This window comes from Kitasatospora sp. SUK 42, assembly GCF_015776785.2.
GTDB lineage: Bacteria > Actinomycetota > Actinomycetes > Streptomycetales > Streptomycetaceae > Kitasatospora.
This window is the reverse complement of the sequence record NZ_LFMD02000002.1, coordinates 704587-761850: the sequence shown is the minus strand read 5'-3', so window position 1 is coordinate 761850 and position 57264 is coordinate 704587. Positions and strand designations below refer to the sequence as shown.

Here is a 57264-nt window from a genome sequence, read left to right as displayed (position 1 = left end):
CGCCGAGATCGCGGGCGACGACCGCGTCCCGGCCGTCCTGCTCGCCCGCGCCGAGGGCGAGCGGCTGCTGAAGGCCGCGGCCGAAGGGCCCGTCCAGGTCCGGCTCGCCGCACCCGGCAACCCGCTGCACGGCACCGTCGCACAGGACCGGCCGGCCCGGGTCGACACCCTCACCGACTTCACCTCCCGGGGCATCGGCGTGCCCGGCGTGGTCAAGCCCGACCTCGCGGCCCCCGGCGAGACCATCTGGTCCGCCCTGGTCGGCAGCGGCAGTGGCGGCCAGCGCGAGGACGGCACCTCGATGGCCACCCCGCACATCGCCGGACTGGCCGCGCTGGTGCGCGCCGCCCACCCGGACTGGCCGGTCGAGCAGGTCAAGGCCGCGCTGATGAACACCAGCACGGACACCTACCTCGGCGACGACCACGGCGGGCCGGTCTACGGGCCGGAGCGCACCGGGGCCGGCCGCGCCCAGGTCGACCGGGCGGTCCGCACACCGGTCGTCGCCTACGCGGCGGGGGAGGGGGCCGAACCGGGCAGCGTCGGGGTCTCCTTCGGGCCGGTCGAGGTCGGCGGGCCGACGGTGCTCGGCCGGGAGGTCGAGCTGCGCAACCACTCCGCCGCGCCGCTGAGTTACCGCACCGGATACGCGGCCGCCACCGAACTCCCGGGTGCCGCCTTCGAGGTGACGCCGGCCCGGGTCGACGTTCCGGCCGGCGGGACCGCGCGGGTGCGGGTCACGCTGTCCGTACCGGGGGAGTTGGGGCGCGCGCCCGATCCGACCATCGACACCGAGCAGGGCGGCAAGGCGCGCAGCTACCGGGGCGAGCTCTCCGGGCGGGTGCTGTTCACCCCGGTCGGGGACGACGCGCTGCCGCAGCTGAGGGTCCCGGTGCTCGCCGCCCCGCGGCCGACCGGCGACCTCACCGCGATGGCCGCCGTCCGTACCGCCAGGGACGGCACACTGGTCGTGCTCGGCGGCGCCGCCGCCCCCGGTGAGCAGCCCGGGCTGGTCAGCGCGTTCGCGCTCGGCGGCGAGGGCACCCGCTGGCCCGACTGCCCGCCCGACGGCGGTACGGCCGTCAGCCCCGGTGCGGGCATCCGCCCCGACGGCACGGGGGAGGCGGACGGCCCGCCGCAGGACGTCTGCGCCGAACACCCCGGCGACCGGGTGGCCGACCTGCGGGAGGCGGGCGCGGCCGTCGACTCCGAGCTGCTGTACGTGGGCGTGCGGCTGTGGGCCCCGGCGGCGACCCCGGTCGGGCTCTACGGGGTGCGGGTCTCGCTGGACACCGACGGGGACGGCACCACCGACGTGATCCTCAAGGCCGACCGGCTGCGCGGCAGCGACGTCCTGGTCTCGCGCGCCCTGGACGCCCGCACCGGCGAGGAACTCGACGTGCAGCCGCTCAACGCCCGCTGGGGCGACGTCGACACCGGGCTGCTGGACAGCGACGTGCTGGTCCTGCCCGTCCGGCTGAGCGCCCTGCCCGGCGTCGGACCCGGCCACAGCACCGTCCACTACGGCGTCTGGACCGGTGACGTCGCCGGCGGCACGCCCGACCCGGCCGACGCCTACGCCGCCATCGGCCTGCGCGGCACCCGGCCGAGCGTGCCGGTGGACGTGCTGCACCCGGCCCTCGCCGTCCGGGCCGGCCTCATCGGCCCCACCGCCGTGGCGGCCCCGGCCGGCCCCGGCACCGTCCTGGACGTCCACCGCGCGGCGGGCGACGGCTCACGTCTCCTGCTGCTGTACCACCTCAACCCGGCGGACCGGCGGGCTCAGGTGGTCACCCTGCCCTGACGCCGTCGACGGGCGGCTCGCCGGGCAGCCGGCGGGCCGCCCTGCGCCGTTCGCGGCGCGGGGTGCGGGCGGGGCGTCGCCGGGCGAGGCGGGAGAAGACCGCGACCAGTACGAGGACGGCGGTGGTGCCGGAGGTCACGGTGAGGCCCTCGGTGAGGCCGGGCGGGCGGAAGGAGCAGGCGATCCGGTCGGCGCCCGCGCCGAGCGGCACACCGATCATGCCGAGGACCGGGACGGGCGCCGCGGCCCTGCCGCCGCCGACCGCGCAGGTCCAGCCCTCGGTGGCGGGGACGGAGAGCAGCGCGGTGCCGGTGGAGCCCGCCGGGAGGGCCGCCGCGAGGGTGTGCCCGCCGGTCTCGACGCGGGTGGCGCCGGTGGCGGCGAGGCGGGCGACGGCGGCCTCCAGGGCGCCGGCCCGCAGACAGCCGATCGGGCGGGCGGGAACCTGGCTCACCACGTCCGAGCGCAGCGTCACCCGGACCACCCCGTCCGCCGGGACGGTCCCCAGCCGGTGGATCGCCACCGCCGTGGTCGGCTGCTCGCCCTCGCTGCGGTAGCTGGTGTCGAGGCCGCTGACCGTGCCCCGGTACCAGAGCCCGTGGAAGAAGGCCGTTCCGCCCGGCGTGCAGGCGGCGGTGAACACCGTGCCCCCGCCGCCGCCCGGCACCGACCAGCCGCTGGTGCCGTGCAGGGTGGGCTCCGGTCCGCCGGCCGGGACGGGCAGCGGGGCGTCGTACACCTGGCTGCCGAGCAGCGACTCCTGCCGGGACCAGACCGAGGAGGTGTCCGGCCGGGCCCCCGGCGGCAGCACGGTGACCAGCGGCGGCGCGGCCGCCCGTACGGGGGTGAAGCCGTGCGGCGGCGGGCCGTCGTCCAGGTGGGCGCGGACCCCGAACAGCGCCTGGCCGACCGGGTCGGTGACGCTCGCGGTCTGCCGACCGCCGGCCGTCCAGCCGGCGCCGAGGTCGTGCGGCAGCAGGGCGGCGACGGTCGGCAGGTAGCCGCTGAAGTAGCCGCCGCCCTGGCCGTTCAGCAGCAGCGGGTCGTTGGCGGTGAAGGCGTGCGGGCCCGGGTCGCTGCGCCCGTTCGGCCAGTCGGCGCCCGAGCGGACGGCCGCGTACCCGGCACGGACGGCGGCCGGGGAGAAGCCGTCGTCGGGGGCCGCGCCGAACGCCGCGTACCCCGACCAGACGGCGTTGCCGAGCACCACGCCGCCCAGCACCCAGGTGGCGACGGCGTTCGCCCGGCGGTCGGTGTGCCGGCGGTCCAGGAGCCGGAGCGCGGCCAGCGCGGCGGTGCCTCCGACGCCCAGCAGCACCCAGGTGGAGGCGTCGGCCGAGCGCCGGGCCGCCGCCAGCACGGCGATCAGCGCCACCACGGCGGCGCCGCCCAGCAGGGTGAGGAGGTCCGGCCGGTGCGCCAGCGACACCCAGCCGGCCAGCACCAGCAGCCCGCTGAGCACGAAGGCGACCCGGTACGGCCCGCCGGCCGGGATCGCCAGGCCGTGCCAGACCAGCACGGTCGGGGTCCAGACGAAGGTGAGCACCACCAGCAGCAGCGCCACGCACCAGGCCGCCCGCTCGCGGATCCGCACCCGGCGGTTGAACGGCAGCCCGCACACCAGCAGCAGCCCGAGCACCCCGATCGCCACGTCCGGCAGCGGACGCCCGCCGTAGGCGGCGGGCGGCAGCTGCGCGAGGTGCGCGCCGAGCCCGGACGGGCCCAGCGGCTGCACCGGGGACTCGGGCTGGGCGCCGCGGGCGGCCCGGACCGCGACGAACAGCACCGGGGAGGCCAGCAGCACCCCGGTGACGGTCAGGGTGACGGCCCGCCCGGTGGCCCGGACCCGGTGCCGGAACGACCGCGGGGTGGCGAACAGGCGGACGGCGAACAGGAGCCCGGCCACCAGGGTGGCCAGCGCGGCGGTGTACAGGTTGCCCGCCCAGACGAGGGCCACGCACAGCGCGCCGGCCACCCAGCGCCGCTCGTGCAGGCACCAGTCCCCGACCAGGCCGAGCAGCGGCAGCGACACCAGGCCCCAGAGCCACATCGGGGCGGCCCCGCCCGCGTCGAGCACCCAGGCGCACAGCCCGTACCCGACGGCGGCGAGCACCCGCAGCCACCGGGGGCCGGGGTGCAGGCGGCCGAGCAGGCGGGTCATCAGGGCGGTGCCGAGGCCGATGGTGGCCAGGGTGACGAGGAGGACGGCGAGTCGCCCCTGGTCGCGGGGGAGCAGCGCGGTCGGCCAGGAGAGCGGGTTCATCAGGTAGGCGAAGAAGTCCGCGAGGAACGGGACGCCGTAGCCGCTGTTCCAGTTGAACAGCAGGTCCCCGGCGGCCTGTCCGTGCAGCAGGTCCCACAGGTGCGCGTGGTACGGCACGGCGACCTCGCCCGCCCCGGCCGGCCACCGGCCGCGCAGCCCCGCCGCCAGCGCGTACCCGCCCGCCGCCAGCCCGGCCGCACCCCCGCAGACCAGCACCTCCCGCCGCCGCTCGCCCGTCACCCACGCGCCCCGTTCTGCCAGCAGACCCCAGACCCCCGCCACCCTAAACGCGCCCCCAGCGCATCCCGGGCCACCCGCGCTCCCTCGAAGGAGTGACTCGGTGGCAGCACGCGGCACCGCGCTGCCACCGTGTGTCCGTGGAATCCCCGCAAGTATGCCGCCGCCGGAATCCGTTACTTCTGGCGCGTCGAATGCGACGAGGGCAGGCCAGTGGTTCACACACATGAACGGGACTCGGCATCCGGCGAGTACGTTCCGACCGGGACCTTCCGCGAGCGCCTGAAACTGGATCGTCCCTTCCCTCTGGAGGTCGCGCCGCGTCCGAATGCTGGACGCGAGGTGTCAGCACCTGGGACGCCGGAGTATGGTCCGAGCATGTCTCGCACCATTCGTCTCGCAGTAGTCCCGGGTGACGGCATCGGCCAGGAGGTGGTGGCCGAAGGCCTGAAGGTCCTGGGGGCCGTGCTTCCCGCCGATGTGAAGCTGGAGACCACCGAGTACGACCTCGGGGCCCGGCGCTACCACCGGACAGGGGAGACGCTGCCGGACGACGTGCTGGCGGAGCTGAAGGGGCACGACGCGATCCTGCTGGGCGCCATCGGCGACCCGAGCGTGCCGTCCGGGGTGCTGGAGCGCGGTCTGCTGCTCAAGCTGCGGTTCGCCTTCGACCACCACATCAACCTGCGGCCGGGCCGGCTGTTCCCCGGGGTCGAGTCCCCGCTGGCCGGCCAGCCGGAGATCGACTTCGTGGTCGTCCGCGAGGGCACCGAGGGCCCGTACGTCGGCAACGGCGGCACGCTGCGCACCGGGACGCCGCAGGAGGTGGCGACCGAGGTCAGCCTGAACACCGCGTACGGCATCGAGCGCGTGGTGCGCGACGCCTACCGCCGGGCCCAGGCGCGGCCGCGCAGGAAGCTGACCCTGGTGCACAAGAACAACGTGCTGGTGCACGCCGGGCACCTGTGGTCGCGGATCTTCGCCGAGGTCGGCAAGGAGTTCCCCGAGGTCACCACCGACTACCTGCACGTCGACGCGGCCACCATCTTCTTCGTGACCCAGCCGGAGCGCTTCGACGTCATCGTCACCGACAACCTGTTCGGCGACATCCTGACCGACCTGGCCGCCGCCGTGACCGGTGGCATCGGCCTGGCCGCGAGTGGCAACATCAACCCGAGCGGCGAGTTCCCGTCCATGTTCGAGCCGGTGCACGGTTCGGCGCCGGACATCGCGGGCCAGGGCAAGGCCGACCCGACCGCCACCGTGCTGTCGGTCGCCATGCTGCTGGAGCACCTCGGCTTCGCCGCCGAGGCCGCCAAGGTGGAGGCCGCCGTCGCGGCGGACCTCGCCGAGCGCAGCGGCGCCCGCAGCACCTCGCAGGTCGGCGACGCGCTCGCCGGGCGAGTATCCGGCTGAAGGGCCGGATCCGAACAACGGAGCTCCGGCTGAAGGGCCGGAACCCCAGGAGTTTCCGGCCAGGTGGGCCGGACCGCATAACCGCAGCTTGCAGCTCCCCAAGGAGCGGGTAGCTGTTCGGCACGGCCCTCTGGATGCGAGTATCGACAGTGGGCCGTGCCGTTGTGCGTTCGTTCCGGCGTTGGACAGCCGTAACGTTTCTGCGGCGGTGGCGGCCCGGACCAACCCCACGGTGAAGGAAACAGCCATGAGCACGCCCACCACGGCGCCCATCACGTTCGACCTCAAGCCCTCCGCCCACCCGCTGTCCGCAGCGGAGCGCGAGGCCCGGCTGACCAACCCCGGCTTCGGCCGCGTCTTCACCGACCACATGGTCACCATCCGCTGGACCGAGGGCGTGGGCTGGCACGACGCCCAGCTGGCGCCGTACGCGCCGCTGGAGATCGACCCGGCGAACATGACCCTGCACTACGGCCAGGCGATCTTCGAGGGCCTGAAGGCCTACCGCCAGGCCGACGGCTCGATCTCGACCTTCCGCCCGGAGGCCAACGCCCTGCGCTTCCAGGCCTCGGCCCGCCGTCTGGCGATGCCGGAGCTGCCGGTCGAGTCCTTCGTCGAGGCCGTCGAGCTGTTGGTCCAGCAGGACCAGGAGTGGGTCCCGAACCAGCCGGAGCAGAGCCTCTACCTGCGTCCGTTCATGTTCGCCACCGAGGTCGGCCTGGGCGTCCGCCCGGCGAACTCCTACATCTTCATGATCATCGCCTCCCCGGCCGGCGCCTACTTCCAGGGCGGCGTCAAGCCGGTCTCGGTCTGGCTGTCCAAGGAGTACGTCCGCGCCGCGCCCGGCGGCACCGGTGCCGCCAAGTGCGCGGGCAACTACGCCGCCTCGCTGGTCGCCCAGGCCCAGGCCGCCGAGAAGGGCTGCGACCAGGTGGTCTGGCTCGACGCCGCCGAGCACCGGTGGGTCGAGGAGATGGGCGGCATGAACCTGTACTTCGTCTTCGGCGAGGGCAAGGACGCCAGGATCGTCACCCCGGAGCTGTCCGGCGCGCTGCTGCCCGGCATCACCCGTGACTCGCTGCTCACCCTGGCCTCCGACCTCGGCTACGCCGTCGAGGAGCGCCGGATCTCCACCGACGAGTGGCAGCAGGGCAACGCCGACGGCACCCTCACCGAGGTCTTCGCCTGTGGCACCGCCGCCGTCATCACCCCGGTCGGCTCGGTCAAGTCCGCCGCCGCCGACTGGACCGTGGGCACCGGCGAGCCCGGCCCCGTCACCATGGAGCTGCGCAAGGCCCTGCTCTCGATCCAGGGCGGCCAGACCCCGGACACCCACAACTGGCTGCACAAGATCGTCTGATCACGGCACCGCCGCAGCGGCACCTCGGCAGCGCCGCGGAGGCCCCGCGGGAACCACGGCACCGGCTCCGGCCCGCGCCGTTTCGCATCGCGAGACGGGCGGGCCGGGATCCGGAACGTGTGTCAGACTGCCAGCGTGTCCTCGCTGTCGCTGATTATTAGCAGCAGGCGCGCCGGTCCGCAGTGACCGCTACCGCAGAACCCGATGCGGAGCGACCACGAGCGTCCAGACCCGCGCGCAGACCTCTCGCACCCGCGAGGGGTTTTTTTGTTTTCCCGGACCGGCCGAGAGCCCCCACAAGGGGCTCGGGGACACCGGGACCGCGCGAGGGATCATGGACGGTGGAGCCGGGACCAGGAATCCGGCAGAGCAGTACGAACCTCCCCGAAACGGAGAACCAGGGGTCATGACCGAGGTCACCCGTACCGACGACAGTTTCCACGTGTTCGACACCACCCTGCGCGACGGAGCGCAGCGGGAGGGCATCAACCTGACGGTGGCCGACAAGCTGGCCATCGCCCGGCACCTGGACGAGTTCGGAGTCGGTTTCATCGAGGGCGGCTGGCCCGGCGCGAACCCGCGGGACACCGAGTTCTTCGCCCGCGCCGCCGCCGAGCTGGAGCTGGAGAACGCCCGGCTGGTCGCCTTCGGCGCCACCCGCCGGGCCGGCGGCAAGGCGGCGGAGGACCCGCAGCTGGCCGCGCTGGTCGCCTCCGGTGCCCCGGTCGTCACCCTGGTCGCCAAGGCGCACGACCGGCACGTCGAGCTGGCGCTGCGCACCACGCTGGACGAGAACCTGGAGATGATCCGGGACAGCGTCGAGTTCCTGCGCGCGCAGGGGCGGCGGGTGTTCATCGACTGCGAGCACTTCTTCGACGGCTACAAGGCGAACCGCGCGTACGCCCTGGCGGTGGTCCGTGCCGCGCACGGGGCCGGGGCGGACGTGGTGGTGCTGTGCGACACCAACGGCGGGATGCTGCCGGCCGGCGTCCGGGAGACGGTCGCGGACGTGATCGCCGAGACCGGGGCCCGGATCGGCATGCACGCCCAGGACGACACCGGCTGCGCGGTGGCCAACACCCTGGCCGCGGTGGACGCCGGTGCCACCCACGTGCAGTGCACCGCGAACGGCTACGGCGAGCGGGTCGGCAACGCCAACCTGTTCCCGGTGGTCGGCGCGCTGGAGCTCAAGTACGGCCGGCGGGTGCTGCCCGAGGGCCGGCTGGGCGAGATGACCCGGATCTCGCACGCGATCGCCGAGCTGGTGAACCTGACCCCGTCCACCCACCAGCCGTACGTCGGCTTCTCGGCCTTCGCCCACAAGGCGGGCCTGCACGCCTCCGCGATCAAGGTCGACCCGGACCTGTACCAGCACATCGACCCGGACCTGGTCGGCAACACCATGCGGATGCTGGTCTCCGACATGGCCGGCCGGGCCTCCGTGGAGCTCAAGGGCAAGGAGCTCGGCTACGACCTCTCCACCGACCGCGACCTGGCCGGCCGGGTGGTGGCCAAGGTGAAGGAGCAGGAGAACCTCGGCTACACCTACGAGTCCGCCGACGCCTCCTTCGAGCTGCTGCTGCGCGACGAGGTGCGCGGCAGCCGGGACCGCTTCTACACCCTGGAGTCCTGGCGGACCATCAGCGAGCAGGGCCCGAACGGCTTCACGGGCAACGAGGCCACGGTCAAGCTGTGGGCCAAGGGCGAGCGCCGGATCGCCACCGGCGAGGGCAACGGCCCGGTCAACGCGCTGGACCAGGCGCTGCGGACCGCCCTGGAGGGCATCTACCCGCCGCTGGCCACCTTCGAGCTGGTGGACTACAAGGTCCGCATCCTGGAGGGCCAGCACGGCACCGGGTCCAAGACCCGGGTGCTGATCGAGTCCACCGACGGCACCGCCACCTGGTCGACGGTGGGCGTGGCCGACAACGTGGTCGCCGCCTCCTGGCTGGCGCTTGAGGACGCCTACACCTACGGCCTGGTCCGGGCCGGACTGGAGCCGACCGAGTAGCCGGCCCTGCCATGCGTGTGGCCCGTGCGACGTCGTCACGTCGCATGGGCCACACGCGCGTTCATCATCGCAGTCGCGCCAGGAGGGCGTGTTCGACGAGGGTGATGAGGGCGCTCTTGGCGCTGTCGCGGCGGCGGGCGTCGAGGGTGATGACGGGGGTGTCGGGGCCGAGTTGGAGTGCTTCGCGGACTTCGTCGGGGGTGTGGGGCTGGTGTCCGTCGAAGCCGTTGAGGGCGACGACGAAGGGGAGTCCGCTGTTCTCGAAGTAGTCGAGTGCGGGGAAGCAGTCGGCGAGGCGGCGGGTGTCGACGAGGACGACGGCTCCGATGGCGCCGCGGACGAGGTCGTCCCACATGAACCAGAAGCGGTCCTGTCCGGGGGTGCCGAAGAGGTAGAGGATGAGGTCTTCGTCGAGGGTGATGCGGCCGAAGTCCATGGCGACGGTGGTGGTGGTCTTGCCGGAGACGTGGCTGATGTCGTCGATGCCGGCGGAGGCCGAGGTCATGACGGCTTCGGTGCGCAGGGGGTTGATCTCGGAGACGGCGCCGACGAGCGTGGTCTTGCCGACGCCGAAGCCGCCCGCGATGACGATCTTCGCGGAGGTGGTGGCGCGGGTGGGGGCGGCCGCGTTAGAGCTTGCGAAGTCCACTGAGGACCCTTTCGAGCAGCGTGACGTCGGGCGTTCCGCCCGACTCGCCCGCGGCGGCGGGCTGGTGGATGGCGACGAGACCGGCCTCGGCCAGGTCGGCCACGAGGATGCGGGCCACACCGAGCGGCACACCGGCCAGTGCGGAGATCTCCGCGATGGATTTGACCTCACGGCAGAGGCTGACGATCCGGGCGTGCTCGGGCAGCAGCCCGCCGGTCCGCTCGGCCGAGCCCGTGGTCGAGATCAGGGCCTCGATGGCGAGCTGGTACCGGGGGCGGGTCCGTCCGCCGGTCATCGCGTAGGGGCGGACCAGCGGCTGCTGCTCGTAGCCGTCGGACTGCTGCCCGCCGTAGCCGCTGCCGTACCCGTTGCCGTACGGGCCGGCGGGTGTCGAGGGCGGGGTCATGGGTCCTCCTTGTGCTGCAGCCTTGGGCAGCCGGTTCCAGCTGGGGCGATGCCAGCTGAGGCGAGATCAGCTGCCTGAGGGTAGCTGAGGGTGAGACGCCGGGTCCGGTCGGGTCGGACCCGGCGCAGGTGGAGCGGTGGGAGAGCCGTGCGGGCTCCGGTCAGTGCAGGAGACTGCCCTGGAGTTCCGCGCGGAGAGCGGGGGTGAGGACGGCGCCGGCGCGGTCGACGAGCAGGGCCATCTCGTAGCCGACGAGGCCGATGTCGGAGTCGGGGGCGGCGAGGACGGCGAGGGCGGAGCCGTCGCTGATGGCCATGAGGAACAGGAAGCCCCGTTCCATCTCGACGACGGTCTGGTTGACCTCGCCGCCTTCGAAGATCCGGCTGGCGCCGGAGGTGAGGGAGGTGAGGCCGGAGGCGACGGCGGCGAGCTGGTCGGCGCGGTCCCGGGGGAACCCTTCGGACATGCACAGCAGGAGGCCGTCCGCGGAGACCACCACGGTGTGGGACACCCCGGGGGTGTTGTCCACGAAGTTGGTGATCAGCCAGTTCAGGTTCTGTGCGGCCTGGCTCATCTGGTTCAACTCAACGCTCCTGGTGATCTGCGCCGTTGCCGTCGTTCCGGCCACCGAAACTATCGAATCCGGGCTGCTGGGCACCATGCTGGAAGCCCGGCTGGTTGGCGGCCTGCTCGGCCCCGGCCCGGCGGCCCTGCTGGATGCCGCGGCGCAGGTTGGTCAGGCGGCCGCGGACCTCCTCGGGGGCACGGGAGACCTGGGGACCGGTCAGCGGAGAGGCCTCGGCGGTGCCGGAGACCAGGTTGGCCTGCGGGGTCCGCCGGGGGAGGCCGGACATGGTGACCCCGCTGGTCGAGGGCTCGCGGATCTGCTCGGCGCGGCGCCAGCGCTCGTCGTTCGCGGACGGGCGCCAGGGCGCGTCGCCGGTGCCCGGCTGCGGCGGCTGTTCCTGCTGCGGCTGCTGCGGGGTCTGCGGCTGCGAGGCCTGCGGGGCCTGCTGCTGCGGGGCCTGCGGGGGCTGAGCCGGCTGAGGCTGGGCCTGCGGGGCCTGCTGCCGCGGGGCCCGGGGCGGCTGGGCCGGCTGCTGGAACTCCGGAGAGGAGGTACCGGGCCGGCGCGGCTGGTACGGCCGGGGCCGGGACTGCTGCGGGGCCTGTGACTGGCCCTCGGCCTGCTGCGGGTGCCAGGGCTGTTCGCCGCCGGCCTCGGACGGGCCGGTCGGCAGCGCCATCGGTTCCTGCCGCGGCGGCACCTGCTGCGGCTGGGCCGGCTGGGCCGGCTCAGGACGCACCTGCGGCTGCGGCGGGTTGGGCACGTTCGGCAGCACCGGCTCCACCAGCCCGAGGCCCAGCGGGTCGCGCGGGTCGATCTGGCTGGCCTCGAAGCGCGGCCGGGCGAACTGCTGGGTGCTCTCCACCGGCGCCGGCTCGGCCGACGGCAGCGGCTGGGCCTGCTGCGGCGGCAGCTGCGGCTGGCGGTCGCGCTGCGGGGCCTCCGGGCCGGGGCGCTGCGGTCGGCGCGGACCCTGCGGACCCTGCGGACCCTGCGGACCCTGCTGGCCGGGGGCACCGGGACGCTGCTGGCCGGGGGCGCCGGGGCCCTGACGGCCGGGGGCGCGCTGCGGCAGCCCGTCCTGGGGACGGTTGCCCGGCCGGGCACCCTGCTGGGGGGCGCCGGGCCCGCCCGGTCGGCCGTGCTGCGGCTGCTCGCCGGTGCGAGGCGCCGGAGCGCCGTCGAACTCGCCGGTCGGGCGCGGACGCTCCTGGCCGGGGCCGGGGCGGCCCTGGCCGCGGCGGGGCAGGCCGTTCGGGCCGCCCTGCGGCGGGCCCTGACGGCCGGGGGCGCGCTGCGGCAGGCCGGCCTGCGGCGACTGCTGCGGCTGACCCTGACCCTGACCCTGGCCCTGCGGCCGGGGCTGAGGCTGCTTGCCCTGAGGCTGCTTCCCCTGGGGCTGCTGCTTCTGCTGGCCCTGCGGCATCGGGTTCTCGCGCAGCGCCTGGCCGACCTGACGGGTCGGCAGGCCGCCCGCGCGACCGCCGGGCGCGCCCGGTCCGGTCGGAGCGGCGGGAGCGGCCGGAGCCGCCGGACCGCCCTGGCCGAGCTGCGGACGGCCGCCCTGCGGGGCGCCGCCGGCCGGGCCCTGGCCGAGCGCGGCCGGACCGTCCTGGCGACCGGGCGGCACCTGGCGCTGCTGGCGCGGCGTCGGGGCGACCCCGCGCTGTTGCTTGCCCTGGCCGGAGCCGGAGCCGGAGCGGCCGGGGCCGCGGCGCTCGGCGGAGTTGGTGACGTCCACCGGGAGCATGACCAGCGCGGTGGTGCCGCCGGAGTCGCTCGGACGCAGCTGGATCCGGATGCCGTGCCGCAGGGACAGGCGGCCGACCACGAAGAGGCCCATGCGGCGGGAGACCGAGACGTCCACCGTCGGCGGGTTGGCCAGGCGCTCGTTGATCTCGGCGAGGTCGTCCGGGCTCAGGCCGATGCCGGTGTCGTGGATCTCGACCAGCACCCGGCCGTCCGGCAGCGCGTGGCCGGTGACCCGGACGCGGGTCTGCGGGCTGGAGAACGAGGTGGCGTTCTCCAGCAGCTCGGCGAGCAGGTGGACGAGGTCGTTGACGACGCGGCCGGCGACCTCGGCCGACGGCACGGAGGCGAGCTCGATGCGCTCGTACTGCTCCACCTCGGAGGCGGCGGCGCGGAGCACGTCGACCAGCGGGACGGGGCGGGTCCAGCGGCGACCCGGGTCCTCACCGGCGAGGACGAGGAGGTTCTCGCCGTTGCGGCGCATGCGGGTCGCGAGGTGGTCCAGCTTGAAGAGGTTGGCCAGCTGGTCCGGGTCGGCCTCGCGGCTCTCCAGCTCGGAGATGAGCGACAGCTGGCGCTGGATCAGGCCCTGGCTGCGGCGCGACAGGTTGGTGAACATCGCGTTGATGTTGCCGCGCAGGAGGGCCTGTTCGGCGGCGAGGCGGACGGCCTCGCTGTGCACCATGTCGAAGGCGTGCGCCACGTGGCCGATCTCGTCGGCGGAGTCGACGGCGACCGGTTCCACCGTGGTGTCGACGTCGTGCGGGTCGTTCTCGGAGAGGGTCTTGACCAGCTCGGGCAGGCGCCGCTCGGCGACGTCCTCGGCCGCGGCCTGGAGCCGGGTCAGCGAGCGCACCATCGAGCGGGCGATCAGACCGGCGCCACCGAGGGCGACCAGCAGCACCAGGGCGACGGCGGCACCGATGATGAGGGCCTCGGTGTCGGCCTGGGACTGGAGGTCCTGGGCCTTTCCGTCGAGGTCCTCGATCAGCTTGGACTCGATCCGGCGCTCGGCGGTGATCTTGGAGCTGGCCTTCTCGTACCAGTCCTTGTAGGAGACCGCCTCGGTCTGGTGGATGCCGCTCGGCTGGAGGATCGAGCGCGCGTAGCGGTCGGCGTCGGCGACCACCGAGTTGTAGCTGAGCTGGCCGCGCAGGTTGTCCAGGTCGTGCGAGGTGTAGATGTTGTTGAAGCTGGTGAGCGCGTTGTCGTAGGACGCGCGCAGGCGGACGCCGAAGGACTCGTCGCTCGCGCTGAGGTCGGGGCCCTTGGGGTTGGCCAGACCGGCGCTGATCAGCGCGCGCTGCTGCGAGGTGGCGTTCTTGGCGAGCGAGAACTGCTGCAGCGCGCGGGTGGCGACGAGCAGGTCCTTGTTGTTCGAGGCGAGCGCGATGTCCTGGGTGATGGACAGCAGGTCGCGGATGATCACGTCGTAGGCGGTGATCGTCGCCTGGATGTTCTGGTTGTTCTGGTACGGCGCGTTGCGCGCCTCCGAGATCGAGTTCAGGTCCCGGCGGAGCTGGAACAGCAGGGCCTTGCCGCCCGAGAGTTCGAGGTTCTCGAACTTGTCCGAGGAGGCGGTGAAGGTGCGGCTGAGGTCGTCGGTGGCCTTGCGGGCGGTGACGATCTCGTCGTCCAGCGGGTCGCTCGGACGGTTGGTGATGTAGCCGGCGCTGATGTCGCGCTCGGTCTGCAGGGCGTCCGCGAGGTTGGTCGCCTTCTTGGCCAGGTCGGACAGGTTGGCCATCTGGGCGAGTTGCTGGGAGTTCTCCAGCGAGGTCTGGATGCGCAGGCCACCGAGGACCAGCGAGACCAGGACGGGCAGCGCGAGCAGGGCGATCAGGCGGGTGCGGATGCGCCAGTTGCGCATCGCGAGCCGGCTCAGACCGGTGGCGCGTCGTCTGGTCAGGGTGGTCCGGAGCTTGTCCCGCGTGGACTTCCGTTCCTGGCCGTCCGCCTCCGGACGGGCGGGGGACTCGGGCGTCACCGGGTCGGTGGGGCCGCCGGGGGCCGCCGCCTGTTGGGGGGCTGCCACAGGCTCGCGCGACTCCGGGTCACCCGCGGCGCCGCTACCCCTTTTGAAACGTCCCTGCACTGGCGTCGCAACCTCTGGACCGGGCGTCCCGCCGCGTCGCCACGGCCTGGACGGTGTCGAGTTTCCATCCGCTCCCCGGCCGGTCCGGGAGAGCGGGCACCGGGGTGGACTACTCCCTACCCACGGTCCGTCGCATTCCAGCACAGCCGGGGAATCCCAACAAGGGCCGCTGGAACCTATTGTCCGGCACTACCGACCGCATGCGCGGTTTCACTTACTGTGCGGTAACCGGACCGGAATACCGCCTTTTTCGGACACTCGCCGGATGCATGCCAACGTGACCAGAGGCTGAAAAGAGTCGCAGACCTGCCGAAATGCCCGTTACGGGTGCAATGTCGGGAAATTCCGTTGAGCCGATATGTCGGATATCTGCGATTTGCTCGCCAATTTGTGAGCAAAATCACAGCCTAATGTGTAGCTTTGGTCACGGCCTCTGTGGAAAGAGATCTCGTAACCTGGCTGTCTCCGGAGCACGGCCGCGATCAGCCTGCCCAGAACCCCTCCGAATCAATCGGAATCACTCAGGCCGGTGTCGATCCGCCGCGATCCGCCCGGCCGCGACCACGAGGTGCTCTCGATGTCCCAGGCGAAGAAGGCCCCCAAGTCCACGCTGTCCTGCCGCCCCACGGCGAACCCGCGCCGGACGACGCTGGCCTCGGTCGAGGACTTCAGCAAGATCCCGGGCGCCCGCAAGCCCGAGGACGCCGTCACGTACGCCACCGAGCTGCCGGCCAGCACCGCCAACCCGCGCCGCGTCCAGCTGATGGTCGCCCCGGTGGTCACCCCCCGGGACTGATCCCACCCGCGTTCCGCCGAGGGCGGCGCGGACCCCGCAACCCGGGTGTCCGCGGCGCCCCCGCGCGTTTCCGGGCACCGTGCTGAACAGGGGCAGAGCGGTCGGCCGGGGCCCCACGCGATAGCCTGGAGAACGATTGACGGGGCCGCGTCCACCACGGGCGGGGCGCCACCAGCGCCCGGGGGCGCCCCGGGCGGTCGACGAAGCGAGGGGTAGCCCAGCCGTGCGCATTGCCAGGTTTTCCGTCCGGGAAGGGAGCCCTGCCGCCGGCAGCGTCTCCTTCGGCGTGGTGGAGGGCGACCCTTCCCAGCCCGACTCGCTGGTGGTCCACGCGCTGGCCGGCCACCCGTTCGGCCAGCCCCAGCCCACCGGCGAGAGCTACCGCTTCCAGGACGTCCGGCTGCTCAGCCCGATGCTCCCGAACAAGATCGTGGCGGTCGGCCGCAACTACGCGGCGCACGCGGCCGAGCTGGGCAACGACGTCCCGGACGTCCCGCTCACCTTCTTCAAGCCGTCCACCTCGGTGATCGGTCCGACCGAGAGCATCGCCTACCCGCCGTTCTCCTCGGAGGTCCACCACGAGGCCGAACTCGCCGTGGTGATCGGCCGGATGTGCCGCGAGGTGCCGCTGGACCGGGTGCCCGAGGTGATCCTCGGCTACACCTGCGCCAACGACGTCACCGCGCGGGACGTCCAGCAGCGCGAGGGCCAGTGGGCCCGGGCGAAGGGCTTCGACACCGCCTGCCCGCTGGGTCCGTGGATCGAGACCGACCTCGACCCGGGCGACCTCGCGATCACCTGCACGGTCAACGGCGAGCTCCGCCAGACCGGCCGCACCTCCCTGATGGTCCGCTCGGTCGCCGAGCTGATCGTCCACATCTCCGAGGCCATGACGCTGCTGCCCGGCGACGTCATCCTCACCGGCACGCCCGCAGGGGTGGGCCCCCTCAACGTCGGCGACGAGGTCGCCGTCTCCATCGAAGGCATCGGCACTCTCACCAACAAGGTGATCAAGCGTGGCTAACACTGACCCGGCCGTCCGGGTTCGCTTCTGTCCGTCCCCGACCGGCAACCCCCACGTGGGCATGGTCCGCACGGCCCTGTTCAACTGGGCCTACGCCCGCCACACCGGCGGCACGCTGGTCTTCCGGATCGAGGACACCGACTCCGCCCGCGACTCCGAGGAGTCGTACGACCAGCTGCTCGACGCCATGCGCTGGCTCGGCCTGGACTGGGACGAGGGTCCGGTGGTCGGCGGCCCGCACGCGCCGTACCGGCAGTCGCAGCGGATGGACATCTACGCCGACGTCGCCCGTCGCCTGCACGAGGCCGGCCACGCCTACCACTGCTACTGCAGCACCGAGGAGCTGGACGCCCGCCGCGAGGCCGCCCGCGCGGCCGGCAAGCCCTCCGGCTACGACGGCCACTGCCGGAACCTGACGGACGAGCAGGTCGCCGTCTACGAGCTGGAGAAGCGCGAGCCGATCCTGCGCTTCCGGATGCCCGACAGGACGCTCTCCTTCGACGACCTGGTGCGCGGCACGCTCACCTTCGAGCCGGAGAACGTGCCGGACTACGGCATCGTCCGGGCCAACGGCGCCCCGCTGTACACCCTGGTGAACCCGGTGGACGACGCCCTGATGGGCATCACCCACGTGCTGCGCGGCGAGGACCTGCTGTCCTCCACCCCGCGACAGCTCGCGCTGTACGCCGCGCTCGCCGAGATCGGCGTCGGCAACGGCACCACCCCGCGCTTCGGCCACCTGCCGTACGTGATGGGCGAGGGCAACAAGAAGCTCTCCAAGCGCGACCCGCAGGCCTCGCTCAACATGTACCGCGAGCTCGGCTTCATCCGCGAGGGCCTGCTCAACTACCTGTCCCTGCTGGGCTGGTCGCTGGCCGAGGACCGCGACCTGTTCGACATGGACGAGATGGTCGCCGCCTTCGACATCGCGAAGGTGAACTCCAACCCGGCCCGCTTCGACCTGAAGAAGTGCGAGGCGATCAACGCCGAGCACGTCCGCAAGCTGGCCCCGGAGGACTTCGCCCGGCGCCTGGTGCCCTTCCTGCAGGGCGCCGAGCTGCTGCCGGCCGAGCCGACCGCCGAGCAGCTGGACCTGCTCGCCAAGGTCGCGCCGCTCACCCAGGAGCGGATGGTCGTGCTGAGCGAGATCGTGAAGATGGCCGGCTTCCTGTTCGTCGACCCGGAGAAGTTCGCCGTCGACCCGGACGACGCCGCCAAGGCGCTGACGGCCGACTCCCGCCCGGTGCTGGAGGCCAGCATCAAGGCGCTGGAGGAGCTCGGGGACTTCACCCCGGAGCCGATCCAGGCCGCGCTGCGCGAGGCGCTGGTGGACGGGCTGGGCATCAAGCCCAAGTTCGCCTTCACGCCGCTGCGGGTGGCCGTCACCGGCCGCAGGGTCTCGCCGCCGCTGTTCGAGTCGATGGAGCTGCTCGGCCGCCCCGAGACACTGCGCCGGCTGCGCTCCGCCCTGGACGCCCTCCCGGCCGCCTGAGCGGGCCCTGGCGGGTCGTTGAGCAGGCCGCGGGCCCGGCTTCGTGCCGGGCCCGCGGCGCACCCGGAGGTCACCGGACGGCCCCCTGTCCGCTGCCTGCGGTTATCGATTTTGGAGCCAGGGCCGACGTCGGGTAATGTTCTTTCTGCGCCGCCCGGGAGGGAACGGACGAGGGAGCGAAAGCCCCCCGGCCGGGACCGAACGAGAGGCGCAACGCCTGAGAAGATCCCGACAAGGGTTCAACTCTGGTGGGGTATGGTGTAATTGGCAGCACGAGTGATTCTGGTTCATTTAGTCTAGGTTCGAGTCCTGGTACCCCAGCGCAGTACGATCGGTAAGATCGCACCGCAGTACAAATGAAGATCAAGCCCCCGTTGTGTAGCGGCCTAGCACGCTGCCCTCTCACGGCAGTAGCGCCGGTTCGAATCCGGTCGGGGGTACTGATCCCGCAAGGGATCACCTGGAAAGCCCCCGTTGTGTAGCGGCCTAGCACGCTGCCCTCTCACGGCAGTAGCGCCGGTTCGAATCCGGTCGGGGGTACTGATCCCGCAAGGGATCACCTGGAAAGCCCCCGTTGTGTAGCGGCCTAGCACGCTGCCCTCTCACGGCAGTAGCGCCGGTTCGAATCCGGTCGGGGGTACTGATCCCGCAAGGGATCACCAGGATGCCCCCGTTGTGTAGCGGCCTAGCACGCTGCCCTCTCACGGCAGTAGCGCCGGTTCGAATCCGGTCGGGGGTACTTCAGAGCAAGCCGATGGGTCAGCCCATCGGCCCTTGCTTTGTGTTGGGGTATGGTGTAATTGGCAGCACGAGTGATTCTGGTTCATTTAGTCTAGGTTCGAGTCCTGGTACCCCAGCCAGAAATTGGAAAGGCCCCGGTTCCCGGGGTCTTTTTGCTTTCCGGGGAGTGTCCCTTCCAGGAGACGTCTCGAAGGGCCCCGCTCGATTCCGAGCGGGGCCCTTCGCGTTTTCGGTGGGGGTGTTTCCGGCGGGGGAGGGGTGGGTGGGGGCCCCTGCCGGGTCAGCTTCGGCGCAGTGCCTCGGTGAGCCGGTTCGCGGCTTCGATGATGGCCTGGGCGTGCAGGCGGCCCGGGTGGCGGGTCAGCCGCTCGATCGGGCCGGAGACGGAGACGGCGGCCACCACGCGGTTGGAGGGGCCGCGGACGGGCGCGGAGACGGACGCGACGCCCGGCTCGCGCTCGCCGATCGACTGGGCCCAGCCGCGCCGCCGCACGCCGCTGAGCGCGGTGGCGGTGAAGCGGGCGCCCTGGAGGCCGCGGTGGAGCCGCTCGGGCTCCTCCCAGGCCAGCAGGACCTGGGCGGCCGAGCCGGCCTTCATCGGCAGGGTGCTGCCGACCGGGACGGTGTCCCGCAGGCCGGAGAGCCGCTCGGCGGCGGCTACGCAGATCCGCATCTCGCCCTGGCGGCGGTAGAGCTGTGCGCTCTCGCCGGTGACGTCGCGCAGGTGGGTCAGGACCGGGCCCGCGGTGGCGAGCAGCCGGTCCTCGCCCGCCGCGGCGGAGAGTTCGGACAGGCGGGGGCCGAGGATGAAACGTCCCTGCATGTCCCTGGTGACCAGGCGGTGGTGTTCGAGTGCGACGGCGAGTCTGTGGGCCGTGGGGCGCGCCAGACCGGTGGCGGCGACCAGCCCCGCCAACGTGGCGGGGCCCGACTCCAGTGCGCTCAGCACCAGAGCGGCCTTGTCGAGAACGCCGACGCCGCTAGTGTTGTCCATGCGCTAAGACTGCAGTCTCATTCCGCGAGACGCAAGTTCAATCTTCCGGGAAAAGCGCCACTCTGGATGCAGCAGCCCGGGAGACATCCAGGATGGGACCTCGTCAGAGTGTCCGCATCGTGGACGGCGATCCGGCGTGCAGATCGCGCGAAGGCGCCCCGCACGGGGCTGCGCAAGCGTTTACCCCGACGACATGAGAAGGCCGGCAACGCGGCCGGCTGGAGGGAATCCGATGGGACGGACACTCGCAGAGAAGGTCTGGGACGACCACGTCGTGCGGCGCGCGGAGGGCGAGCCCGACCTCCTGTTCATCGACCTGCACCTGCTCCACGAGGTCACCAGCCCGCAGGCCTTCGACGGGCTGCGCCTGGCCGGTCGCCCGGTCCGCCGCACCGACCTGACGATCGCCACCGAGGACCACAACACCCCGACCCTGGACATCGACAAGCCGATCGCCGACCCGGTCTCCCGGGTGCAGCTGGAGACGCTGCGCCGCAACGCGGCCGAGTTCGGCGTCCGGATCCACTCGCTCGGCGACGTCGAGCAGGGCGTCGTGCACGTGGTCGGCCCGCAGCTCGGCCTGACCCAGCCCGGCATGACGGTGGTCTGCGGCGACTCCCACACCTCCACCCACGGCGCCTTCGGCGCGCTGGCGTTCGGCATCGGCACCAGCCAGGTCGAGCACGTGCTGGCGACCCAGACCCTGCCGCTGGCGCCGTTCCGGACCATGGCGATCACCGTCGAGGGCGACCTGCCCGACGGCGTCACCGCCAAGGACCTGATCCTGGCCGTGATCGCGAAGATCGGCACCGGCGGCGGCCAGGGCTACGTCCTGGAGTACCGCGGTTCGGCGATCCGGAGCCTGTCCATGGAGGCCCGGATGACCGTCTGCAACATGTCCATCGAGGCGGGCGCCCGGGCCGGCATGATCGCCCCGGACGAGACCACCTTCGCGTACCTCAAGGGCCGCCCGCACGCCCCGCAGGGCGAGGACTGGGACGCCGCCGTCGAGTACTGGAGGACCCTGGGCACCGACGAGGACGCCGTCTTCGACCACGAGATCCTCATCGACGCGAGCGAGCTGACCCCGTTCGTCACCTGGGGCACCAACCCCGGCCAGGGCGCCCCGCTCGGCTCCACCGTCCCGAACCCCGAGGACTTCGCCGACCCGCAGGAGCGCACGGCCGCCGAGAACGCCCTGGCGTACATGGGCCTTGAGGCCGGCACCCCGCTGCGCGAGGTCGCCGTCGACGCGGTCTTCGTCGGCTCCTGCACCAACGGCCGGATCGAGGACCTGCGCGCCGCCGCCGCCATCCTGGAGGGCCGCCGGGTCGCCGACGGGGTGCGGATGCTGGTCGTCCCCGGCTCGGTCCGGGTCGCCCTGCAGGCCGTCGAGGAGGGCCTGGACAAGGTGTTCACCGCCGCCGGGGCCGAATGGCGCCACGCCGGCTGCTCGATGTGCCTGGGCATGAACCCCGACCAGCTCGCCCCCGGGGAGCGCTGCGCCTCCACCTCGAACCGCAACTTCGAGGGCCGCCAGGGCAAGGGCGGCCGCACCCACCTGGTTTCCCCGCAGGTCGCCGCCGCGACCGCCGTCCTGGGCCGACTGGCGGCCCCCGCCGACCTCGTGTCCACCAACGTCGCCGTGGAGGCCTGAGCCATGGAGAAGTTCACCACCCACACCGGCCGGGCCGTGCCGCTGCGCCGCAGCAACGTGGACACCGACCAGATCATCCCGGCCCACTGGCTCAAGAAGGTCACCCGATCCGGTTTCGAGGACGGCCTGTTCGAAGCCTGGCGCAAGGACGAGTCGTTCGTCCTGAACCGGCCCGAGCGGCAGGGCGCCACCGTTCTGGTGGCCGGCCCCGAGTTCGGCACCGGCTCCTCCCGCGAGCACGCGGTCTGGGCGCTGCAGAACTACGGCTTCCACGCGGTCGTCTCCTCCCGCTTCGCCGACATCTTCCGCGGCAACTCGCTGAAGAACGGCCTGCTGACCGTCGTCCTGCCGCAGGAGACCGTGGAACGCCTCTGGGTGCTCACTGAGAGTGACCCTTCGGCGGAGATCACCGTTGATCTGGAGAACCGCGAAGTTCGGGCCGAAGGCATCACCGCGGCCTTCGAACTGGACGACAACGTCCGGTGGCGGCTGCTCAACGGGCTGGACGACATCAGCATCACGCTGCAGAACGAGGCCGACATCGCGGCCTACGAGGCGACCCGTCCGGCGTTCAAGCCCCGTACTCTGCCGGTCTCCTGAGTTCCCTTCAGAACAAGCATTCTGACGATCCACCGGATGGCCCGCGCCCCCCTCGGGGGGGCCGGGCCATCCGGCGTTCCGGAGCACGAGTTAGCGACGAGGCCCGCCCCGGATTGCCCATTTGGCTTTGCGGAACAGGGCCCCGCGCAAGTACAACTGCGGGTAGATGGCACAATCAGTACATGCACCGGCACCATGAACCTCCGTACGCGGGCGGCGAACCCGCGTCCGAGGAGTCCATGGGCCGGGGATCCGAACGCCGAATTGACGATCGGCCGGACGTCACCTCCGCACCAGCTGAGGGGCCGGACGACCAGGAAGTCGCAGCGCTCTACGCGCTTGTGGCCGAGCGGTTGAAGCAAGCTCACGCCCGCGTGCATGCGCTGAACGTGTCTGCCGATGCAAAGACCGCTCTCACCCGTCAACTGCTCATCGTCACCGAGACCGCCAAGCGCGATCTTCCGGAGGCGGCAAGGCGGTTGAGTCGCTTTGTACATGACCTCGACGAGGGGCGCCCACCCGTCGACTGAGGTCGCCGACGCGCAAATCCATTGCGACACTAGGGTGATTCGCGCGTTTGGTAATTGAAAGTCCGCAGATACATACCTAACGTGCGAAAAGAACGGATGGAATCATCCGGCGCCCGTTTCCGAAGGGGAAGACGTGAACAAGGCTCAGCTTGTCGAAGCGGTGGCCGAGCAGCTGGGCGGTCGCAAGGCTGCCGCAGAGGCCGTCGACGCAGTGCTCGACACCATGGTCCGTGCCGTTGTGGCCGGCGACCGGGTGTCGGTCACCGGTTTCGGCACCTTCGAGAAGGTGGAGCGCTCCGCGCGCTTCGCCCGCAACCCGCAGACCGGCGAGCGGGTCAAGGTCAAGAAGACCTCGGTCCCCCGCTTCCGTCCGGGTCAGGGCTTCAAGGACCTGGTCAGCGGCAGCAAGAAGCTGCCGAAGGAAGGCCCCTCCGTGAAGAAGGCCCCCAAGGGCTCCCTCACCCCGGGCAAGAGCGGCGTCGCGGCCACCCCGGCCGCCAAGCGTGCCGCCACCAAGCGCGCCGCCACCGCTGCCGCCGCCGCTCCGGCGAAGAAGGCCGCCGCCAAGAAGGCGACCACCACGGCCGCCGCCAAGAAGACCACGGCCAAGGCCGCCGCCACCAAGGCCGCTGCCACCAAGAAGACCACGGCCGCCGCCAAGAAGACCACGGCGACCGCGACCAAGGCCGCCGCCACCAAGGCCGCTGCCACCAAGAAGACCACGGCCGCCGCCAAGAAGGCGACCACCACGGCCGCCGCCAAGAAGACGACGGCCGTCGCCAAGAAGGCGACCGCCACGGCCAAGAAGACGGCGCCGGCGAAGAAGACCGCCACCCGCAAGACCACCGCGCGCAAGACCACCGCCAAGTAAGTCCCGCGCGACTGTCCTCGGACGGCCTTCGGCTCAGAGCCGCGGCACCCCCTTCCGTTAATTGCGGAGACCGGGTGGCCGCGGCTCTTTCGATTTCCGGGCGCTCGGTCAGTAAACGGGGGCGGCCGTCGGTCGGAGCGGAAAGCGGGGACAAGACGCGGAAAACGCCGGCAGGGATGCGGAAACCGTCGGCCGGGGCGTGGAAAACCGCGGGAACGGTGCCGGAACGTTGTCGGGGCGGCGCCGGTGAATCCGGTGGGGTCAGCTCGCGTCGGCGGGGTCGGGGAAGGTCTGGAGGGTCACGAAGACCACCCGGCGGGCCTCTCCCGCGCCCTCGGTGCGGATCCGCACCCGCTGGCCGGGCCGCAGCAGCCGCAGACCGCCGGCGTCGAAGGCGGCCGCGTCGAACGGCACCGGGGTCCCGTCGTCGAGCAGCACGGAGCCGGCCCGGGTGTCGGGGTCGAAGGTGAACGCGGTGGCCTGCATGCCAGCAGCATAGCGAGCGGCCCGAGCCGGAGGTCAGGAGCGGCCGAGCCGGGCGAACAGGGCGCTGGTGTGCGGGCCGAGGCCGAGCTCCATCGCCTCGCCGAGGTCGGTGCCGGTGTCGACGTCCCGGCGCACCGACTCCACGCCGGCCAGGCGCAGTTCGAGCGCCCCGCCGGCCGCGTGCCGGGCCCGGGAGCCGTCCCCGAAGGAGGGGGAGAGCGGCCGCCCGGGGGTGCTGGCCAGCAGGGCGGTGCCGACGCCGGGGGAGTCCGGCAGGAAGGCCCGGCCGTCCGGTGGCACCGCCGCCAGCACCCGGGCGAGTTCGGCCGGGCGCAGGGCCGGCAGGTCCGCCGAGAGGACGGCCAGCGGAGCCAGCGGGGCCAGCGCCCGGGCGACCGAGGCGCCGTGCGCCAGCGCCTCGTTGAGGCCGCCGCCGGGCTCGTCGGAGACCACCAGGGCGCCGAGCGCCGCCAGTCTGACGCCGGCGGTGGCGTCCCGGGTGACCACCAGGACCCGGGAGACGCCCGGGGTGGCCAGTGCGGCGCTGACGGTGTCGAGCGCGAAGGACAGCGCCAGGTCCGGCCGGTGCGGCCCGGCGTACGGGGCCAGTCGGCTCTTCGCCAGGGCGAGCGGTTTGAGCGGCAGCACCAGCGACCAGTCGGCGGTGGGTGCGGCGGGCGCGACGGGCCCGCTGGGGCGTACGGTGTCCTGGGTCATCGGCGTCATTGTGACTCCGGTCCCGGAGCCCTCGCCAGGCCGTCCGAACTGTGCGGACGTGCGTTTGATCACGACTGCCGCGCGGGTTGGCGCGGCCGCTCGACAGCCGGCGAGCGGGCGGGCGACACTGTTCCGCGCCCGCGAACCGGGCACAGGGCAGGCCGGTGCGCGACACCGGGAGGCAATGACCGCGGCACCCTCGTGCCGCACGGGATGAGGAGGACCTGGGGTGGCCCGCCGCTCGTACGCCAAGTTCGGCAACGCCGACTACGGCATCTGGTACCGCTTGGCGGCCGTGCTGGTGAAGCCGGTGACGACCGCCCTGGTGAAGCCCGACTGGCGGGGCTGGGAGAACCTTCCGCGGAAGGGCGGCTTCATCGCCGCGGTGAACCACAACTCGATCATCGACCCGGTGATCTACGCGCACTGGCAGTACAACAGCGGCCGTCCGCCGCGGATCCTCGCCAAGTCCTCGCTGTTCTCGATCCCCTTCATCGGATTCATGCTGCGCAAGACCGGCCAGATCCCGGTGTTCCGCGAGTCCACCGACGCCGCGCAGGCGTTCCGGGCCGCGATCGACGCCGTCAACAACGGCCAGTGCGTGCAGTTCTACCCGGAGGGCACGCTCACCCGGGATCCCGACCTGTGGCCGATGACCGGCAAGAGCGGGGTCGCCAGGGTCGCGCTGATGACCGGTGCGCCGGTCATCCCGGTCGCCCACTGGGGCGCGCACGAGATCATCCCGCCGTACGGCCGGCCCGGTTTCGGCAAGGGCAAGTTCAACCTGTTCCCGCGCCACAGGGTGATCGTCGCCGCCGGGCCCGCGGTGGACCTGAGCAGGTACCAGGGCCAGGAGCTCACCGCCCAGGTGCTCGCCGACGCGACCGAGGACATCATGACGGCGATCACCGCCGTACTCGCCGACGTCCGCGACGAGCAGCCGCCGGCCGAGCGCTACGACATGCGCCGGGCCGCCCGCGAACGGGCCGCCGCCGCGCTGGCCGAGCGCCGCCGGGCCAAGGGCGGCAAGGCCGCCGAGGGAACCAGGGCCGCCGAGGGCGGCAACGACGCTACGGAGGCCGGCCGGTGACCCGCTGCGCCGTGATGGGGACCGGCTCCTGGGGCACCGCGTTCGCGATGGTGCTCGCCGACGCGGGCTGCGAGGTCGTGCTCTGGGCCCGCCGCCAGGAGCTGGTGGACGCCGTCAACACCACCCACGAGAACCCGGACTACCTGCCCGGCGTGCGGCTGCCCGACTCGGTGCGGGCCACCACCGACGCCGCCGAGGCGCTGGCCGGCGCCGACTTCGCGGTGCTCGTGGTGCCCTCGCAGACGCTGCGCGACAACCTGGCCGCCTGGACGCCGCTGCTCGGGCCGCGGACCGTGCTGGTGAGCCTGATGAAGGGCATCGAGCTCGGCACCGCCAAGCGGATGAGCGAGGTGATCCAGGAGGTCACCGGGGTCGGCCCGGAGCGCGTCGCGGTGGTCAGCGGGCCCAACCTGGCCCGGGAGATCGCCAACAAGCAGCCCGCCGCCAGCGTCGTCGCCTGCTCCGACGAGACGGTCGCCAAGCGGCTCCAGGCGGCCTGCCACACGCCGTACTTCCGGCCGTACACCAACACCGACGTGGTCGGCTGCGAACTCGGCGGCGCCGTCAAGAACGTGATCGGCCTGGCGGTCGGCATGGCGGCCGGCATGGGGCTCGGCGACAACACCAAGGCGACGCTGATCACCCGCGGGCTGGCCGAGACCACCCGGCTCGGCGAGGTGCTCGGCGCCGACCCGCACACCTTCGCGGGCCTCGCGGGGATGGGCGACCTGGTCGCCACCTGCTCCTCGCCGCTGTCGCGCAACAACACCTTCGGCATGAACCTGGGCCGGGGGATGTCGCTCGCCGAGACCATCGCGGCCACCCGGCAGACCGCGGAGGGCGTCAAGTCCTGCGAGTCGGTGCTGGACCTGGCCCGGCGCAGCGGCGTCGACATGCCGATCGTCGAGGCCGTGGTGGACGTGGTGCACAACGGCCGGCCGACCCAGGAGGCGCTCCAGGCGCTGATGTCGCGCTCGGCCAAGCCGGAGCGGCGCTGAGGCGGGGGTTTCCGGGAAGGCGTTGACTTCCCGGAAACCCCTCGCACGGTAGTCTCAAACCCGATATGAGCATCGAACAGACCTCCCCGAACCCGTCCGCCCCGAAGCCGCGTGTCGCGCTGGTCTTCGGCGGGCGCAGCTCCGAGCACGGCGTTTCGGTGGTCACCGCCGGCAGCGTGCTGAAGGCGATCGACCGCGAGAAGTACGAGGTGCTCCCGATCGGGATCACCCCCGAGGGCCGCTGGGCGCTGGTCAGCGACGAGCCGGCCCGGATGGCCATCACCGACGGCCGGATGCCGGACGTCCAGGGGGTCGCCGAGGCGGTCGACGGGCAGGTCGCGCTGCCGGTCGCGCCGGGCGACCGGGAGGTGCTCCTGAGCGAGCCGGGCAACGCCCCGAAGGCCCTCGGCGAGGTCGACGTGGTGTTCCCGCTGCTGCACGGCCCCTGGGGCGAGGACGGCACCCTTCAGGGCCTGCTGGAGCTCTCCGGCGTCCCGTACGTCGGCAACGGCGTGCTGGCCAGCGCGGCCGGCATGGACAAGGAGTTCGCCAAGCGGATCCTGGCCTCGCACGGCCTGGGCGTCGGCCACTACACGATCGTGCGGCCGCGCGACTGGACGACCGAGCAGGGCCGCGCCGACGTGCGCGAGCGGGCCGCGGCGCTCGGCCTGCCGCTGTTCGTGAAGCCCTGCCGCGCCGGCTCCAGCATCGGCATCACCAAGGTCAAGGACCTGGCCGACCTGGACGCCGCGATCGAGGAGGCCCGCCGGCACGACCCCAAGCTGATCATCGAGGCGGGCGTCTCCGGCCGCGAGGTCGAGTGCGGCGTGCTGGAGTTCGAGGACGGCCCGCGGGCCAGCGTCCCGGCCGAGGTGCTGGTCGGCGAGGGCTTCGACTTCTACGACTTCGAGGCCAAGTACATCGACTCCTCCGAGGTGCGGATCCCCGCGGAGCTCACCGCCGAGGAGGTCGCGGAGATCCAGCGCCAGGCGGTGGCCGCGTTCGAGGCCTTCGGCTGCGAAGGCCTGGCCCGGGTGGACTTCTTCCTGCTGGAGGACGGCACCTGGATGATCAACGAGATCAACACCATGCCGGGCTTCACCCCGATCTCGGCCTACCCCAAGATGTGGGAGGTCAGCGGCGTCCCGTACGCGGAGCTGATCGACCGGCTGCTGCAGACGGCGCTGCGCCGCTCGACCGGGCTGCGCTAGGCGGGTACGACGAGGGCGGGCCGGAAGCTCCCGGCCCGCCCTCGTCGTCGCGCTCCGCCCGGGACGCCTCAGCCCGGGATGTTGGCCTTGACCAGCGGGGTCAGCGTGGCGGCCGGGTCCAGCGGGCTGCCGTAGACGCCGGGCGGGGAGGTCACCTCGACGTAGGCCGCGCGCATGGTCGTGACGAAGCGGTAGCCGCCGTCGCTCAGCTTCTGCGACCACCAGGTGAGGTCGTCGACCGTCGGCGAGAGGTCCATGGCGTGCTCGCCGTTCAGCTCCTCCGGCCGGTCGACGCCGCAACGCAGCACCGTCCGGGGCGAGTCGCCCCAGGCGGCGACGTACGGAGAGGCCGGCGACGGGTCCTTGCGCGGGTGTCCGAGCAGCTCCTGTGGCAGCGCCGCGGCCAGCGCCCGGCAGTAGTCGGCGGCCCGGCCGCTCGGCTGCGGGACCTCGATCCCGGCGTCACCCGAACTCCAACTGCCGACCAGCACCACGACCGTGCAGGTCAGCGCGACGGGCAGGGCGAACCAGCGGACCGGCGCCGGAAGCGCGGCCAGCGCCTTGGGGATGCGGGATTCTCTGTCCACCCGCCGATGGTAGCCAGGGCTTACAGGTGGACCACCGGACAGGTGAGGGTGCGGGTGATGCCTTCGACCTTCTGGACCTTGGCCACCACCATGCGGCCGAGTTCGTCGACCGTCTCGGCCTCGGCCTTGACGATCACGTCGTACGGACCGGTGACGTCCTCGGCGGTGATCACACCGGGGATCCCCCCGATCGTCTGGGCCACGGCGGTGGCCTTGCCTACCTCGGTCTGGATCAGGATGTATGCCTGTACCACGGGGGGACCTCCCGGCGGCCGGTTGGAGGGGGGATCGCCGCCGTGATCGCCCGGTCGGGCACAGGGGTGGGAACGGGTTCACCGGCAGGCTGATCACCACGCTACCGCGCGGTGGGCCGGGGAGGGGAGACTTCGGCGTCCCCGAAGGGCGTACGCTGCGCGCGGGGGAGCGACGGGGACTGGATCCCGGATGGCGGCGCCATCCGGGAAGGAAAGGCGAGAGGACGGCAGATGCAGGGGACCGTGGGCGAGCTCGGCGAGTTCGGCCTCATCAGGGAGCTGACCGCCCGGGTACCGCTCACCGACGCGGTCGACCTCGGCCCCGGGGACGACGCCGCGGTGGTGAAGGCCCCGGACGGCCGGGTGGTGGCCACCACGGACGTCCTGATCGAGAACCGGCACTTCCGCCGGGACTGGTCCACCGCCTACGACGTGGGCCGCAAGGCCGCCGCCCAGAACCTCGCCGACGTGGCCGCGATGGGCGCGGTGCCCACCGCGATACTGCTCGGGCTGGTCGCCCCCGCCGACCTGCCGACCACCTGGGCCACCGAGCTGATGGACGGGCTGCGCGACGAGTGCCAGGTGGCCGGGGCGACGGTGGTCGGCGGCGACGTGGTGCGCGGCGACACCGTCACCCTGGCGATCACGGCGCTCGGGGACCTCCAGGGGCGCGCGGCGGTGACGCGCTCCGGCGCGCAGGTCGGTGACGTGATCGCGGTGACCGGCTGGCTGGGCTGGTCGGCGGCCGGACTGACCGTGCTGCAGCGCGGCTTCCGCTCCCCGCGCGCCTTCGTCGAGGCGCACCGCCGGCCGGAGCCGCCGTACCACGCGGGCCCGGCCGCCGCCGAGTTGGGCGCGACCTCGATGATCGACGTGAGCGACGGGCTGGTCGCCGACCTCGGCCACGTCGCCCGGGCCAGCGAGGTGGACATCGACCTGAAGGCCGCCGACTTCGACGTCCCGGCGCAGATGGCCGACATCGGCCAGGCGGTCGGGGTGGACCCGATGGTCTGGGTGCTCTCCGGCGGCGAGGACCACGCGATCGTGGCGACCTTCCCGCGCGGGGTCCAACTCCCGGCCCGCTGGCGGGTGGTGGGCGAGGTGACCGGCCGCCCGCGGGGCTCGCGCAGCGGCCGGGTGACGGTGGACGGCGCCCCCTGGGACCGGGTCGGCGGCTGGGACCACTTCGCCGAGTGAGCCGGCAGGAGTGTGGAGCCCCGATGTGCGGCGGACGGGATTCGAGGATGTGTTTTGCGTAGGCTTGCGACATCCGAGCCCGCCCGCCGTCCGGAGCGGGTGGTCTGAACCACTGCGAGCGGGAGCACACCACACATGCGCATCGGTGTACTGACCAGCGGCGGCGACTGCCCCGGCCTCAATGCGGTGATCCGCTCGGTGGTGCACCGGGGGACGGACGTCCACGGCGACGAGATCGTGGGCATCCTGGACGGCTTCCTCGGCCTGATCGAGGGCCGCACCCGGCCGATCTCGCACGACGACGTCACCGGCCTGCTCACCCTCGGCGGCACCATCCTCGGCTCGGCCCGGGTGCGGCGCGAACGGATCGCCTGGGCGGTGGAGAACGCGAAGACGCTGGCCCGGGACATCGGCATCGACGCGCTGATCGCGATCGGCGGCGAGGGAACGCTCACCGCCGCCAAGCTGTTCAGCGACGCCGGACTGCCGGTGGTCGGGGTCCCCAAGACCATCGACAACGACATCGACGCCACCGACGTCACCTTCGGCTTCGACACCGCGGTGCACGTCGCGACCGAGGCGATCGACCGGCTGAAGACCACCGCGGAGTCCCACCAGCGGGTCATGGTCGTGGAGTTGATGGGCCGTCACACCGGCTGGATCACCCTCACCGCGGGCATGGCGGGCGGCGCGCACGGCATCCTGATCCCGGAGAAGCCCTTCGACATCGAGGCGGTGGCCCGGATGGTCGAGGACCGCTTCGACCGCGGCAAGAAGTTCGCCATCATCGCCGTCGCCGAGGGCGCGGCCCCGCAGCCCGGCACCATGCGCTTCGACCACGGCGACGTCGACCAGTTCGGGCACCGGACCTTCGGCGGGATCGGCAACCGGCTCGCGCACGAGCTGGAGAACCTGCTCGGCAAGGAGGCCCGCCCGGTCATCCTCGGCCACACCCAGCGCGGCGGCACCCCGACCGCCCGGGACCGGGTGCTCGCCACCCGCTTCGGCTGGCACGCGGTGGAGGCCGTCCACCAGGGCGCGTTCGGGCACTTCACCGCGCTGCGCCGGACCGGCATCGAGCTGCTGCCGATCGCCGACGCGGTGACCCGGCTGAAGACCGTGCCGGAGCAGCGCTGGGCGGAATCCGAAGCGGTGCTCTGAACCGCCGGAGGTAGGTTGACCTCATGGCTTCGACTGCTCCCCCTCGCGTGCTCACCATCGCCGGCTCCGACTCCGGCGGCGGCGCCGGCATCCAGGCCGACCTCAAGGCGATGCTCGCCCTCGGCGTCCACGGCATGAGCGTGATCACCGCCGTCACCGCGCAGAACTCGCTCGGCGTCCAGGGCTACTGGGAACTGCCCGCCGAAGCCGTCCGGGCGCAGTTCCGCAGTGTGGTGGACGACATCGGGGTGCAGGCCGTGAAGACCGGCATGCTCGCCTCGATCGAACTGGTCGAGACCGTCTCGGAACTGCTCGCCGGGGTGACCGCCCCGGTGGTGGTCGACCCGGTCGGCGTCTCCAAGCACGGGGACGCGCTGCTGGCCGCCGAGGCGGTGGCCACCGTCCGGGAGAGGCTGCTGCCGGTCGCCACCGTGGTCACCCCCAACCTGCACGAGGTGACCCAGCTCACCGGCCGTACCGTCGACGGCGAGGGGCAGATGCTGGACGCCGCCCGGGCCCTGGTGGACCTCGGGCCGCGCTGGGCGCTGGTCAAGGGCGGCCACCTGGAGGGCGAGGCCGCCGACCTGCTGTACGGCGGGCCCGAGGAGGTGCACTGGTACCGGGCGCCGCGCTACGACAACCGGCACACCCACGGCACCGGCTGCACCCTGGCCAGCTCGATCGCGGCCGGCCTGGCCAAGGGCGAGACCCTGCCGGAGGCCGTCGGCTCGGCCAAGGAGTACATCACCGGCGCGATCGCCGGGGGCTTCGCGCTGGGTGCCGGGATCGGCCCGGTCGACCACGCCTGGCGCTGGCGCTGAGGACCCCGCAGAGCCGGAAAACGTCGATGGGCGGGCTCCTCTGAGGAGTCCGCCCACCAACGGTGAGTCCGGAAAACGGCGTAGCCGGCCACGGAAACAGTGAAGCCGGCCCATCCGAGGATGAACCGGCTCACTGGAGGACCGGCATGCCGGTCTGCGCGTCAGCGCGAGACCTTACCGGCCTTGATGCACGAGGTGCAGACGTTGAGCCGCTTCGGCGTCCGCCCAATCACAGCGCGCACCGTCTGGATGTTGGGGTTCCAACGACGGGGGGTACGGCGGTGAGAGTGGGAGATGCTGTTGCCGAAGCCCGGCCCCTTGCCGCAGACGTCGCAGTTGGCAGCCACAGGAGTCACTCCAAGACTTCAGATCAGTTACTTTCGAAAACCCCGCCCACCCACCGGAGCACTCGCGTGAACCAGACCGGACAAGGGGGTGAGCCTGGACGGTTCCAGGCAACCGGAAGAGCATACAACGCTTGCTTCCGTCCCACGAAACTACCACGACCGGCCGAGTGATCGCTCCGGCCGCCGATCGGGGCCGCCCTCCCGGGCCCCCGATAACCTGCCGGTATCACCCCTCGCCGCTGCCTGGATGTGCTGTCGCCCCTCAGGCCAGCGCGGCGTCCCATCCGGAGGAGACCTGGTGCTGCACACGCTCGACGCCCCGGCCGTGCGCACCTGGTGCCAGCTCGCCCTGCGCGCGCTCGGCCAGGCGCGCGAGGAGATCGACGCGCTCAACGTCTACCCCGTCCCGGACGGCGACACCGGCACCAACCTCTACCTGACCGTCGAGTCCGCCGCCGCCGAGGTGGAGAGCCGCTTCGCCGACCCCGCCGCCGACCCGGCCCCCGGACTGGCCGACACGGTCCGGGCGATGGCCCGCGGCGCCCTGGTCGGCGCCCGCGGCAACTCCGGGGTGATCCTCGCCCAGTGGCTGCGCGGCACCGCGGAGAAGCTCGCCGAGGGCGGTGGCGCCGAACAGCTGCGGGCCGCCCTGCAACGGGCCGCCGACTCCGCGTACCAGGCCGTCGCGGAGCCCGTCGAGGGCACCCTGCTGACCGTCGCCAGGGTCGCCGCCCGCGAGGCCGTACGGGCCGGGGACGGGCTCGCGCAGGTCGCCGACACCGCCTACCGGGCCGCCCGGGACGCGCTGCGGCACACCCCCGAACAGCTCGCCGTGCTGGCCGAGAACGGCGTCGTGGACGCCGGCGGGCGCGGCCTGGTGGCCGTCCTCGGCGCGCTCGCCGACGCCGTCGCCGGGCAGCAGCCGATGGGACCGGTCGCGCTGCGCGGGGACGTCCGCCCGGTGGAGACCTGCACGGCGCACGTGAGGCCGCCCGGGCCGGGCCACCCCGCCTTCGAGGTCATCTACCTGCTGGACGCCCCCGACCGGGCACTGCCCGCGCTGCGGATGCGGCTCGGCGCGCTCGGCGACTCCCTGGTGGTCGGCGGCGGCGACGGACTGTGGAACGTGCACGTCCACGTGGACGACGCGGGCGCCGCCGTGGAGGCCGGGGTCGAGGCCGGGCGCCCGCACCAGATCCGGATCACGCACTTCGCCGAGGCCGCCGCCCGCTCCGGCACCGCCGCCGAGCGCGGCGAACGCGAGGAGCGGGCCCGGGCGGTGCTCTCCGTGGTCTACGGCGGCGGTCTGGCCGAACTGTGCGAGCAGGCCGGCGCCGTCGTCCTGCACGCCGACCCGGACCGCCGTCCGGCCAGCGCCGAACTCGCCGACGCGGTGCGCCGCTCGGCCGCCCGCGAGGTCGTCCTGCTGCTCAACGACCCCGAACTGCGCGCCGCCGCCGGGGCCGCCGCCGACCAGCTGCGGGAGGAGGGCGTGCGGATGGCCGTCCTGCCCACCCGCTCGCCGGTCCAGGGGCTGGCGGCGCTCGCGGTGCACGAGGGCGGCCGCCGCTTCGACGAGGACGTGGTCGCCATGACCTCCGCCGCCGGGGCCACCCGGTACGCGGAACTCGCCGTCGCCGAGGGGGAGTCCTGGACCATGGCCGGGGTCTGCCAGGCGGGGGACGTGCTCGGCCTGATCGACGGCGACGTCGCGGTGATCGGCGCCGGGCTGGCCGAGGTCGGCGAGAGCGTGCTGGACCGGATGCTCGGCGCCGGCGGCGAACTCGTCACCCTGATCCTTGGTGAGGGCGCCGACCGCGCGCTCGCCGACCGGCTGGTCGCGCACGTGCGCCAGCAGCGGCCCGAGGTCGACTCGGTGGTCTTCCACGGCGGGCAGGAGTCCACGCCGCTGCTCATCGGGGTGGAGTAGGGGAGTAGGGGCCGGTTTGTCGCCCCCGTGGTGTAGACAGGGGCCTGATGGGCGCTCTCGATGAACCACTGACCAAGCTCGTCGGCGACCGCACCGCGAAGGTGCTCGCCGACAGCCTCAAGCTGCGCACGGTCGGGGACCTGCTGCACCACTACCCGCGCCGCTACGTCGAACGCGGCCAGCTCACCAGCCTGGACGAGCTGGAGATCGACGAGCACGTCACCGTGCTGGCCCGGATCGAGAAGGTCACCCTGATCCCGTTCCGCGGCCGCAAGGGCGACCGCCTGGAGGTCGTCGTCACCGACGGCCGCAGCCGGCTCTCGCTGGTCTTCTTCAACCAGGGCTGGCGGCAGAAGGAGCTCAGGGCCGGCGCCCAGGGCCTGTTCGCGGGCAAGGTCGGCGTCTTCAACCGCACCCGCCAACTGGTCTCGCCCGACTACCAGCTGCTCGACGAGGACGCGGGGTCGGACGCCGCGAAGCAGTTCGCCGGCCGGCTCATCCCGGTGTACGGCGCCAGCGCCCAGATGCCCAGCTGGAAGCTGTCGATCTGCATCGAGACCGCACTCACCAAGCACCTCGGCGACGTCGGCGAACCGCTGCCCGCCGAACTGCGCGAGCGGCACGACCTGATCCCGCTGCCCGAGGCGCTGGAGCTGATCCACCGCCCGCGCGGCCAGGCCGACCGCGAGCGCGCCCAGAGCCGGCTGCGCTGGGACGAGGCCTTCGTCCTCCAGGTCGCCCTCGCCCAGCGCCGGGCCGCCGACTCCGCGCTGCCCGCCAAGCCGCGCAAGGCCCGCGCCGACGGGCTGCTGGACGCCTTCGACGCCCGGCTGCCCTTCACCCTCACCGAGGGCCAGCAGAAGGTCTCCGCCGAGATCGCCGCCGACCTCGCCACCGAGCACCCGATGCACCGCCTCCTCCAGGGCGAGGTCGGCTCCGGCAAGACGCTGGTCGCGCTGCGCGCCATGCTCGCCGTGGTGGACGCGGGCGGCCAGGCCGTGCTGCTCGCCCCCACCGAGGTGCTGGCCCAGCAGCACCACCGCTCGATCGTCGAGATGATGGGCGACCTCGCCGAGGGCGGCATGCTCGGCGGCTCCGACCTGGGCACCCGGGTGGTGCTGCTGACCGGCTCGATGGGCGTCCCGGCCCGCCGCCAGGCGCTGCTCGACATGGCCTGCGGGGACGCCGGGATCGCCATCGGGACGCACGCGCTGATCGAGGACAAGGTCCAGTTCCAGGACCTCGGCCTGGTTGTGGTGGACGAGCAGCACCGCTTCGGCGTCGAGCAGCGGGACGCGCTGCGCGCCAAGGGCGACCAGCCGCCGCACCTGCTGGTGATGACCGCCACCCCGATCCCGCGCACCGTCGCGATGACCGTCTTCGGGGACCTGGAGACGTCCGTCCTGGACCAGCTCCCGGCCGGCCGTTCGCCGATCTCCACCCACGTCGTCCCGGCGCTGGAGAAGCCCAACTTCCTCACCAGGGCCTGGGAGCGGGTCCGCGAGGAGGTCGGCAAGGGCCACCAGGCGTACGTGGTCTGCCCCCGGATCGGGGACGAGGAGCCCGCCGCTCCGCCGAAGGACGGGAAGAGGAAGCGCAGGGCGGACGAGGACGACTTCGAGGACGTCGCCGACCTCGGCGCCGGGAGCGACGAACGGCGGCCCCCGCTCTCGGTGGTGGAGACCGCCGAGAAGCTGGCCAAGGGCCCGCTGAGCGGCCTGCGGGTGGAGATCCTGCACGGCCGCCTCGCCCCGGAGGCCAAGGACGACGTGATGCGCCGGTTCGCGGCCGGGGAGGTGGACGTGCTGGTCGCCACCACGGTCATCGAGGTCGGCGTCAACGTCCCCAACTCCACCGCGATGGTCATCATGGACGCCGACCGCTTCGGCGTCTCCCAGCTCCACCAGCTGCGCGGCCGGGTCGGCCGCGGCAGCGCGGCGGGCCTGTGCCTGCTGGTCAGCGACATGCCCGCGGGCAGCGCCGCCCGGGCCCGGCTGGACGCGGTGGCCGGCACCCTGGACGGCTTCGAGCTGTCCCGGATCGACCTCGAACAGCGCCGCGAGGGCGATGTGCTCGGCCAGGCGCAGTCCGGGGTGAAGTCCTCGCTCAAGGTGCTCTCGGTGCTGGAGGACGAGGAGGTCATCCTCACCGCCAGGACCGAGGCCACCCGGCTGGTCGCCGAGGACCCCGACCTCGCCGCCCACCCGGAGCTGCGCACCGCGCTGGAGAGCCTGCTCGACGAGGACCGCGCGGCCTACATGGAGAAGGGCTGACCGGGCCCGCGCGGCCCCGGAATTGTCAGACCCCCGGGAGAGAATGAAGGTGTTCAGGGCGCACCCCCAAGGTGCGTACCTGGCACGACACTTGGGGGTCCTGCCATGGCATTCCGTCATCTCAACGAGCTCCCGCTGGGCGACAAGGTCTTCCGGATCGAACTCTCCAGCGACGACGACCGAGAGGTCACCCTCACCCTGACCGGCTGGCGCGAGGGGGCGGCTGCCACGCCGCTCGCCTCGGGCCGGCTCCGCCTGCCGGTCGAGGACGTCGCCTCGCTGCGGATCGCGCTCAACCGCGCGCTGCGGGCGCTGGCGATCGTCGCCGACGTCTCCGAGCCCATCCCCGACCGCGACGTGCTGCGCGAGCTCTACCCGGGGCACGGCGCCCCCTGGGTGCCGCAGCACGAGGAGGAGTTGGTCCGGCGCTTCCACGACGGCGAGACCGTCGCCCGGATCGCCGCCCGCTTCGGCCGTACGCCCGACTCCGTCCGGACCAAGCTGCGCGAGCTCGGGCACGACCCGCGCCGCCCCGAGTTCTGCCCGCCCGACGGCTGCCTGTCCTGGTCCCGCTACGCCTCGCCGGCCCTGCTCGGCGCGGCGGTCCCGGGCCAGGGGGCGGGTTCCGAGGCGAGCTGACCGTCCTGGTGCGCGGGTGCGGTCCGTCGGGCCGCACCCGCTCGGCGTGAGCGCGGCGGGGTGATCGGGATAGCGTGGTCGGGCAGCGACGAAAGGACCTTCCACCACCATGACCCGCGTGATCGCCGGGGCGGCCGGCGGCCGCCGACTGGCCGTACCGCCCGGCCGGGGCACCCGTCCGACCTCCGACAAGGCCCGCGAGGCGATGTTCTCCACCCTGGAGGCGCTGCACGGCACCCTGCACGGGACCCGGATGCTGGACCTGTTCGGCGGATCGGGCGCGGTCGGGCTGGAGGCGCTCTCGCGCGGCGCCGAGCACGTCCTGCTGGTCGAGGCGGACACCCAGGCGGCCCGGGTGATCCGGGAGAACGTCCGCACGATCGGGCTGCCCGGTGCCGAGGTGCGGGCCGCCAAGGCGGAGAAGGTGATCGCCGGGCCGCCGCCGCAGACCCCGTACGACCTGGTCTTCCTCGATCCGCCGTACGCCGTGACGGACGAGGAGCTGCGCGAGATGCTGATCACACTGTCGGCTGGGGGCTGGCTCGCGGAGGACGCACTCGTCACCGTGGAGCGCAGCACCCGCGGCGGTGACTTCGGCTGGCCCGAGGGCTTCGAGGTGCTGCGTTCCCGCCGCTACGGCGAGGGGACGCTCTGGTACGGTCGCGCCGCCGCCGCGGCCGGCGAGCAGGAGTAGCGGGCCGGGGCCCGCAGTAGCCGTCACCCCACGAGGGAGCACACACGCCATGCGCCGAGCCGTCTGTCCCGGTTCGTTCGACCCGATCCACAACGGTCACCTCGACATCATCGAGCGCGCCTCGAAGCTGTACGACGTGGTGCACGTCGCGGTCCTGGTCAACCGGAACAAGCAGGGCATGTTCACCATCGAGGAGCGGATCGGCCTGATCGAGGAGGTCACCGCGGCGTTCGGCAACGTGGTGGTCGAGTCGCACCAGGGCCTGCTGGTGGACTTCTGCCGGGAGCGCGGCATCCCGGCGATCGTCAAGGGCCTGCGCGCGGTGAGCGACTTCGACTACGAGTTGCAGATGGCGCACATGAACAACGGCCTGACCGGCGTGGAGACGCTGTTCCTGCCGACCTCGCCGACGTACAGCTTCCTCTCCTCGACGCTGGCCAAGGAGGTGGCCTCGTACGGCGGCGACGTCTCGCACCTGCTGCCGGAGACGGTGCACCGCCGGCTGGTGGAGCGGATCGCGGAGCGCAAGGCCGAGCAGTAGCCGGACGGTTGTCCTTTTCTGCCGCTTCGTCATGGATTGTCCGGGTCGGTGGAGGTCGGTTCGGCTCGGACGTTGTGAGCTCGCCACGCGGGGGCCGTACAGTCTGTATTCCTGCCCTGCGGTGAGGTGCACCGCGCTGGGCCTGCCTCCGCCGGACCGTCGGCGGCACACGGAAAGACGAAGCCCCGTGGACGTGCAGAACAAGGTCGACGAGATCGTGGCGGCGGTCGAGAACGCCCGCTCGATGCCGATGTCGGCCTCCTGCGTGGTGAACCGGGCCGAACTGATCGGCCTGCTCAACGACCTCAAGGCGGCCCTGCCCGCCGAACTCGCCCAGGCCCAGTCGGTGATGGCCGACCACGAGCAGGTGGTGGCCGGCGCCCAGGCCGAGGCCGAGCGGATCATCCAGGGGGCGCACGCCGAGCGCGGCTCGCTCATCTCCGACACCGAGGTGGTCCACCGGGCCCAGGCCGAGGCGGACCGGATCCTCGCCGAGGCCCGGACCGAGGTCGAGACCAAGCGTGCCGAGGCCGACGACTACGTGGACAGCAAGCTCGCCAACTTCGAGGTCGTGCTGACCAAGACGCTCGGCGCGGTCGGCCGCGGCCGGACCAAGCTGCGCGGCGACTCCAGCGTCTTCGAGGCCGAGCAGCAGGGCGAGACCGACGGCGAGGAGTTCCAGCCGCAGCGGATCAGCCCGAGCCCCGAGGTCGACGAGTACGTCGATGTGAAGCTCGCCACGCTGGAGAGCGTGCTCGGCGCCACCCTGGAGGCCGTCGGCAAGGGCCGCGACAAGCTGCTCGGCAAGCGGCCGATCGACGAGCTGGGCGCCTACCTGGCCGCCGCCGACCAGGCCCAGCAGGCCAAGGAGCGGGCCGAGGCGGTGGCCGCGGGCTTCGCCGAGGACGCCAACGGTGACGACATCGCCTGGTACCGCGAGGACGTCCCGCAGCAGCAGACCTGGCCCGAGCAGACCCCGGCCGCCGCCGGCTGGCAGGATCCCGGGGCCGACCAGTACGCGGCCGCCCAGCAGCAGGGCGGGCAGTACGCCGAGGTGTACGGGGGCGGCTACGAGCAGGCCGTCCAGGGTGACCCGTACCAGGCCCAGTGGGTCGACCAGCAGCAGGGCGGCTACCCGCAGCAGCAGGACTACCAGGGCCAGCAGCAGGGCGGCTACGGCTACCAGCAGCAGGGCTACGGCGCCCAGCAGTACGACGGCTACGACTACCCCCAGCCGCCCGCCGCGCCGCCGGCCGTGCCGCACCAGCAGCAGGGACTGGAAGAGACCAGCTTCTTCGACACCAGCATGATCGACATGACCAGGCTGAGGGAGCTCGGCGGGCGCTGAGCCGGCCCCGGCGGGCCGGCCGCAGAGTGTCCTGACGGGGCCGAAGTTGGGCCTGGCGGGAGACTCCGGTAGTCTGACCACTCCGGCATCCCCATGTCCGGCTCTCGGCTTGCCCTCGCAAAGTCGACTTGTATGGGGAATCGTCGATCATTTCCTATGGAAGTCAGGACACCTTGAACCGCCTCGACCACCGCGACCCCCTCGTGTTCGACACGCACGAGCTTGGCCGTCGTCCGGGCTCGATGCGCAAGGTGAGCCGAACCCTGGAGGCCCCCGAGGGCTTCGGGATCATCGACGTGATCGGCGTGCCGGAGAAGAGCCCGATCGAGCTGGAGCTCCGCCTGGAGTCCGTGGTCGAGGGCGTGCTGGTCACCGGCACCGCCGAGGCCCACGTCGAGGGCGAGTGCGTCCGGTGCCTGGAGCCCGTCGACTTCGACATCGACGTGGACTTCCAGGAGCTGTACTACTACCCGGAGTCCGACGAGCGCCACCGCGCCCGGACCACCGGGACCGAGGACCTCGACGAGGACTCGGAAGAAGAGACTTACCGCCTGGAGGGCGACTTCTTCGACCTCCAGCCGGTGCTGCGTGACGCGGTGGTGCTCGCACTGCCGCTGCAGCCGGTGTGCCAGGAAGACTGCCTGGGCCTGTGCTCCGAGTGCGGAGCGCGCCTGAGTGACGACCCGACGCACCACCACGATGCCGTCGACCCCCGGTGGGCGGCTCTGCAGGGACTCTCCGCCACTCCCGGCGACGAGGCCCGTGCCGAAGCCGCTGATCAGCGGCGGGGATTCAAGAACAGCGACACCCGTGAGGGTCTCGCCGAGAACCAGGAGAAGTAGCCGTGGCTGTTCCGAAGCGGAAGATGTCGCGCAGCAACACGCGCCACCGCCGTTCCAACTGGAAGGCCGTTGTCCCGGCCCTCGTGGCGTGCGACCGCTGCCACGAGCCGAAGCTGGCGCACATCGCGTGCCCGAGCTGCGGCACGTACAACCGTCGCCAGGTCCTCTCGGTCTGATCGGCGGGGTGCACGGATCGATGTCGGACGGTAACTCCACCCGCAAGTCGTCCCCCGTCTCGAAGGGTTCTTCGAGCGGCGGCAAGGCCGGCGGTCCGGCTTCGACCGAATACGACGTCCTGGAAGGGCGCCTCGGGTACACACTTGAGCGCGCCCTTCTGGTACGTGCCCTCACCCACCGCTCGTACGCGTACGAGAACGGGGGCCTGCCCACCAACGAGCGCCTGGAGTTCCTCGGCGACTCGGTGCTGGGCCTGGTGGTGACCGACACCCTCTACCGCGTCCACCCGGACGTCCCGGAGGGCACGCTCGCCAAGCTGCGCGCCGCGGTGGTCAACTCGCGCGCGCTCGCGGACGTCGGCCGGGGCCTGGACCTCGGCGTGTTCATCCGGCTCGGCAAGGGCGAGGAGGGCACCGGCGGCCGCGACAAGTCGTCGATCCTCGCCGACACCGTCGAGGCCGTGATCGGGGCCATCTACCTGGACCAGGGGCTGGAGGCGGCCACCGAGTTCGTCCACCGGCTGTTCGACCCGCTGATCGAGGAGTCCTCTCAGCTGGGAGCCGGCCTGGACTGGAAGACCAGCCTCCAGGAGCTCACCGCCTCGGTGGGCATCGGGGTGCCCGAGTACGTGGTCATGGAGTCCGGTCCGGACCACGAGAAGACCTTCACCGCGGCGGCCCGGGTGGCCGGCGAGGACTTCGGCAGCGGCGTCGGCCGCTCGAAGAAGGAGGCCGAGCAGAAGGCCGCCGAGAGCGCCTGGCGCGCGATCAAGGAGAAGTACGCGGACCGGCTGCCCGCCGGCTCCTGACTCGAAGTAGCCTTCACTCCTGCTGATCCCGTCTTTCGCAGGAGGCCTGTCACCGTGCCCGAACTCCCCGAGGTCGAGGTCGTCCGCCGCGGTCTGGCGAACTGGGTCGCCGGGCGGACCGTCGCCGACGTCCAGGTGCTGCACCCGCGCGCGGTGCGCCGCCAGCCGGCCGGCGCGGCCGACTTCTCGGCCCGGCTGACCGGCACCACCCTCGGCACCGCGCAGCGGCGCGGCAAGTACCTGTGGCTGCCGCTGGCCGGCACCGGGGCGGGATTCTCACTGATCGGCCACCTCGGCATGAGCGGCCAGCTCCTCGTCCAGGACCCGACGGTGCCGGACGAGACCCACCTGAGGGTCCGGCTGCGGTTCACCGACGGCGGGCGCGAGCTGCGCTTCGTCGACCAGCGGACCTTCGGCGGCCTGGCGGTCGAGGAGGCCGAGGAGGACGACCCGGAGGGCACCCCGGTCTCCATCGCGCACATCGCCCGCGACCCGCTCGACCCGCGCTTCGACGACGAGGCCTTCGTGGCCGCGCTGCGGGCCAAGCGCACCACGGTCAAGCGCGCGCTGCTCGACCAGACCCTGATCAGCGGCGTCGGCAACATCTACGCCGACGAGGCGCTGTGGCGCGCCAAGCTGCACTACGACCGCCCGACCGCGACGCTCACCCGCCCGCAGGCCGCCCTGCTGCTGGCCCACGCCCGGGACGTGATGTCCGCGGCCCTCGCCGTCGGCGGCACGAGCTTCGACAGCCTGTACGTCAACGTGAACGGCGAGAGCGGCTACTTCTCCCGGGACCTCGACGCCTACGGCCGCGAGCAGGAGCCCTGCCGCCGCTGCGGCACCGCGATCCGGCGGGCCTCCTGGATGAACCGTTCCAGCTACTTCTGCCCGCGCTGCCAGCGCCCGCCGCGGGTCCGCTAGGGCGTGCCCTGCGGACCCGGCACGGATCCGCAAGGACACGCCCCGGCGTTCGGCGCCGGGCGCTCTCAGCGCTTGGCGAGCTCGGGTTGGTCGGCGGCCGACTCGCCGAGGGCGCCGTGGGTGTCCTGGCCGAAGTAGGCGACGCCGACCGCGGAGACCACCGCGAGCAGGAAGCCGAGCACGCCGAGCCAGCCCAGGCCCGCCTTGGAGGAGTCGCCGAGCCAGAGCACGCCGACCGCGCCGGGCAGCACCGTCTCGCCGACCACCAGGGCGGCGGTCGCGCCGTTCACCGAGCCGATCTGGAGCGCCACGGTGTGCACGTACATGCCGCCGAGGCCGCCGATCAGGATCGCGTACAGCGCCGGGTCGGAGAGCAGTTGGCCGAGGTCGAACGGCTCGATGCCGTTGAGGATGCGCACGCCGACGCCGAGGGCACCGAAACCGAGGCCGGAGAGCAGACCGGCGACGATCGCGCCCTTGGAGCCCATCCGGCGCACCAGCAGGCCGCCGCCGACGAGCAGCACGGTGGTGATGATCAGCAGCCACCAGTGGAAGGCCATCGCCGCGTGGTGGCCGCCCTCAGGGCCGGCCGAGACGGCCAGCAGCACCAGCGCCGAGCAGAGCACGCCGATCGAGGCCCACTCCAGCTGCTTGAGCCGGATGCCCAGCAGCTTGATGCTCAGCACCGCGGTGATCACCAGGTTGGCGCTGATGATGGTCTGGGAGAGGAACAGCGGCAGCAGCCGGGCGGCCAGCGCGCCCAGTCCGAAGCCGATCAGGTCGAGCACCGTGCCGAGGATGAACTCCCAGGTGACGGCGGCCTTCGCGGTCGAGGAGAGGCTCGGCCCGCCGTGCTCGGTGGTCGAGGTGGTGGCGCCCTTGGCGGCCTCCTCCCGGGCGGAGCGGCGGGATCCGACGGCCTGCAGGACCGAGCCGGTGCCGTAGCAGGCGGATGCCGCCACGGCCGTGACGAGGCCGATGATCACCGAGCGCTCCGATCGGGAGTTGGGTCAAGAACAGGTAATGGGACCAGCGGTCCGGGACCAGTGTGCCCGTTCGCGCGGTACGGTCGGCACGCCCCCCGGAGCACCTCCGTGCTGCCTCCGACCGGCCCGGGCCCGCCGGGACGTACGTCCGGCCGCCCCAGGTGGTTCCCGTGGCCCACCCATCTCAGGGTCGACCTGGGGAAATCTCATCCGTGAGAAGGGGAGCGGCCCCGGCGGACGGCGGGGAACCTTGTCGATACCAGTATGCGAAGGGTATGGCGTGCTCCGGCACCGGTCGCGGTAGCGTCGGGTGCATGAGAACCCTTGCACGACGTTCCCGGGGCACCGGGCCGCTCGCCCTGGTGGCGGCGATGCTCGGGCTGCTGCTCCTGCTGGCACCGGCGGCCTCGGCCGCCGGCGGGCTGAGCGACGCCTCCACCACCCTGAAGCAGGGCAAGGTCTACGTCGACCCGGCGATGACGAGCCGCTTCAGCCAGAGCCAGGCGGATGCCCTGACCTCGAAGATCAACAAGGCCGACAAGCCGATCTTCATCGCGGTGGTCCCCGACGCTCCCTCGTACAACTCCAGGACGATCTTCCAGGACCTGCGCACCAAGGTCGGCATCGACGGCGTCTACGCGGTCTGGCTGGGCGACAAGTTCGACGCCCGCAACGACCAGGGCGCCATGGGCAAGGGCATGGCGCAGCGGATCGCCGGTGCGTCCTTCCGCTCGCACCAGGGCGACATCGACGGCACCCTGAACGACTTCGTCGACCAGGCCGCCCCGCAGGCCAAGGGCAACGGGGTCAACCACACCACCTCGATCGCCTGGGTGGTCATCCCGGTCGTGCTGGTGGCGCTGGCCGGCGCCGGTGTCTTCCTCCTCTTCCGCCGCGCCAAGAAGCGCAAGGAGGAGCAGGCCCGCGCCGAGCTGGAGCAGCTGCGCCGCGTGGTGGACGAGGACATCACGGCCTTCGGCGTCGAGCTGGAGCGGCTCGACTTCAGCCCGGCGGCCGCCGACGCGGACGACGCCCAGCGCACCGACTACAGCCACGCCCTGGACTCCTACGAGAAGTCCAAGCGGCTGATGGACGAGGCGAAGAAGCCGGACGACGTCAAGCAGGTCACCGAGGCGATCGAGGACGGCCGGTTCTCGCTGGCCACCCTGGCCGCCCGGCGGGACAAGCGCCCGCTGCCCGAGCGGCGTCCCCCGTGCTTCATGGACCCGCGGCACGGTCCGTCCGTCAAGGACGTCGAGTGGGCCCCGGCCGGCGGCTCCGCCCGCAGCGTCCCGGTCTGCCAGGCCGACGCCGACCGGGTGGCGGCCGGCCTCGACCCGGCGGTCCGCACCGTCGACACCGAGCACGGCCCGCAGCCGTACTGGAACGCCGGCCCGGCGTACGCGCCCTACGCGGGCGGCTACTACAGCAGCTTCGGCGGCGGTCTGCTGCCGGGCCTGCTGGTCGGCACCATGCTCGGCTCGATGATGAGCTCGCCGGCCTACGCGGCCGCGCCGATGATGGACCACGGCTACCAGGACCAGTTCGAGGGCGGTGACTTCACCGGCGCCGACTTCAACGGCGGCGACTTCAGCGGTGGGTTCGGCGACTTCGGCGGTGGCGGCGACTTCGGTGGCGGCGGCGACTTCGGCGGCGGGGACTGGTAGTCCCTCCGTCCGAGGGCCGATGCCCGCGGCCCCGCCGGTTCCGACCGGCGGGGCCGTTCGCCGTCCGGGGACGGTGGAACCGGGCACGGGCTGTGGGTTTGAGAAGGCAACCCGGCGTGGCAGGCTGACGCTGTGACCTCCGACACCGCCGGCACCCCCGAAACCGGCACCCCCGAAGCCGTCGCCAGGACCGTGGCCGTCCCTGGCCGGCCCTGCTCGATGGCGGCCGCGCTGCAGGTGATCGGCGAGAAGTGGGCGCTGCTCGCGGTGCGCGAGCTGTTCTACGGCAACCACCGCTTCGACCGGATCGCCCGCAACACCGGGGCGCCGCGCGACCGGCTGACCGCACGGCTGCGGGCGCTGGAGGAGGCCGGAGTGGTCGAGCGCCGCCGGTACAGCGAGCGGCCGCCCCGCTACGAGTACCACCTCACCGAGGCGGGGCGGGACCTCGCCCCCCTCGCCCACGCGCTGCGCGCCTGGGGCGACCGCTGGCTGCTGCCGGAGTCCCCGGTGACCTTCGCGCACGCGCCCGAGGGCCATGAGCCGCACCCCTACGACCCCGCCTGGGTCTGCCGCACCTGCGGCCGGGAGGTCCGGCGCGGCGAACTGCACGCCGAGGTGCACAGCCCGGGTTGGACGGTCGAGGGCCCCGTGGAGCTGTGACCGGGCCCGAGGTTCGTTAGGGTCGGGGCATGCACGGTCGCGACGCCCACAGTGAGGAACCGGTCCGGGTGACCGCCTGGGTCCGGGGGAAGGTCCAGCAGGTCGGCTTCCGCTGGTGGACCAGGGCGCGGGCGCTGGAGGTCGGACTGACCGGCTACGCCAGCAACCTCGGCGACGGCCGGGTGCAGGTGGTGGCCGAGGGCCTGGCCGCCGACTGCGAACTGCTGCTCGCCCTGCTGCGCGGCCCGGACACCCCGGGCGCGGTGAGCGGCGTGACCGAGATCTGGACCGCCGTCGGCGCGGGCTACGAGGGCTTCGAGATCCGCTGAGCCGCCGGCCCCGGCCCGGCCAGCCCGCGTCCGGCCCCCTTACCACGGCCGCGGCCCGTCCGCGGCCCGGAACTGATCCGCAACCGTCGGTGTCATACGGTTGCCATCCGGGCAGACTCGTGGTTGACTCCGCATCGAACGATGATCCACGAGCACGTGGTGGACCCGGGCCCGAGACCCCCAGGCGTGACGACACCGCCGGGCAGGTGACAGGGGCGCGGTAGCGTGCGGTGATCGTGTTGACCCGTACCGTCTTTGGTGAGACGCTTGAAGCCCGCGCACACGATCGCGTTTTCCGGTAGGTGCATGCCCTCGTGAGCCCAGCTCACGGTGGTTGTGCCGTAGTGCCCAGCCAGCACTTCCGGTGCGCGCCGCGCGTGCGTCCCCCTTCCCCCTAGACCTGTACCGTTCCGGTTCGGTCACTCAGCGTGGAGGACCATTCATCATGGCAAAGGCGCTTCTCGGGTACGTCGGCGGCCCCGACCCGCGAATGCTCTCCGAGATGCGACGGCTTCAGCAGCGCGTCCAGGACCTTGAAGCCGAGCTCCTTCGGATGCAGGCTGAGAACGACGCTCTCACCGCTGTCGCTGACGAGCACTCGCTGCTCAACAGCATCGATCTGGAGCAGCGGGAGCCGGCGCTCACCTGAGTCCGCCCCCGGTCCTCACAGATCGACGCCGCTGTGCACTGAGCCGCCCCGAAAGGGACGCAGCTTTGCAAGGGACGCCCGGATGTGGCGTCCCTTCGTCGTGTCCGACTCCGGATACAGTCGCACGCTGAGGCCCCTGGCGAGCGATACGAGGAGACCGGCCGCGTGCACCTGAAGAGCCTGACGCTACGCGGGTTCAAGTCCTTCGCCTCCAGCACCACCCTGCGCTTCGAGCCGGGCATCACCTGCGTGGTCGGCCCGAACGGCTCCGGCAAGTCGAACGTGGTCGACGCGCTGTCCTGGGTGATGGGGGAGCAGGGGGTCAAGTCGTTGCGCGGCGGCAAGATGGAGGACGTCATCTTCGCCGGGACCAGCGGGCGCGCCCCGCTCGGCCGCGCCGAGGTCAGCGTCACCATCGACAACGGCGACGGCGCCCTGCCGATCGAGTACTCCGAGGTGACGATCACCCGGACCATGTTCCGCAACGGCGGCAGCGAGTACGCGCTCAACGGTGAGACCTGCCGCCTGCTGGACATCCAGGAACTGCTCTCCGACTCCGGCATCGGCCGCGAGATGCACGTCATCGTCGGACAGGGCCGGCTCGACTCCGTCCTGCACGCCGACCCGATGGGCAGGCGCGCCTTCATCGAGGAGGCGGCCGGCGTCCTCAAGCACCGCAGGCGCAAGGAGAAGGCGCTGCGGAAGCTGGACGCGATGCAGGGCAACCTCAACCGGGTCCAGGACCTGGTGGCCGAACTGCGCCGCCAGCTCGGACCACTCGGCCGGCAGGCCAGGACCGCCCGCCGGGCCGCAGGCATCCAGGCCGACCTGCGCGACGCCCGGCTGCGGCTGCTCGCCGACGACGTGCTCACCCTGCGTCAGGCGGTCGAGGCGGAGGTCGCCGACGAACTGGCGCTGCGGCTGCGGCGGACCACCGTCGAGCAGGAGCTGGCCCGCGCGGTGCAGCGCGAGCGGGTCCTGGAGGCGCAGGTCCAGCAGCTCGGCCCGAGCCTGGAGACCGCCCGGCAGACCTGGTACCGGCTCTCCGCGCTCGCCGAACGCACCCGCGGCACGATCGGGCTGGCCGAGGCCCGGGCCCGGCACGCCGCCGCCGGGGGACAGGTCGAGGAGCGGCGCGGCCGCGATCCGGAGGAGCTGGAGCGCGAGGCCGAGCGGGTCCGCGAGGAGGAGGCCGCGCTCGCCGAGGCGCTGGAGGAGGCACAGTACGCGCTGGCCGAGGCGGTCGAGCGCAAGGGCGAGCTGGAACGCGCCCTGGCCGCGGAGGAGCGCCGGCTGCGGGACGCCGCCCGGGCCATCGCGGACCGCCGGGAGGGCCTGGCCCGGTTGCAGGGGCAGGTCGCGGCCGCCCGGTCCAGGGCCGCCTCCGCACAGGACGAGATCGGCCGGCTCACCGAGGCCCGGGACGAGGCGCTGCTGCGCGCCGACGCCGCGCAGGGCGAACTGGACGAGCTCCAGCGGCAGGTGGACGGCCTGGCCGGGGACGACGAGCCGGCCGAGGACGGGTACCGCCGGGCGCGTGAGGAACTGGCAGCGGTGGAGCGGGAGTTGGCCGCCGCCAGGGAGGCGGCCGGGGCCGCCGAGCGCGAACGGGCCGGGCTCACCGCGCGGCACGAGGCGCTCTCGCTCGGGCTGCGCCGCAAGGACGGCACCGGCGCGCTGCTGGCGGCGGGGGAGCGACTGGCCGGGCTGCTCGGCCCGGCGGCCGCGCTGCTGCGGATCGAGGCCGGGTACGAGGTGCCCGTCGCGGCGGCGCTCGGGGCGGCGGCCGACGCGGTGGCCGTCGACTCGCCGTCCGCCGCCGCAGAGGCGCTGCGGCTGCTGCGGGCCCAGGACGCCGGGCGGGCCGCACTGCTGATCGCCGGGGCGGCCGGGGCGCCCGGCGCGGCGGGGGAGCTGCCGGGCGGAGCCCGTTGGGCGGCCGAACTGGTGGACGGGCCAGCGGAGTTGATCGCCGCCGTGCACGGCCTGCTGGCCGGGGTGGCGGTGGTCGACGATTTGGACGGGGCGCTGCGGCTCGTCGCCGGGCACCCCGGGGTGTCCGCCGTCACCGCCGAGGGGGACCGGCTGGGCGCCGGCTTCGCGCACGGCGGCTCCGGCGGGGCGCCCAGCCTGCTGGAGACCCAGGTCGCGGTGGACGAGGCGGCCCGGGCGATCGAGGAACTCGCCCTCCGCTGCGCCGAGTCGGCCGAGCGGCTGGCCGAACTCACCGAGCTGCGCCGGGAGTCGGCCGCCGAGGTGGAACGCCTCGGAGAGCGGCAGCGGCAGGCGGAGAAGGAGCGGGCGCAGGTGGCCGGCGCGCTGGGCCGCCTCGGCGGGCAGGCCCGAGCCGCCGCCGGGGAGGCCGAACGGCTGTCGGCCGCCGCCGCCCGGGCCGAGCAGGGGCTGGCCGAACTGATCACCGCCGCGGAGGAGTTGGCCGAACGACTGGCCGTCGCCGAGGAGTCCGCGGAGGCCGGGGAGGACGAGCCCGACCCCGCCGAGCAGCAGCGGCTGACCGAGGCCGCCTCCGCCGCCCGGCAGGCCGAGCTGGAGGCCCGGCTCTCGGTGCGCACCCACGAGGAGCGGGTCCGCGCCCTCGCCGGCCGGGCCGACCAGCTGGACCGGGCGGCGCGCGCCGAACGCGAGGCGCGCGCCCAGGCCGCCGAGCGCCGTCGGCGTGCCGCGCACGACGCCGGGGTCGCGAACGCCGTCGCGGCCGGCGCCCGGCAGCTGCTGGCCTGTCTGGAGGTGTCGCTGGCCCGCGCGGACGCCGGGCGCGCGGCCGTCGAACAGGCGCGCACCGAGCGCGAGACCGAGCTGCGGGACCACCGGGAGCACGGTCGGGGCCTCAAGGAGGAGTTGGACAAGCTGGTCGACGCCGGGCACCGGGACGAGGTGCTGCGGGCGGAGAAGCGGCTGCGGATCGAGCAGCTGGAGGCCCGCGCGCTGGAGGAGTTCGGCATCGACGGGGGTGAACTGCTGGCCTCGTACGGGCCGGACCAGGCCGTCCCGCCGTCGGCGCCCGAGGACGGCGGCCAACCGGGCGAGCCGTCGGGGGCGCCGTACCCGTACGTCCGGGCCGAGCAGGAGAAGCGGCTCAGGGCCGCCGAGAAGGCGTACCAGCAGCTGGGCAAGGTCAACCCGCTGGCGCTGGAGGAGTTCGCCGCGCTGGAGGAGCGCCACAGGTTCCTCGGCGAGCAGCTGGACGACCTCAAGCGCAGCCGGCGCGACCTGATGGACATCGTCCGGGACGTGGACCAGCGGGTCGAGCAGCTGTTCACCTCGGCGTACCACGACACCGCCGCCCAGTTCGAGGGCGTCTTCGCCCGGCTCTTCCCGGGCGGCGAGGGGCGGCTGGTGCTGACCGACCCGGACGACATGCTCACCACCGGGGTCGAGGTGGAGGCCCGCCCGCCGGGCAAGAAGGTCAAGCGGCTGTCGCTGCTCTCCGGCGGCGAGCGCTCGCTGACCGCGGTGGCGCTGCTGGTGGCGATCTTCAAGGCCCGGCCCAGTCCGTTCTACGTGATGGACGAGGTGGAGGCGGCGCTGGACGAGACCAACCTGCGCCGGCTGATCGGGATCATGGAGGAGCTGCGGGAGAGCTCCCAGCTGATCGTGATCACCCACCAGAAGCTGACCATGGAGTCCGCCGACGCCCTGTACGGCGTGACGATGAAGGGCGACGGGATCTCGCAGGTGATCAGCCAGCGGCTGCGCGAGGCGACGCCTCCCGGCCGCCAGGCCGGGGGAGGGCGGCGGGAACGCGGATCGCGTGCGGTGGTGCCCCGGCAGCAGGAGGAGACGAGCGACTCCGGGGCGACGGGGGCCTGACCCGTCGACCTGTGCCGGGGCAGCTGCCCCCGGCGCGACCGATCCCGGATACTGGAGCGGTTGTGACTCCTCCCCCTCGCCCTGCGAGGGGGCTTCTCACTCAGCCGTTGAAACAACCTCGTGACGGCCAAGCCCTGACCGGTGCCGAACGGCACACTGGTCAGCGTAGGGGAGGCGGCGACGCGAGTGCGTCGGTGACCGAAGGATCACTCTGTCGGGGGACCCAACGAAGGAGATTTATGTGGAATACGTGATCCTCGCCGTAGTCATCGCCGTGATCGCCATCAGTGCGATCGCGGGCCTCGTCGTTTCCGGCAGACGCCGCCGGGAGCTGCCCCCGAAGTCGCAGGCGCCGGTCATCACGGCGCCGAAGACCACCCCGCAGGAACCCCAGGTCGGCGAGGAGGCCGCGCCGCCCACCGAGGAGCCGCGCCGCACCGTCGAGGAGGTCCCGCTCCCCGAGGCCCCCGAGGCCGTCGAGGTCGAGGCCCCCGAGGTGGCCGAGGCGGCGCCCGCCGTCGAGGTCCCCGAGCCCACCGCCGGCCGGCTGGTCCGGCTGCGCTCCCGGCTCTCCCGCTCGCAGAACTCGCTCGGCAAGGGCCTGCTCTCGCTGCTCTCGCGCGAGCACCTGGACGAGGACACCTGGGAGGAGATCGAGGAGACCCTGCTCACCGCGGACGTCGGCGTCGCCCCGACCCAGGAGCTGGTCGAGCGGCTGCGCACCCGGGTGAAGGTGCTCGGCACCCGTACGCCCGACGAACTGCGCGGCCTGCTGCGCGAGGAGCTGGTCGAGCTGGTCGGCAAGGACGCCGACCGTTCCGTCCGCTCCACCAAGCACGAGGAGGGCCCGGCCGTGGTCCTGGTCGTCGGCGTCAACGGCGTCGGCAAGACCACCACCACCGGCAAGCTCGCCCGCGTCCTGGTCGCCGACGGCCGCAAGGTGGTGCTCGGCGCGGCCGACACCTTCCGGGCCGCCGCCGCGGACCAGCTGCAGACCTGGGGCGAGCGGGTCGGCGCGCGCACCGTGCGCGGCCCCGAGGGCGGGGACCCGGCCTCGATCGCCTTCGACGCGGTCAAGGAGGGCATCGCCGAGGGCGCGGACACCGTGCTGATCGACACCGCCGGCCGACTGCACACCAAGACCGGCCTGATGGACGAGCTGGGCAAGGTCAAGCGGGTCGTCGAGAAGCACGGCCCGGTGGACGAGGTGCTGCTGGTGCTGGACGCCACCACCGGTCAGAACGGTCTGATCCAGGCCCGGGTGTTCGCCGAGGTGGTGGACATCACCGGCATCGTGCTGACCAAGCTGGACGGCACCGCCAAGGGCGGCATCGTGGTCGCGGTGCAGCGCGAGCTGGGTGTGCCGGTCAAGCTGATCGGCCTGGGCGAGGGCGCGGACGACCTGGCGCCGTTCGAGCCGGGCGCGTTCGTGGACGCGCTGATCGGGGACTGACCGAAGCCCCCGTCGACGAAGGGTCCGCTCCCGTGAGGGGGCGGACCCTTTCGCATGCCTCCGCCCTCGCTTCGCCTGCCCTCGCTCGCTTCGCTGCCTCCGCTTCGCCTGCCTCAGCGCGTGGCCCGGAGGCGGGCCGCCGTGTCGGCGGGGCCTCGGTCAGGACGCCATCCAGACCGGCTCGGCGGTGCGCTCGCGGCCGCGGTGGCAGGCGTAGGCGAGGGTGCCGAGCAGCAGCCGGGCCTCAGGGGGGCAGCCGGCGTTGTCGCGGGTGGGGCGGCGCAGCCAGCGGACCGGGCCGAGCCCGCCGAGGACGGTGGGCGGGGCGGCGACGTAGCTGCCCTCGCCGTGGCAGGTCAGGTCGAGCGCGGCGTCGTCCCAGCCCATCCGGTACAGCAGGTCGGGCAGTCGGCGGGCGGTGCCGGGGGCGACCAGGAACTGGAGCCGGCCGGTGGGCGGGGCGAGCACCGGGCCGACCTGGGTGCCCATCCGCTCCAGGCGGACCAGCGCCTGGAGGCCGGCCTGCTCGGGGACGTCCAGCACGTCGAAGGCGCGGCCGGTGAGGAACAGCACCGAGTCCGCGGCGCCGGTGGCGGGGGCCCGGACCCCGATGCCCGGCACGGGGTGCAGGCCGGGCGCGGCGCAGCGGTGGGAGCCGCAGGGACAGCGGGTCTGGGCGGTGGCGGGGGCGGCAGGGTCGCCGGTGGCGACCGCCCAGCCCCAGCGGCCGGTGTACTCCGCGGCGGCCTGGGACGCGGTGGCCTTGGTGCGGCGGCGCGCGCCCAGCGGTGCCAGCCGCAGGTGCCCCAGTCGAAGTTCGCCGAACAGGTTGTCCATGCCTCCCCCAACAGGTTGTCGTTGCCGATGGTTACGGGACGGTGACTGTGTGTCGTTTTCTCTGGTGCGTCGTGCGTGGTGCGGTGGCGGCGCGCAGCGCATGGCGTGCGCCTGTTGCCGTGATGCGCCTCGGGCGCCGCCTTGTGGCGGAGGCGAGGATGCCGGATCGTCAGGTGCGCGGGGCGGTTGCCGTCCGGAGTGGGCGGTGAACTCGCCTGTGACTGCGGTGGATTGACGGGTCTGCCGGGTCTTCCGGGATGAGTCGGAGGACTTGGCGGCCCGCATATGCCGGACCGTTGGGACTACCTAAGTGAAGCGTGCGCCCCCGGGCTTCGGTTCACTCCTGGGGGTGGCGAAAGGTGGCGTTTCGCCAGGGCCGCTCCCGCGGGCCCCTCGCGGGGCATTACGTTCAGCACACGGACGTCGTCGGGGCACCCGCTCCGGGCCGTCGGGGAGCGGGAGTTGGTGAATCTGACGCACCGTCCGCGACGATGGCGCACCAGTACGACGAGGCGGTACCGCAACACCTCAGGCACGGCACGTCTGGCAAGAGCCCGCAACCGTCGGGCGGTCACGATCGGGGGCCCCGCGAGGGGCCGGGCGGGATGGGACGCTCCCATGGCAGAGAAGCAACCGAATGAGAAGCTGACCACGTGGTTCGCCCGCAGTGGCTGGTCAAAGGGCGAGTTGGCCCGTCAGGTCAACCGCCGGGCCCGCCAGATCGGCGCCCACCACGTGTCCACCGACACCTCCCGGGTGCGCCGCTGGCTCGACGGCGAGCAGCCCCGGGAGCCGATCCCCAAGATCATGTCCGAGCTGTTCTCCGAGCGCTTCGGCTCCGTGGTCTCGATCGAGGACCTCGGCCTGCGCGCCGCGATCCCGGTCTCCACGGTGGGCGGCGGCGTGGACCTGCCGTGGAGCGCGCCGCAGACCGTCCAGCTGATCAGCGACTACTCCCGCAGCGACCTCATGCTCAACCGCCGGGGCTTCCTCGGCACCTCGCTCGCGCTGACCGCCGGCGCCGCGCTGATCGAGCCGATGCAGCGCTGGCTCACCCCCGGCCCCACCGGCATGCCCACCCCGATCCTCACCGCGGCCAACGGCGGCGAGGCCTTCACCGGCCGGCTCTCCGAGCCCGAGCTGGAACTGCTGGAGCAGACCACGGTCATGTTCCGCCAGTGGGACGCCCAGAACGGCGGCGGCCTGCGCCGCAAGGCCGTGGTCGGCCAGCTCCACGAGGTCACCGACCTGCTCCAGGAGACGTACAGCGAGGACACCACCAAGCGGTTGTTCCGGCTCACCGCCGAGCTGGCCCACCTGGCCGGCTGGATGTCGTACGACGTCGGGATGCACCCGAGTGCGCAGAAGTACTACGTGCTCGCGCTGCACGCCGCCAAGGAGGCCGGCGACCGCCCGTTCGGCGCGCTGATCCTCACCGACATGAGCCGCCAGATGATCCACCTCAACCGGGGCGAGGACGCCCTGGAGCTCATCCACCTGGCGCAGTACGGCAGCCGCGACACCGCCACCCCGCGCCAGCAGTCGCTGCTGTACGCGATGGAGGCGCGCGCCTACGCCACCGTCGGCGAGGTGAACCGCTGCGCCCGGGCGATCCGGCTGTCCGAGGACACCTTCACCGACATCCGCGAGGGGGACCAGGACCCGGACTGGCTGAAGTTCTTCTCCCCGGCCGAGCTGAACGCGGAGAACGCGCACTCCTTCCGCGACCTCGCCTACCACTCGGACAACGCCCAGCTGTACGCCTCGATGTCGGCGCCGGTGATGGAGCGGGCGGTCGACCTCTTCCGCCAGGACGACGACCACGTGCGGTCGTACGCCTTCAACCTGATCGGCATGGCCAGCGTGCACCTGCTGCAGAAGGAGGCCGAGCAGGCGGTGGTGATGGCCGAGCAGGCGGTGGACATCGCCACCAAGGTGCGGTCGGAGCGGCTGAACTCCCGGGTCCGCAAGACCACGGAGGCCGCGGCCGCCCGGTTCAAGGGCGTGGACGCGGTGAGCCGGCTCAAGGAGCGGGTCGTCCAGGACATCCCCGAGTTCGTCTCGGTGGTGTGACGCCGCCGCCTTTCCGCTGACGTCCGCCCCCGCTGACGCGGCCTTTCCGCCGACTCCACCGACCGTGACGGCCGCCGCCGCCACGGTCGGTGGCGGTTGGGGCACCGGCGGCTCCGGGGCGGTGGCCCGGTCACCCGTCCGGCCGTGTGGCGGGGCGGCGGTTCACGCGCTCGTAACCCGCGCGACGCATGCGTCACGGCCGCGAAACAACCGGCCGCACTCGCCGAAACCAGCCTTCGGCACTCTCCTCTCATCGCCGACACCCGGGGGCACGGGACGGATCCCGGGGTAGAACGGTTTGGACGCAGAGGAGACGCCGATGCCGGACGGCTTCAGCGCGGGCGACACCGCCTTCGTGCTCATCAGTGCGGCCCTGGTCATGGTGATGACCCCGGGCCTGGCCTTCTTCTACGGGGGCATGGTCAGGGCCAAGAGCACCCTGAACATGCTGGCGATGAGCTTCCTCTCGCTCGGCATCGTCAGCGTGCTCTGGGTCCTGTACGGATACTCGCTCAGCTTCGGGCCCGACTCCTTCGCGGGGCTCATCGGCAACCTGGACTTCCTCGGGATGCGCGGCGTCGGGCTGAACGAGCTGACCGGGTCCATCCCGGTGACGGCGTTCGCGCTCTTCCAGCTGATGTTCGCGATCATCACACCGGCGCTGATCAGCGGCGCCGTCGCGGACCGGGCCAAGTTCGCCGCCTGGGGCCTGTTCATCGCGCTCTGGGTGACCGTCGTCTACTTCCCGGTCGCGCACTGGGTGTTCTTCTTCGACGGCGGCCACGGCGGCTGGCTGGGCGACCGCAACGGCGTGATCGACTTCGCCGGCGGCACGGCCGTGCACATCAACGCCGGGGTCGCGGGCCTCGCGCTCTGCCTGGTGCTGGGCAAGCGGGTCGGCTTCAAGAAGGACCCGATGCGCCCGCACAGCCTGCCGCTGGTGATGCTCGGCTCCGGGCTGTTGTGGTTCGGCTGGTTCGGCTTCAACGCGGGCTCGGCGCTGGCCGCCAACGGGGTGGCCGCGATGGCGGCGGTGAACACCCAGGTCGCCACCGGGGCGGCGCTGGTCGGCTGGCTGGTCTACGAGAAGCTCCGGCACGGCGCGTTCACCACACTGGGTGCCGCCTCCGGAGCGGTGTCCGGGCTGGTCGCGATCACCCCGGCCTGCGGCTCGGTCAGCCCACTCGGCGCGGTGGCGATCGGCCTGGTCGCGGGTGCGGTCTGCGCCGCCGCCGTCTCGCTCAAGTATCGCTGGGGCTTCGACGACTCGCTCGACGTGGTCGGCGTGCACGCGGTGGGCGGGGCGGTCGGCTCGCTGCTGGTCGGCCTGTTCGCCACCGGCAGGGTCGGCCAGACCGCCAGGGGCCTGTTCTACGGCGGCGGGTTCGGCCAGCTCGGCAGGCAGGCGATGGGCGTGGCGGTGGTCGCGGCGTACTCCTTCGCGCTGTCCTGGCTGCTGGCCAAGGCGGTGGACCGGCTGGTCGGCTTCCGGGTCGCCGAGGAGGTCGAGGTGGCCGGCATCGACCAGGCCGAACACGCCGAGTCCGCCTACGATTTCAGCGCGGTGGGCGCGGGCCTGGCCCGGGCCGTGCAGACCCCGGGCCTCACCTTCGCGGCCTCGCCCCCGGCCGCCACGCCCGTCGGGAAGCCCGCCGAGAAGTCCGACGGGCACTCCGACGGGAAGTCCGACGAGAAGGGTGGCGGGAAGTCCGCCGGGAAGGGCGCCGAGAAGAGCGCCGGGAAGACCGTCAAGAGGACCGAGGTCGACGCCTGATGAAGCTCATCACCGCCGTGATCAAGCCGTACCGCCTGGACGAGGTCAAGGCCGCCCTGCAGGCCTTCGGGGTCCACGGCCTGACCGTCACCGAGGCCAGCGGCTACGGCCGCCAGCGCGGCCACACCGAGGTCTACCGGGGCGCCGAGTACACCGTGGACCTCGTGCCGAAGGTCAGGATCGAGGTCCTGACCGAGGACGAGGACGCCGACGAGCTGATCGAGGTCCTGGTCAAGGCCGCCCGGACCGGCAGGATCGGCGACGGGAAGGTGTGGAGCGTCCCGGTCGACACCGCCGTCCGGGTCCGCACCGGCGAACGCGGCCCGGACGCCCTGTAGCCCCGGCGCCCGGCATGACCACCCCGACCAGCCCGGTGGGCCCGGGCGACCACGCCGCCGCCCGGGCCGCGCTGCTCGCCGCCCCCGGCCTGACCGGCCGACCCCGCCGCGCCGCGCTCGCCCGGCTCACCGACGACTGGCTGGCCGGGCTGCTCGCCGCGGCCGGCGCCCCGCCCTCCGGCGTCGCGCTGGTCGCGGTCGGCGGCTACGGGCGGGGCGAGCTGTCCCCGCGCAGCGACCTGGACGTCCTGCTGCTGCACGACGGACCGATCGCCCGGGAGCTGCCCGAGCGGATCTGGTACCCGGTCTGGGACGCCGGCGCCCGGCTCGACCACTCGGTGCGCACCGTCGCCGAG

General features: G+C 72.8%; 50 protein-coding genes and 6 tRNA genes (2 of these 56 cut by a window edge). 43 read left to right on the top strand and 13 right to left on the bottom strand.

Annotated elements, in window-relative coordinates:
- Positions 1-1804, top strand: the 3' portion of a protein-coding gene (locus RZ50_RS03185) for a S8 family serine peptidase (RefSeq protein WP_217680210.1). The gene continues 1547 nt to the left of window position 1, outside the view; the window shows 1804 of its 3351 coding nt (coding positions 1548-3351); the start codon falls outside the window, past its left edge; it ends in the stop codon at positions 1802-1804.
- On the opposite strand, the gene RZ50_RS03180 is transcribed toward RZ50_RS03185, so the two are convergent.
- Positions 1791-4307 carry a YfhO family protein gene (locus tag RZ50_RS03180; RefSeq protein ID WP_196948448.1) on the bottom strand — a complete coding sequence of 839 codons (2517 nt, stop codon included), beginning with the start codon at positions 4305-4307 and terminating at the stop codon, positions 1791-1793. The genes RZ50_RS03185 and RZ50_RS03180 overlap by 14 nt on opposite strands.
- Before the next feature lie 375 nt (positions 4308-4682).
- Here RZ50_RS03180 and RZ50_RS03175 point away from each other — a divergent pair, with 375 nt between their 5' ends.
- From RZ50_RS03175 to cimA, 3 genes are all read left to right on the top strand, one after another.
- On the top strand, positions 4683-5720 hold the full coding sequence (locus RZ50_RS03175) for a 3-isopropylmalate dehydrogenase (protein WP_196948449.1): 1038 nt from the start codon (positions 4683-4685) through the stop codon (positions 5718-5720).
- A gap of 247 nt (positions 5721-5967) precedes the next feature.
- Positions 5968-7080, top strand: a complete 1113-nt coding sequence (locus RZ50_RS03170; protein ID WP_196948450.1) for a branched-chain amino acid aminotransferase — start codon at positions 5968-5970, stop codon at positions 7078-7080.
- A gap of 406 nt (positions 7081-7486) precedes the next feature.
- The gene (gene cimA / locus RZ50_RS03165; RefSeq protein ID WP_196948451.1) at positions 7487-9091 is read left to right on the top strand and encodes a citramalate synthase; all 1605 of its coding nucleotides are present in this window, start codon (positions 7487-7489) and stop codon (positions 9089-9091) included.
- Positions 9092-9155: 64 nt separating this feature from the next.
- Here the strand turns inward: cimA and RZ50_RS03160 are convergent, their stop codons facing one another.
- From RZ50_RS03160 to RZ50_RS03145, 4 genes are all read right to left on the bottom strand, one after another.
- On the bottom strand, positions 9156-9740 hold the full coding sequence (locus RZ50_RS03160) for an ATP/GTP-binding protein (protein ID WP_196948452.1): 585 nt from the start codon (positions 9738-9740) through the stop codon (positions 9156-9158).
- Positions 9721-10146, bottom strand: a complete 426-nt coding sequence (locus RZ50_RS03155; protein ID WP_196948453.1) for a DUF742 domain-containing protein — start codon at positions 10144-10146, stop codon at positions 9721-9723. Before RZ50_RS03155 ends, RZ50_RS03160 begins: the two co-directional genes overlap by 20 nt.
- Before the next feature lie 160 nt (positions 10147-10306).
- Positions 10307-10720, bottom strand: a complete 414-nt coding sequence (locus RZ50_RS03150; protein WP_030291361.1) for a roadblock/LC7 domain-containing protein — start codon at positions 10718-10720, stop codon at positions 10307-10309.
- A 10-nt stretch (positions 10721-10730) separates the two neighbouring features.
- Positions 10731-14498, bottom strand: coding sequence for a nitrate- and nitrite sensing domain-containing protein (locus tag RZ50_RS03145; RefSeq protein WP_308271282.1), 3768 nt, complete (start codon positions 14496-14498; stop codon positions 10731-10733).
- A gap of 589 nt (positions 14499-15087) precedes the next feature.
- Here RZ50_RS03145 and RZ50_RS03140 point away from each other — a divergent pair.
- The 9 genes from RZ50_RS03140 (at position 15088) to RZ50_RS03100 (ending at position 18730) form a co-directional block, all read left to right on the top strand.
- Positions 15088-15354: a hypothetical protein gene (locus RZ50_RS03140; RefSeq protein WP_308271278.1), complete on the top strand. Its 267-nt coding sequence runs from the start codon at positions 15088-15090 to the stop codon at positions 15352-15354.
- Positions 15355-15577: 223 nt separating this feature from the next.
- Positions 15578-16378 (top strand): fumarylacetoacetate hydrolase family protein, encoded by an 801-nt coding sequence (locus tag RZ50_RS03135; protein WP_196949922.1) that lies wholly within the window; start codon positions 15578-15580, stop codon positions 16376-16378.
- Positions 16371-17870 (top strand): glutamate--tRNA ligase, encoded by a 1500-nt coding sequence (gltX, locus tag RZ50_RS03130; RefSeq protein WP_196949923.1) that lies wholly within the window; start codon positions 16371-16373, stop codon positions 17868-17870. Before RZ50_RS03135 ends, gltX begins: the two co-directional genes overlap by 8 nt.
- Positions 17871-18119: 249 nt before the next feature.
- Positions 18120-18191, top strand: a tRNA-Gln gene (locus RZ50_RS03125).
- Between the two features lie 46 nt (positions 18192-18237).
- A tRNA-Glu gene (locus RZ50_RS03120) sits at positions 18238-18310 on the top strand.
- A gap of 27 nt (positions 18311-18337) precedes the next feature.
- Positions 18338-18410: transfer RNA gene (locus RZ50_RS03115), tRNA-Glu, on the top strand.
- Between the two features lie 27 nt (positions 18411-18437).
- A tRNA-Glu gene (locus tag RZ50_RS03110) sits at positions 18438-18510 on the top strand.
- Between the two features lie 26 nt (positions 18511-18536).
- Positions 18537-18609 (top strand) — tRNA-Glu (locus RZ50_RS03105).
- Between the two features lie 46 nt (positions 18610-18655).
- A tRNA-Gln gene (locus RZ50_RS03100) sits at positions 18656-18730 on the top strand.
- A gap of 161 nt (positions 18731-18891) precedes the next feature.
- Here RZ50_RS03100 and RZ50_RS03095 read toward each other — a convergent pair.
- Entirely contained in the window at positions 18892-19605 is a 714-nt protein-coding gene (locus RZ50_RS03095) for an IclR family transcriptional regulator (protein ID WP_030246527.1), read from the bottom strand.
- 232 nt (positions 19606-19837) lie between these two features.
- On the opposite strand from RZ50_RS03095, the gene leuC reads away from it, so the two are divergent.
- The 4 genes from leuC to RZ50_RS03075 all read left to right on the top strand — a co-directional run bounded on the left by leuC (position 19838) and on the right by RZ50_RS03075 (position 23263).
- Positions 19838-21262, top strand: coding sequence for a 3-isopropylmalate dehydratase large subunit (gene leuC, locus RZ50_RS03090; protein ID WP_196946856.1), 1425 nt, complete (start codon positions 19838-19840; stop codon positions 21260-21262).
- A 3-nt stretch (positions 21263-21265) separates the two neighbouring features.
- Positions 21266-21862 carry a 3-isopropylmalate dehydratase small subunit gene (gene leuD, locus RZ50_RS03085; protein ID WP_196946857.1) on the top strand — a complete coding sequence of 199 codons (597 nt, stop codon included), beginning with the start codon at positions 21266-21268 and terminating at the stop codon, positions 21860-21862.
- A 182-nt stretch (positions 21863-22044) separates the two neighbouring features.
- A complete protein-coding gene (locus RZ50_RS30285) occupies positions 22045-22392 on the top strand; it encodes a hypothetical protein (RefSeq protein WP_254802431.1) in 348 nt (115 codons plus the stop codon).
- 133 nt (positions 22393-22525) lie between these two features.
- Positions 22526-23263: an HU family DNA-binding protein gene (locus RZ50_RS03075; RefSeq protein ID WP_196946858.1), complete on the top strand. Its 738-nt coding sequence runs from the start codon at positions 22526-22528 to the stop codon at positions 23261-23263.
- Positions 23264-23524: 261 nt separating this feature from the next.
- Here RZ50_RS03075 and RZ50_RS03070 read toward each other — a convergent pair whose 3' ends face one another.
- Positions 23525-23749 (bottom strand): hypothetical protein, encoded by a 225-nt coding sequence (locus RZ50_RS03070; protein WP_196946859.1) that lies wholly within the window; start codon positions 23747-23749, stop codon positions 23525-23527.
- A 33-nt stretch (positions 23750-23782) separates the two neighbouring features.
- The gene (gene cofC / locus RZ50_RS03065) at positions 23783-24466 is read right to left on the bottom strand and encodes a 2-phospho-L-lactate guanylyltransferase (RefSeq protein WP_196946860.1); all 684 of its coding nucleotides are present in this window, start codon (positions 24464-24466) and stop codon (positions 23783-23785) included.
- A 229-nt stretch (positions 24467-24695) separates the two neighbouring features.
- On the opposite strand from cofC, the gene RZ50_RS03060 reads away from it, so the two are divergent.
- From RZ50_RS03060 to RZ50_RS03050, 3 genes are all read left to right on the top strand, one after another.
- Entirely contained in the window at positions 24696-25556 is an 861-nt protein-coding gene (locus RZ50_RS03060; RefSeq protein WP_196946861.1) for a 1-acyl-sn-glycerol-3-phosphate acyltransferase, read from the top strand.
- 14 nt (positions 25557-25570) lie between these two features.
- Positions 25571-26554 carry an NAD(P)H-dependent glycerol-3-phosphate dehydrogenase gene (locus RZ50_RS03055; RefSeq protein ID WP_196946924.1) on the top strand — a complete coding sequence of 328 codons (984 nt, stop codon included), beginning with the start codon at positions 25571-25573 and terminating at the stop codon, positions 26552-26554.
- A gap of 65 nt (positions 26555-26619) precedes the next feature.
- Positions 26620-27765, top strand: coding sequence for a D-alanine--D-alanine ligase family protein (locus RZ50_RS03050; RefSeq protein WP_196946862.1), 1146 nt, complete (start codon positions 26620-26622; stop codon positions 27763-27765).
- Positions 27766-27833: 68 nt separating this feature from the next.
- On the opposite strand, the gene RZ50_RS03045 is transcribed toward RZ50_RS03050, so the two are convergent.
- Both RZ50_RS03045 and RZ50_RS03040 read right to left on the bottom strand, forming a co-directional pair.
- Positions 27834-28352, bottom strand: coding sequence for a DUF3515 domain-containing protein (locus RZ50_RS03045; RefSeq protein ID WP_196946863.1), 519 nt, complete (start codon positions 28350-28352; stop codon positions 27834-27836).
- 20 nt (positions 28353-28372) lie between these two features.
- Positions 28373-28606 carry an Lrp/AsnC family transcriptional regulator gene (locus RZ50_RS03040; protein WP_196946864.1) on the bottom strand — a complete coding sequence of 78 codons (234 nt, stop codon included), beginning with the start codon at positions 28604-28606 and terminating at the stop codon, positions 28373-28375.
- A gap of 231 nt (positions 28607-28837) precedes the next feature.
- Between RZ50_RS03040 and RZ50_RS03035 the strand changes: the two genes are divergently transcribed.
- The 3 genes from RZ50_RS03035 to thiD all read left to right on the top strand — a co-directional run bounded on the left by RZ50_RS03035 (position 28838) and on the right by thiD (position 31785).
- A complete protein-coding gene (locus tag RZ50_RS03035) occupies positions 28838-29803 on the top strand; it encodes a thiamine-phosphate kinase (RefSeq protein WP_196946865.1) in 966 nt (321 codons plus the stop codon).
- A gap of 135 nt (positions 29804-29938) precedes the next feature.
- Positions 29939-30964: a 6-phosphofructokinase gene (locus RZ50_RS03030; protein WP_196946866.1), complete on the top strand. Its 1026-nt coding sequence runs from the start codon at positions 29939-29941 to the stop codon at positions 30962-30964.
- A gap of 23 nt (positions 30965-30987) precedes the next feature.
- Positions 30988-31785, top strand: coding sequence for a bifunctional hydroxymethylpyrimidine kinase/phosphomethylpyrimidine kinase (gene thiD, locus RZ50_RS03025; protein WP_196946867.1), 798 nt, complete (start codon positions 30988-30990; stop codon positions 31783-31785).
- 161 nt (positions 31786-31946) lie between these two features.
- Here the strand turns inward: thiD and rpmB are convergent, their stop codons facing one another.
- On the bottom strand, positions 31947-32132 hold the full coding sequence (gene rpmB, locus RZ50_RS03020) for a 50S ribosomal protein L28 (protein WP_014138233.1): 186 nt from the start codon (positions 32130-32132) through the stop codon (positions 31947-31949).
- 247 nt (positions 32133-32379) lie between these two features.
- Between rpmB and RZ50_RS03015 the strand changes: the two genes are divergently transcribed.
- From RZ50_RS03015 to mutM, 10 genes are all read left to right on the top strand, one after another.
- Positions 32380-34062, top strand: a complete 1683-nt coding sequence (locus RZ50_RS03015; RefSeq protein ID WP_254801963.1) for a DAK2 domain-containing protein — start codon at positions 32380-32382, stop codon at positions 34060-34062.
- Positions 34063-34109: 47 nt separating this feature from the next.
- The gene (recG, locus tag RZ50_RS03010; RefSeq protein WP_196946869.1) at positions 34110-36335 is read left to right on the top strand and encodes an ATP-dependent DNA helicase RecG; all 2226 of its coding nucleotides are present in this window, start codon (positions 34110-34112) and stop codon (positions 36333-36335) included.
- Positions 36336-36440: 105 nt separating this feature from the next.
- Positions 36441-36974, top strand: coding sequence for a hypothetical protein (locus RZ50_RS03005; protein ID WP_196946870.1), 534 nt, complete (start codon positions 36441-36443; stop codon positions 36972-36974).
- A 109-nt stretch (positions 36975-37083) separates the two neighbouring features.
- Positions 37084-37668 (top strand): 16S rRNA (guanine(966)-N(2))-methyltransferase RsmD, encoded by a 585-nt coding sequence (gene rsmD, locus RZ50_RS03000; RefSeq protein ID WP_196946871.1) that lies wholly within the window; start codon positions 37084-37086, stop codon positions 37666-37668.
- A gap of 49 nt (positions 37669-37717) precedes the next feature.
- The gene (gene coaD, locus RZ50_RS02995; protein WP_196946872.1) at positions 37718-38209 is read left to right on the top strand and encodes a pantetheine-phosphate adenylyltransferase; all 492 of its coding nucleotides are present in this window, start codon (positions 37718-37720) and stop codon (positions 38207-38209) included.
- A 187-nt stretch (positions 38210-38396) separates the two neighbouring features.
- Positions 38397-39557 (top strand): cell division initiation protein, encoded by a 1161-nt coding sequence (locus RZ50_RS02990; RefSeq protein WP_196946873.1) that lies wholly within the window; start codon positions 38397-38399, stop codon positions 39555-39557.
- A gap of 251 nt (positions 39558-39808) precedes the next feature.
- A complete protein-coding gene (locus tag RZ50_RS02985) occupies positions 39809-40399 on the top strand; it encodes a DUF177 domain-containing protein (protein ID WP_374199862.1) in 591 nt (196 codons plus the stop codon).
- A 2-nt stretch (positions 40400-40401) separates the two neighbouring features.
- Complete coding sequence (gene rpmF, locus RZ50_RS02980; protein ID WP_035866499.1) at positions 40402-40575, top strand: 50S ribosomal protein L32; 174 nt, start codon at positions 40402-40404, stop codon at positions 40573-40575.
- A gap of 20 nt (positions 40576-40595) precedes the next feature.
- Entirely contained in the window at positions 40596-41384 is a 789-nt protein-coding gene (rnc, locus tag RZ50_RS02975; protein WP_196946875.1) for a ribonuclease III, read from the top strand.
- 54 nt (positions 41385-41438) lie between these two features.
- Entirely contained in the window at positions 41439-42308 is an 870-nt protein-coding gene (gene mutM, locus RZ50_RS02970) for a bifunctional DNA-formamidopyrimidine glycosylase/DNA-(apurinic or apyrimidinic site) lyase (RefSeq protein WP_196946876.1), read from the top strand.
- A gap of 65 nt (positions 42309-42373) precedes the next feature.
- On the opposite strand, the gene RZ50_RS02965 is transcribed toward mutM, so the two are convergent.
- Positions 42374-43294: a hypothetical protein gene (locus RZ50_RS02965; RefSeq protein WP_196946877.1), complete on the bottom strand. Its 921-nt coding sequence runs from the start codon at positions 43292-43294 to the stop codon at positions 42374-42376.
- 314 nt (positions 43295-43608) lie between these two features.
- Between RZ50_RS02965 and RZ50_RS02960 the strand changes: the two genes are divergently transcribed.
- From RZ50_RS02960 to ftsY, 6 genes are all read left to right on the top strand, one after another.
- A complete protein-coding gene (locus RZ50_RS02960; RefSeq protein WP_196946878.1) occupies positions 43609-44961 on the top strand; it encodes a hypothetical protein in 1353 nt (450 codons plus the stop codon).
- Between the two features lie 132 nt (positions 44962-45093).
- The gene (locus RZ50_RS02955; RefSeq protein WP_308271267.1) at positions 45094-45624 is read left to right on the top strand and encodes a helix-turn-helix domain-containing protein; all 531 of its coding nucleotides are present in this window, start codon (positions 45094-45096) and stop codon (positions 45622-45624) included.
- A 29-nt stretch (positions 45625-45653) separates the two neighbouring features.
- Positions 45654-45953, top strand: a complete 300-nt coding sequence (locus RZ50_RS02950; protein ID WP_196946879.1) for an acylphosphatase — start codon at positions 45654-45656, stop codon at positions 45951-45953.
- 445 nt (positions 45954-46398) lie between these two features.
- Entirely contained in the window at positions 46399-46602 is a 204-nt protein-coding gene (locus RZ50_RS02945; RefSeq protein WP_196946880.1) for a hypothetical protein, read from the top strand.
- Positions 46603-46767: 165 nt separating this feature from the next.
- Positions 46768-50433: a chromosome segregation protein SMC gene (gene smc, locus RZ50_RS02940; protein WP_196946881.1), complete on the top strand. Its 3666-nt coding sequence runs from the start codon at positions 46768-46770 to the stop codon at positions 50431-50433.
- Positions 50434-50674: 241 nt separating this feature from the next.
- Positions 50675-51886, top strand: coding sequence for a signal recognition particle-docking protein FtsY (gene ftsY, locus RZ50_RS02935; RefSeq protein WP_196946882.1), 1212 nt, complete (start codon positions 50675-50677; stop codon positions 51884-51886).
- Between the two features lie 159 nt (positions 51887-52045).
- Here the strand turns inward: ftsY and RZ50_RS02930 are convergent, their stop codons facing one another.
- Positions 52046-52723, bottom strand: a complete 678-nt coding sequence (locus RZ50_RS02930; RefSeq protein WP_196946883.1) for a bifunctional DNA primase/polymerase — start codon at positions 52721-52723, stop codon at positions 52046-52048.
- A 618-nt stretch (positions 52724-53341) separates the two neighbouring features.
- Here RZ50_RS02930 and RZ50_RS02925 point away from each other — a divergent pair.
- The 4 genes from RZ50_RS02925 to RZ50_RS02910 form a co-directional block, all read left to right on the top strand.
- A complete protein-coding gene (locus RZ50_RS02925; RefSeq protein WP_196946884.1) occupies positions 53342-54796 on the top strand; it encodes a hypothetical protein in 1455 nt (484 codons plus the stop codon).
- 319 nt (positions 54797-55115) lie between these two features.
- Complete coding sequence (locus tag RZ50_RS02920; RefSeq protein WP_254801962.1) at positions 55116-56570, top strand: ammonium transporter; 1455 nt, start codon at positions 55116-55118, stop codon at positions 56568-56570.
- On the top strand, positions 56570-56908 hold the full coding sequence (locus tag RZ50_RS02915; RefSeq protein WP_196946885.1) for a P-II family nitrogen regulator: 339 nt from the start codon (positions 56570-56572) through the stop codon (positions 56906-56908). Before RZ50_RS02920 ends, RZ50_RS02915 begins: the two co-directional genes overlap by 1 nt.
- 14 nt (positions 56909-56922) lie before the next feature.
- Positions 56923-57264, top strand: partial view of a [protein-PII] uridylyltransferase gene (locus tag RZ50_RS02910; RefSeq protein WP_196946886.1) — the 5' portion only. 2154 nt of this gene lie beyond the right edge of the window; the window shows 342 of its 2496 coding nt (coding positions 1-342); it begins with the start codon at positions 56923-56925; the stop codon falls past the right edge of the window.

Coding starts and splice junctions, on each gene's coding strand:
- RZ50_RS02925 (WP_196946884.1), top strand. CDS start 53,342: ATGGCAGAGAAGCAACCGAATGAGAAGCTGACCACGTGGTTCGCCCGC.
- leuD (WP_196946857.1), top strand. CDS start 21,266: ATGGAGAAGTTCACCACCCACACCGGCCGGGCCGTGCCGCTGCGCCGC.
- RZ50_RS03055 (WP_196946924.1), top strand. CDS start 25,571: ATGGGGACCGGCTCCTGGGGCACCGCGTTCGCGATGGTGCTCGCCGAC.
- RZ50_RS02930 (WP_196946883.1), bottom strand. CDS start 52,723: ATGGACAACCTGTTCGGCGAACTTCGACTGGGGCACCTGCGGCTGGCA.
- RZ50_RS02950 (WP_196946879.1), top strand. CDS start 45,654: ATGCACGGTCGCGACGCCCACAGTGAGGAACCGGTCCGGGTGACCGCC.
- thiD (WP_196946867.1), top strand. CDS start 30,988: ATGGCTTCGACTGCTCCCCCTCGCGTGCTCACCATCGCCGGCTCCGAC.
- RZ50_RS03030 (WP_196946866.1), top strand. CDS start 29,939: ATGCGCATCGGTGTACTGACCAGCGGCGGCGACTGCCCCGGCCTCAAT.
- RZ50_RS03175 (WP_196948449.1), top strand. CDS start 4,683: ATGTCTCGCACCATTCGTCTCGCAGTAGTCCCGGGTGACGGCATCGGC.
- RZ50_RS30285 (WP_254802431.1), top strand. CDS start 22,045: ATGCACCGGCACCATGAACCTCCGTACGCGGGCGGCGAACCCGCGTCC.
- RZ50_RS03170 (WP_196948450.1), top strand. CDS start 5,968: ATGAGCACGCCCACCACGGCGCCCATCACGTTCGACCTCAAGCCCTCC.
- RZ50_RS02960 (WP_196946878.1), top strand. CDS start 43,609: ATGAGAACCCTTGCACGACGTTCCCGGGGCACCGGGCCGCTCGCCCTG.
- RZ50_RS02920 (WP_254801962.1), top strand. CDS start 55,116: ATGCCGGACGGCTTCAGCGCGGGCGACACCGCCTTCGTGCTCATCAGT.
- cofC (WP_196946860.1), bottom strand. CDS start 24,466: ATGACCCAGGACACCGTACGCCCCAGCGGGCCCGTCGCGCCCGCCGCA.
- RZ50_RS02915 (WP_196946885.1), top strand. CDS start 56,570: ATGAAGCTCATCACCGCCGTGATCAAGCCGTACCGCCTGGACGAGGTC.
- coaD (WP_196946872.1), top strand. CDS start 37,718: ATGCGCCGAGCCGTCTGTCCCGGTTCGTTCGACCCGATCCACAACGGT.
- RZ50_RS03070 (WP_196946859.1), bottom strand. CDS start 23,749: ATGCAGGCCACCGCGTTCACCTTCGACCCCGACACCCGGGCCGGCTCC.
- RZ50_RS03035 (WP_196946865.1), top strand. CDS start 28,838: ATGCAGGGGACCGTGGGCGAGCTCGGCGAGTTCGGCCTCATCAGGGAG.
- RZ50_RS03095 (WP_030246527.1), bottom strand. CDS start 19,605: ATGGACAACACTAGCGGCGTCGGCGTTCTCGACAAGGCCGCTCTGGTG.
- recG (WP_196946869.1), top strand. CDS start 34,110: ATGGGCGCTCTCGATGAACCACTGACCAAGCTCGTCGGCGACCGCACC.
- RZ50_RS03015 (WP_254801963.1), top strand. CDS start 32,380: ATGTGCTGTCGCCCCTCAGGCCAGCGCGGCGTCCCATCCGGAGGAGAC.
- RZ50_RS03050 (WP_196946862.1), top strand. CDS start 26,620: ATGAGCATCGAACAGACCTCCCCGAACCCGTCCGCCCCGAAGCCGCGT.
- leuC (WP_196946856.1), top strand. CDS start 19,838: ATGGGACGGACACTCGCAGAGAAGGTCTGGGACGACCACGTCGTGCGG.
- cimA (WP_196948451.1), top strand. CDS start 7,487: ATGACCGAGGTCACCCGTACCGACGACAGTTTCCACGTGTTCGACACC.
- RZ50_RS02945 (WP_196946880.1), top strand. CDS start 46,399: ATGGCAAAGGCGCTTCTCGGGTACGTCGGCGGCCCCGACCCGCGAATG.
- RZ50_RS03155 (WP_196948453.1), bottom strand. CDS start 10,146: ATGACCCCGCCCTCGACACCCGCCGGCCCGTACGGCAACGGGTACGGC.
- rnc (WP_196946875.1), top strand. CDS start 40,596: ATGTCGGACGGTAACTCCACCCGCAAGTCGTCCCCCGTCTCGAAGGGT.
- RZ50_RS03005 (WP_196946870.1), top strand. CDS start 36,441: ATGGCATTCCGTCATCTCAACGAGCTCCCGCTGGGCGACAAGGTCTTC.
- rsmD (WP_196946871.1), top strand. CDS start 37,084: ATGACCCGCGTGATCGCCGGGGCGGCCGGCGGCCGCCGACTGGCCGTA.
- RZ50_RS03150 (WP_030291361.1), bottom strand. CDS start 10,720: ATGAGCCAGGCCGCACAGAACCTGAACTGGCTGATCACCAACTTCGTG.